Consider the following 57,671-nt stretch of genomic DNA (forward strand, 5'->3'; position numbering starts at 1 on the left):
CGATCAGTTCGCCGGCCTTGAAGTTGTCTGTGGCAAAGGTGGCATCGGCTGCATCGGCCGGCTCGAGCTGGGTATCCAGCGCAATCACCAGCAGACCGGCGTCACGGGCCTTCTTGACCGCCGGCACGATTGCCGCCGTGTCGGTTGCGGTGATCAGAATGCCCTTGGCGCCATCGGCGATACAGGATTCGATTGCCGCGACTTGGCCTTCATTGTCGCCTTCGGCCTTACCGGCATAAGCTTTCAGATCGACGCCAATCTCCTTGGCTTTCGCGGTGGCGCCTTCCTTCATCTTGACGAAGAAGGGATTTGTGTCCGTCTTTGTAATCAGGCAGGCACTGACGCCAGCAGCGGACGCGGACGAGGCAAACGCCATCAGGCCCAGAGCCGCGGCGGCAAACACGGTCGATTTCAACAGTTTTGTATTGGTCACGATTTTCCTCCCAGTGGAACCATTCCGATGCCGGCCAACCGGCACCTGCAGCGCGTCCAACGAAATTCTCCCAGCGTGGACGCTGCCTCAACAGACACCAGGCCGAAGCCTCTGTCAATAATTAAATCACTCTTATTTATTATTGACAGCCTTGCTTCGTTCACCCATTCTGGCCCAAAAGCATTGAGGGGAAACGACGGGAGGAACAGGGTGGAAACCGCCATTGCGAGGCACGGTTCGCCCGAGGTGAATGACAGCCTCATTCACCGCGGCACCAACCAGAGCGGCATGCGCGACCACAACGAGCGGTTGGTGCTCTCGCTGGTGCGCCAGCACGGCAGCCTGGCGAAATCCGACATCGCCCGCATGACCGGGCTTTCGGCGCAGACGGTTTCGGTCATCATGCGCGAGCTGGAGGAAGAAAGCCTTCTGCTGCGCCAGGCGCCGTTGCGCGGCAAGATCGGCCAGCCCTCCATCCCGATGGCGCTCAATCCCGAAGGCGCTTTCTTCATCGGCCTGAAGATCGGCCGGCGCAGCGCTGAACTGGTGCTGATCGATTTCCTTGGCCATGTGCGCTCGATGCTGCAGCATTCATACCGCTACCCGGCGCCGCGCGAGACGGTGGACTTCGTCAGCAACGGCATGCGGCAGATGCGCGACGCGCTGACGCCAGCACAGGACAAGCGCATCGCCGGGCTCGGCATCGCCATGCCGTTCGAATTGTGGAACTGGGCCGATACCGCCGGCGCCCCGCGCGACGTCATGGACGAATGGCGTCACCGCGACATCAGGGCCGACATCCAGGCGCAATGCGATTTTCCGGTCTATTTGCAGAACGATGCCACGTCGGCCTGCGGCGCCGAACTCGTCTTCGGCCAGGCGGGTGCCGCGCGTGACTTCGTTTATTTCTACATCGGCGCCTTTGCCGGTGGCGGCATCGTGCTGAATGGCCGGCTTTTTGGCGGCCCGACCGGCAATGCCGGCGCGCTGGGCTCCATGCCCGTGCCTGGGCCGGACGGCAAACCGACCCAGCTGATCGACGTGGCATCCATCGCCATGCTCGAAAAGGCGCTCAATGCGCGTGGCGTCGAGGCTTCGCATCTGTGGACGTCGCCGGAAGACTGGGGCGAGATCGGACCCGAGCTCGACGACTGGATCGCCAGTGCCTCGCGGGCGCTCGCCTACGCCATCGTCGCGGCATCCTCGGTCATCGATTTCGAAGCGGCGGTGATCGACGGATGGATGCCGAAGGCGGTGCGCCGCCGGCTGGTCGACGCCATCATCGCGGCCATCGCCACGATCGACGGCGAAGGCTTGAAGCTGCCCGCCGTTCGCGAGGGAACCGTCGGCATTCATGCCCGGGCGCTCGGCGGCGCCAGCCTGCCACTATCCGAACGCTTCCTGATCGGATCGACGACGATTTCCAGGAGCGCCTGATGCTGATCGGGATCCCGGCGCTGCTCGGTCCAGAGCTTCTGGCGATCCTGCGCGGCATGGGCCATGGCGACGAAATCGCCCTTGTCGACGGAAACTATCCGGCAGAACAGCAGGCAACCCGGCTGGTACGAGCCGATGGCCACCACCTCATCCCGGTGCTCGATGCGATCTTGAGCGTGCTGCCGGTGGACGACGCCGTGCCGGAGGCGCTGTTTCGCGCCTCGGTCAAGGGCGACCCCTCGCTTGCCGATCCCGTCCATCATGAGATCGAGGCGATCTGCGCCAAACGTGCACCGGGCCGCAAGGTGGTTGCGCTGGCCGGCGCCGACTTCTATGCACGGGTCAAATCGGCGCATGCCATCGTCGCGACAAGCGAGCCGCGGCTCTACGCCAACATCATCATCCGCAAGGGCGTGATCTATCCGCCGGAGACCAGGAAGCCATGATCCTCTGCTGCGGCGAAGCCCTGATCGACATGCTGCCGCGCACGACGACAGCGGGTGAGCCGGCCTTTGCGCCTTATGTCGGCGGCGCCGTGTTCAACACGGCGATCGCACTCGGCAGGCTCGGCGCGCCGGCCGGCTTCTTTTCGGGCCTCTCATCGGATCTGTTCGGCGGCCAGTTCCGGGATGCGCTTGGGGCGAGCAAGGTCAGTTCCACCTATGCACACACTTCGCCTCGGCCAACGACGCTGGCTTTCGTCAAGCTCACCAACGGCCAGGCGACCTACACCTTCTATGACGAGAACACCGCCGGCCGCCTGCTGACTATCGACGACCTGCCGCAGCTCGGCAACGAGATCGAGGCCATGTTGTTCGGCGCCATCAGCCTGATCTCGGAGCCCGCCGGCAGTGCCTATGAAGAGTTCATGCGGCGCGAGCACGAAAGCCGCGTCATGATGCTTGATCCCAACATCCGGCCGAACTTCATCCCGGACAAGGCCAAGCACCTCAGGCGCATCCGCGCCATGATGGCGATGGCCGACATCGTGAAACTGTCGGACGAAGACCTGAACTGGTTCGGCGAAGCCGGCTCGCACGAGGATGTCATCCGCAACTGGCTGGATCGCGGCCCGAAGCTGATCGTCGTCACCCATGGCAGCGAAGGCGCCGTCGGCTACAGCAAGGAGCACGCCGTCACGGTGATGCCGGAAAAAGTCGAGGTGGTCGACACGGTCGGCGCCGGCGACACGTTCAACGCCGGCATCCTCGCCTCCTTGCATGAGCAGGGCCTGCTGACGAAGGCGGCGATTTCCGACCTGTCGAAAGACGCCATCCACAGGGCGTTGGCGCTCGGCGCCAAGGCTGCAGCGGTAACGGTGTCACGGGCCGGCGCCAATCCGCCCTGGCGGCACGAGATCGCCTGAGTAGCGCTCAACATAGATTGAGCCAGTCGATCACTTTATGTTTCGCAGGACCGATGCGTGGGGCCATAAAGTCGCGATCGCGCCCGACGAAGCCCGGATTTCCGGCATCTCGCGAAGGTCCGCCGGGAAATACAGGTAACAGGCTGCGACAACCAGGCAATTTGCGGCCCTGTGCGTCCGGCTTTCTCGTCAAGCGCAACTCTGGTACCAGCGGGCCGTTATCTGGCTAAGCCGCCTGGCTAAAACCGTTTTGAGGCCGACATGCAATTCATCGATCTTGGCGCACAGCGCGAACGAATCCGCGACCGGCTGAAGGCCGCGATCGACCGTGTCGTCGACGAGGGCCGCTATATCCTGGGCCCGCAAGTCACCGAATTTGAGAACAAGCTTGCCGCCTATGTCGGCACCAAGCATGTCGTGGCCTGCGCCAACGGGACCGATGCATTGCTGTTGCCGCTGTTTGCGGCCGGCGTCGGCCCGGGTGACGCGGTCTTCGTGCCGAGCTTCACTTTCGCCGCCACCGCCGAAGTGGTGGCGCTGGCCAAGGCCGAGCCGGTGTTCGTCGATGTCGACCCGCATAGCTACAACATCGACATTGCCAGCCTCGAAGCGGCCATCGCCATGATCAAGAAGGAAGGCCGGCTGAAGCCGAAGGCAATCATTCCCGTCGATCTGTTTGGCCTTGCCGCCGACTACGAGGCGATCATGGCGATCGCCAACCGCGAAGGACTGATGGTGATCGAGGATGCTGCCCAGTCGATGGGCGGTTCGCTCGACGGCAAGATGTGCGGTTCGTTCGGAGCGGTCGGCTCGACCAGCTTCTACCCGGCCAAGCCGCTTGGCTGTTACGGCGACGGCGGCGCGATGTTCACCAATGACGATGCGCTGGCCGAGCAGCTCAGATCTTTCGCCTTCCACGGCAAGGGCGAAACGCAATACGACAATGTCCGCGTCGGCATCAATTCGCGGCTCGACACGATACAGGCGGCGATTTTGATCGAGAAGCTGGCCATTCTCGAAGACGAGATGGTCGCCCGCCAGGTGGTGGCAAAGCGCTACGCCGAAGGGCTTGGCGACGTCGTCACCGCCGCCCGCAATCTGGACGGCAGCCGTTCGGCCTGGGCGCAGTACGCCATCGAGACGCCGAAGCGCGACGGGCTGAAGGCCCATCTCGGTGAAAAGGGCATTCCGTCGGTCATCTATTATGTGAAGCCGCTGCATGCCCAGGTTGCTTATCGCGGCTACCCGCGCACGCCGACCGGCCTTGCCGTGTCGGAAGACCTGCCGAAGCGGATCCTCTGTCTGCCGATGCACCCCTATCTCAGCGAAGCCGACCAGGACCGCATCATCGAGACGATCCGCAACTATATCGGCTCGAATTCAGCGCAGGCCGCAGCCGAGTAAGCTGCCGGGTCGTCTCAAGTGGGGCTGGCACCTGCCCCGCTCGCAATGAAATGCGGATTGGCAAAATCCTCGTCGTCGCTTTGCCTGCGCTTGCCGTAGAGCAGAGGCTGGCCGTCGAGCGTGCGCGTCATGCCGCCGGCCGCGCGCAGCACGGCGTCGCCTGCCGCCGTGTCCCATTCCATGGTGCGGCCGAAGCGCGGATAGACGTCCGCCTCGGCGCTGGCAAGAAGGCAGAATTTCAGGGACGAACCGACCGAAACGATTTCGGCGGCGCCGAGGTCGCGGATATAGGCCTCGGTTTCCGGCGTGTTGTGCGACCGACTGGCGACGACGGCCAGCGGCGCCACGGCGGTTCTCACCGAGATCGGCCGGCGACCAATGATCTGGTAATCGCCATCGATTTCGAGAGATTCCGCCCTGCCCGGCAGACCGGAAAAGAAGCGGCCGGTGCAGGGCGCAAAGACGACGCCGACTTCCGGCACGCCATCGCGAACCAGCGCAATGTTGACGGTGAAATCGGTGCGGCGGTTGACGAATTCCTTGGTGCCGTCGAGCGGATCGATCAGAAAGAAAGCCCCGTCCAGGTCGGGCGGCACGATGCCGGCGGATGCTTCCTCCTCGGCCACGCAGGGAATGTCGGGAAATGCGGCGCGCAGTCCGGTGAGAATGATCTTCTCGCTCTCGCGGTCCGCCTCGGTCACCGGCGACGAATCGGACTTGCGGTCGACCGCACATCCGGCGTGGAACACGCGCATCACCTCGCGCCCGGCCGCCAGGGCCAGCCGCTCGAAGATTTCGAGCATTGGCCTGTCGTCAGATGCCGCCGCCGCTGTCGTATTGGTCTTCGGCAATGTCGCGCTCGTTCAGCCAGTGTTCCAGGGCGTCTACCATCTCTTCGGCCGATTTGCCGAGTGTCTTGAGATGGATTTCCGGGTTTTCCGGCGCTTCGTAGGGAGAATCGACGCCGGTGAAATTCTTTATCTCGCCATTCAAGGCGCGTGCATAGAGGCCCTTCGGATCACGCCTGGCGCATTCCTCGAAGGGCGTGTCGACGAACACCTCGATGAACTCGCCGTCGGCCATCAATTCGCGCGCCATGCGCCGCTCGGCGCTGAATGGCGAAATGAACGAAACAATGACGATCAACCCGGCATCGGCCATCAAACGCGCCACTTCGGCGACGCGGCGGATGTTCTCGACGCGATCGGCGTCGGTGAAACCTAGATCGCGGTTGAGACCGTGACGGACGTTGTCGCCGTCCAGGATATAGGTATGGCGGCCGGTGGCGAACAGCTTCTTTTCGAACAGGTTGGCGATGGTCGACTTGCCGGAGCCCGACAGGCCGGTGAACCAGAACACAGCGGGCCGCTGGTTCTTCATGTCGGCGCGGACGCGCTTGCCGACATCGAGCGACTGCCAATGGATGTTTTCGGCGCGGCGCAGCGAGTGCAGGATCATGCCGGCGCCGACCGTGGCGTTTGAGATGCGGTCAATGAGGATGAAGGCACCGGTGGTGCGGTTTTCGGCGAAGGGATCGAAGGCGATCGGCGTCCGCGTCGAGATGTTGCAGATGCCGACCTCGTTCATTTCGAGCGACTTGGCCGCCTCATGGGCAAAGTCGTTGACGTTGATCCGGTATTTCAGATCGGTGACGGTGGCGCTGGACTGGTCGGTCTCTGTGCGCAGGATGTAGGAGCGGCCGGGCAGCAGCGCATGTTCGTCGAACCAGACGATGTTGGCGGCGAACTGGTCTGCGACCTGCGGCCGTGCGGCCGGCGAAACCAGCATGTTGCCGCGTGAAATCTCGACCTCGTCGTCAAGAACGAGTGTGACAGCCTGGCCCGCGGCCGCCTGGGTAAGGTCGCCGCCATACGAGACGATCCGCTTGACGCGCGAGGATTTGCCAGACTTGGCGACAACGACCTCGTCGCCAGGCGCAACCGAGCCGGACGCGATCGTGCCGGCAAAACCGCGAAAATCGAGATTGGGGCGATTGACATACTGGACCGGAAAACGGAACGGCAGTTCAACCACCGCTTCGTCGACCGACACGGTTTCGAGATGCTCGATCAGCGTCGGGCCGGAATACCATTCCGTCTTGTCTGAACGGCCGGTGACGTTGTCGCCGTAGCGGGCCGACATCGGGATTGGCACGATGGTCTGGAAACCGAGATCGCGCGAGAATTGCCGGTAGTCGTCAACGATCCGGTCGAAGACCGCCTGATCGAACCCGACGAGATCGATCTTGTTGACGGCCAGCACGATGTGGCGGATGCCGAGCAGCGAGGCGATGATCGAGTGACGTCGCGTCTGGCGCAGCACCCCTTGGCGGGCATCGATCAGCACGATCGCCAGATCGGCGGTCGAGGCACCGGTCGCCATGTTACGCGTGTATTGCTCGTGGCCGGGTGTATCGGCGACGATGAACTTGCGCTTCGGGGTGGCGAAGAAGCGATAGGCAACGTCGATGGTGATGCCTTGCTCACGCTCAGCCTCGAGACCGTCGACCAGCAGCGCGAAATCGATGTCGTCGCCCGTCGTGCCATGCTTGCGCGAATCGCGTTCGAGCGCGGCGAGTTGGTCCTCGAAAATCTGCTTGGTGTCGGACAGCAGGCGCCCGATCAGCGTCGACTTGCCGTCGTCGACGGAACCGCAGGTCAGGAAGCGCAGCAGCGACTTCTTCTCCTGCGCCGCCAGATACTCACGGACGCCGTCGGTGGGTGCGAGGCTCTTTGCCATGATGTGACGCATGGTCAAAAGTACCCCTCGCGCTTCTTCTTTTCCATCGAGCCGGATTCATCGCGGTCAATCAGGCGACCCTGCCGTTCGGACGTGCGCGCGGTCAGCATTTCGCCGACGATGGCTTCCAGCGTGTCGGCATCCGACTCGATGGCGCCGGTCAGCGGATAACAGCCCAGTGTGCGGAACCGCACCAGCCGGTTCTCCACTGTCTCACCGGGGCGCAGTTTCATGCGCTCGTCATCCCGCAGGATCAGCATGCCGTCGCGTTCCACCACCGGCCGTTCCTTGGCGAAATAGAGCGGCACGATCGGGATACTTTCCTGCAGGATGTACTGCCAGATATCGAGTTCGGTCCAGTTCGACAGCGGAAAGACGCGGATCGATTCACCCGATGCGATGCGGGTGTTGAATATCTTCCACATCTCGGGGCGTTGGTTCTTCGGGTCCCACACATGCTGGGCGTTGCGGAAGGAAAAGATGCGCTCCTTGGCGCGCGATTTCTCCTCATCGCGGCGGGCGCCGCCAAAGGCGGCGTCGAAACCGTATTTGTCGAGCGCCTGGCGCAACGCCACGGTCTTCATCACATGGGTGTGCGTGTTCGAACCATGGTCGAACGGATTGATGTTGTCGCGCACGCCATCTTCGTTGACGTGAACCAGGAGGTCGAAGCCGAGTTTCTGCGCCATCTGATCGCGAAAGGCGATCATCTCGCGAAACTTCCACGTCGTGTCGACATGAAGAAAGGGGAACGGCGGCTTGGCGGGATAAAAGGCCTTCATCGCCAGATGCATCAGCACGGACGAATCCTTGCCGACCGAATAGAGCATGACCGGCTTGGTAAAAGCGGCCGCAACCTCGCGGAATACATGAATGGACTCGGCTTCAAGCCGCTGAAGATGCGTAAGCGCGGTTGTCATGGACTGTGAGCGTTCTCTCGTGCCTTTTAACAGAAGGCCTTGCCTCAAATCGTCGAGCTTTCTGCGCCCGGTTCAAGCCTTGCTTCTGGACAATCTCTGTCGTGCCGGCGTTCTAGCAGATCGCCGTTGTCAAGAACAATGCTGGACTGGCCCCGCGGCGCACGGTTCGGGAATGAATTTTCCACGGATATCCAAAAACCCGGAAATTCCTGCTCGCAAGCTCAACAGTCGAGAAAATGCGGGAAAAATATTGCTTGAATAGACTGGCCGTGGCCCCTCACGGGGAACTCCCCTGATCGATCGGCGCGGGCTGCCGATTTTCAGTGGCAATCGGCCCGGCGCACTATCGAAAAGGCAGCCCAGCCGCTATACCAGCCTCGGGAAGCGGGCAAGTGCATCATGAGGCATGGGCAATTTCGAGGCGAGCGCGTTCTACTTCACTAAACAAGATCCCGCCGCATGAGACGTCCCGAAAATGGCGAGCCCGAAAATTGAGCCGGCTTTCATCCCTGAGACAGCAATTCACGCCTTCGCGGGTCAATATCTACTTCTCCATCCTTTGCTTCTTTTTTCCGCCGGTCCTGGGATCGGTGGTCAGCTTTGTGTTCAACGGCGGGGGGCTTTCGTCCGTCCTGCTGATTGCTTTAAGGAAAAGGCGCTTCAACGCCGACCGGCCCATGATCTGGCTGACGGTCGCGATCTATGCCTACTGCGCCGCCAATCTCCTGGCTTCCATCGTCAACAACTCGTTCGTCCGGGATGCGCCGCATCTTGTCCCGCTCGTGACCTTCCTGTTTTTCCCCGTCTCCTATTCGACCTGGAGCATCACGCAGAAAACCATGCTTGCCCGCACCATCGTGCTCTCCAGCATGGCCGCCTGTTTTGTCGCCCTGCTGCTGGCGATCTATCAGCAATATTGGCTGGGGGTGAGAGCCGAGGGCGGGGCCGGCAATGCGATCGTGTTCGCAACCGTCGTCTGCCTTGCCGTGGTGGTCTGCGTGGCCGGCGCCCTGTCAGGCATCGAGCGGGCCAGGAACCCGCTGTTTTACGCCACACTGGCCGGGACGATCGCCATCATCTATTCCGGTTCGCGTATTGTCTGGCTGGCGCTGCTGATTGCCGGCATCGCTGTCCTGCTGATCAACCATCAGAGGCTCAGAGGCAGGAATGCCATCCGCGTGCTGCTGCTGCTGGCGGCGGTCGGCGTCGTGATCGCCGCTTTGGGCTTCCAAGCGATATCCGGGCGTGTGGACTTTCTGCGCTCCGACTGGGATGCGCTTGGAGCCAGCGGCAACTACGACACCTCCGTGGGAATACGTGTTGCGCTTTGGGAGATCGGCCTCAAAGCATTCCATGACATGCCGTTGTTTGGACATGGGGTGGGTGCGACCCAGCTTTTGATCAAGCAGGGCTTCCATGATCAGTTCGCGATGGACGCCGGCTTCAACCATTTCCACAACGGCTTCCTGACCGCCTTGGTGCAAGCCGGAATTCTGGGCGCCGTGACGCTGGCGGCGATCTTTGTCGTTGCCGCTGGAAATGCCGCACGGGTCTTGCGAAACAGCAGCGATCCGATCGAGCGCTTCGGCGCGACCATGATTTTCATCGTCGTGATCACCTATCTGACGGCCGGAATGACGGGCATCCTGGTCGGCCATGACATTCTGGACTCGGTGCTGATGGTCTTCCTGGTGTGCGGGACATATCTTGCCTGCGGACGTCAGGTTCCGTTGATGGAGGAGCAAGTACTTCCACCAGTTGTGGAAGCGCAGGCACTTCCATCAGCCGCCCGACGGCTGTTCCGGGCAAGGCCATGAAGGTTCTGGTCACGGGCGCGACAGGTTTCATCGGGCGTCTTGTCGTGCGCCACCTTCGCGAAGCCGGTGTCGAGCTTCGCCTTGCCTCCCGCCATCCGGAGAGATCTGGACTGGGGGATGGCGCGGTGCCGATGCCCAATTCCGACGCGCCGGCCGCGGCCTTCCTGGCGCTCACCAGGGATGTGAACCATGTCGTCCACTGTGCCGGCCTCAACAATGATCCGGGCGATGCCACCGAAGCGGATTACCAGGCGGCCAATGTCGAATTGAGCGCGCGGCTGGCACATGCAGCGGCCGCACAGGCAAGCGGACGTTTCATCCATCTCTCCTCGATCCGGGCCGTGATCGGCGCTCGCGTCAGCGCAACGATCGACGAGAGCACGCCCCCTGCCCCGCAATGCGTCTATGGACGCTCGAAGCGCGAAGGCGAGATCAAGGTTTTGGACGCCTATGCGTCGCATGGCCGCTCCGACGCCGCCGTGTTGCGCCTGCCTCCCGTGTATGGAAGCGGCATGAAGGGTAACCTCGCGACGCTGATGCGCCTGGCCGATACGGCACTGCCGCTGCCAACGGGCGCCTTGACGGGAATCCGCTCGCTGATGTCATCCGGGGCAACAGCGCGAGCGGTGTCGCACCTGCTGGGCCATTCGGGGCCACTTCGGCCGATCTATGTTGGCGCCGATGTGTCGCCAGTCGCCGTCGAAGCCATCATCGCCGCCTTTCGCAGCGGTTTCGGGCGGCCGATGCGCCTGATGACCGTGCCTGCCGGCCTGATGCGGCCGGCAGCAAGCGTGCTGGGCAGGCGGGCGTTTTGGGACAGCCTGACTGCGACACAGATATGCGACCCAGCCCTGCTGGTATCGCAGGGGTGGGCGCCTGAAGCCGGCACACTGGAGCGGCTGGTCGAGCTGGCACGGGTCAGCAAATCCTGACTTCTTGTTCATTATGATCGTTCCCAGAATCGGCTTTCACTTTTTTTGGGATCATGGCCTGTCAGCTTCGATAGAGCGTTCCAAGCAGGATCCGAAGGTCGAGCGAGAACGACGCTGTGCGGAGATAGATGGCATCCGTTTCAGCCAAAAGCTCAGGGTTCGACATATCGATGCCCCTGATCTGGGCCAGGCCGGTTATGCCCGGAAGTGCCGCCAACACGCCCAGCCGCCTGCGACATTCGATCAATTCCGTTTGAGTCGGCAGGCAGGGGCGCGGCCCGACAAGGCTCATCTCGCCCTTAAGGACGTTCCAGAACTGCGGCAGCTCATCGAGCTTGAACTTCCGCAAGACCCCTCCAACCGATGTCACGGAATTTTCAGGCGCCTCATGCGAGGGCAATGACGGCGTGCCTACATACATCGTGCGCAGTTTGTGACAGCGAAAAAGCAGGCCGTCACGGCCGACCCGCGTCTGCGAAAAAACGGCCGGACCGGGGGACGATGCCCTGATGGCAAGGACGGCCAGCACCAAAACAGGGGATGTGGCCACCAGCAGCAGAGCCGCACCGGCAAGATCGAAGATGTGCTTGGCTGCCTTCATGAACGGCCGATATGCTCCCTGCCAAAATCCCGAGGCAACGCCGTCGGCCAAGCCCGTCAATCCGGTCGACGTAGCATGAGCCGATCTCTTGACCAAGCGCGCCACGCAGCCGTTCGATGCTCAGATGCGCCCCAGGATGAAAGCGAGATAGAGCCCCAGGGTCCCGGAAAGGGTCTGCCGATAGACACCGCTTTTGCGCAAACCAGCCAGGCGGCGGAAAAGACCGCCCTGCCGCCCGCTGGTGAACAGGTCGAGGCATGCCGCCGCGTCCCCGGTCAGGAGGTCGCGATTGACGGCAAGTCCGTCAAGATTGAGATTTGTCCAACCGGCGAACTCACCCTTGAACAGGCGGCCAAGCCGGGAAACCCTTGCTCTCCACGACACATTGGCGCCGACCAGGTTTGCCGGGTGCTGCCGGTAGCGCACCAGCGGCCGCGGATCGTAGCGGACGATGCCACCGGCGGCGGTGACGATGAGATAGGCCCACCAGTCGTGGCTGACGAACCCGGTCCGCGCGGAGGCCCTGGCCAGCAGTTCGCGTGCCGCGGCGTTGAGCAGGATGGTGTTGCCGCCGGCGATGCTCTGCACAAGGGCGTTGCGAAAGGATGGCGGCCGGGCAAACAGCGGCGAATGGCCGACAAGGCTTCCCGTTTCCGTCATGGTCGCGGTTCGCGAGCAAAACATCAGCGGGGCTCTTGCGTCATGGGCCTCCATCCAGCGGATGGCGCTCTCCAGCCTGTCGGACTCCCAGATATCGTCCTGGTCGCAGAAGGCATAGCAATCCGCATCGATGCGTCGATCGAGGATCATCGAGCGGAAATTGGCGGCGAAGCCTTGCCGCGGCCCCTCCACGAGGGTCATTCGACCCTTGGGCCAGCGCGATCTCCATGTCTCGATGATGGCGGTCGTGCCGTCGACGGAGCCATCGTCGGATATCCACAGATCGACCAGAGGGTGCGACTGCGCGAGCAGGGACTGCAACTGTTCATCGATGAAGGCCGCGCCATCCTTCGTGCCCATCAGGACCGCGACGCGCAGATCTGCTTTGCTCACGACCAAGATCGCTTTCTGAATTCTGAATCGGGCCTAGCCCGCCTGTCCAGCCGTTTTCGGGATCGCGCCCTGATGAGTGCTTTCCCGGGCCTTCTTGGCGCGGTCAAGGCTTGCCAGCACGGCGAGCGCGGCAGCCTTGTCCTGGTTCTTCGCCGATTGCTGCAGCTCCGTGAGCGCGATCTGGACATCCGACCATTCCACGACATCCGTGCTGAGGCCAAAAATCTTCGAAATGCCGAGTTCGACGAGTTCCTCATCTTCGCCATGCAGCGTTTCGTGGAGTTTTTCGCCCGGCCTTATGCCGGTGAACCGGATTGCGATGTCCTTGTATGGGCTCTTTCCCGACATGCGGATCATCGTTTCGGCCACTTCAAGAATCGGCACCGGCTTGCCCATGTCGAGCATATAGACGGCGTAGTCCTGCCCGCCCTGCCGCGACGAGGCATCTGCCGCCGACATGATGACGAGATCGACGGCTTCGGCCACGGTCATGAAATAGCGCGTCATGCGCCGGTCGGTGATGGTGACCGGTCCCCCAGCCTCGATCTGCGCCTGGAATATGGTCGCCACCGACCCATTGCTGCCAAAGACATTGCCGAAGCGCACGGCGATGAACTTGGTGGCGCAGCGGCGCCCGCCCGGCTCGCCCGAGGGCGTCCCATGCAAGGCGCTGACGATCTGTTCGGCGGCCCGCTTCGTCATGCCAAGCACCGATGTCGGATCCACCGCCTTGTCGCTCGATATCAGGACAAATTGCGCAACCCCGCATCTGGCGGCGACCTCGGCACAGACGAGTGTTCCGAAAATATTGGTCTGGATGGCCGAATCCCAGTTTTCCTCGAGTAGCGGAACGTGCTTGAGCGCCGCGGCATGAAAGATGATGTCCGGCCGGAACTCCGTGACGACACGCGTCATCTGGCGCCGGTCCGCGACATCGACGATACGGACCTTGAGACGGTCGTGGTCCTTCTCGTCGATATACTGGCTCAGCTGGAAAATACCGAATTCGGAGAGGTCGGCGACCAGCACCGCTTCCGCTCCCAGCTCCAGCGACCGTTTGACCAGCGTTTGGCCGATCGAGCCGGCGCCGCCCGTGACCAAAATGCGTTTGCCGCCGACAAAGGCGCTGATGCGCTCGATATCGGATGCGACCGTCGGACGGCGCAGGATCGTTTCCATCTCGACGGTGTCGAGAACCAGCTTTCCGTGCTGTTCCAGCTCCGAAAGACCGGAGAACTGCACCACATGTATGCCGCCGTGCCGGGCGATGCGGACGAGTTCCGAATATTCCTCGATCTCGTTTTCGGCGCCGCTGCCGAAAATCAGCAGATCCAGGCTTTTGGTGCCGGTCGCGTAGTCTTCCAGGACATCGATCAGACGCGGCCGGGTCGCCACCACGGGAACACCTTGAATCCGCGTCCCCAACGGCGCGCCGTGCTCGGTCGCCATGATGCCCGCGATGGAATAGTCCGCCGGCTGCGCCGTTCGCGTGAAGCGAATGATCAGGTCGGCCTCGCCGAGCCGGCCGACGAACAGCGCGCGCTTGGCCTGCGTCTCGTCGGTCTTGCGGCCGGGAATGCCCCAGCTCGCGCCATCACGCAGAAAGCGGTAGAACAGCCGGGGCGCCGATATGATGGTGAAGGAGACGAGGAAGAAGACGATGAACTGACGCTCATTGAGCCCCTGCACCGGCTGGAAGGAACGAACCAGCAGCGAAACCACGTAAAGAGTGAGCGTCAAAATCGCGCAGCTCTTCAGGATGTTGAAAAAGTCCGGCGTCGAGGCAAAACGCCAGACGGTCGTGTAGAGGCCACAATATCTGAACAGCAGATGGCTGATGAGAACAATGCCAGCCCAGGTTGCCAGACCCTCGTTGGAGAGCGCTTCGAACGAGAGATTCGACCGCGAAAGCACGAGGCTGAGCGCCACGGCGACCAGGACCATGACCACGTCCTGGACCATGATGAAGGCGCGCCGCATCTGTGGCCGGAGCCCGAATACTGATTCGAGGTAAGAATTCATTGGACGGCACTAGACTCCAGGCTCACGGATATGAACTCCAGCAAAGCACGAACACGAAGATACTTCGTGGCCGATCACCTTTCTCAAAGTGCCATCTCCGGCCCCCGCCGTCCTGTATCGCATACTGCGGGGGCGAGGGCATAGCTAGAGATTTCTTGAGACGCGCGCGATTGAATAATTGAAGGGAGTGTGAAGGTCCTATTGCGATTTAAGGGTTCTGCCTAGCTGACGTGGCTCATCTTATCGATTAAGGGTCGCCGCAAATCCATTCAGGCCCAGTCGCAAGGCACCTTTACGCGAGAATGCTCGATGAATATGTTTCAACCCCACGAGGATGCAAGAATGCTGCGGGAAAAACCAGTTGCCGAAAGCGACAACGATGCCCGATGCGCACTTTCGATTCTACTAATATTACAAGGGCGCTTGAGTTCGGGCCGAGGTTTCGTAAGCCGGATTGTGGACACCCTTCGTCCTTTGATAAAAAGGACTGACGAGGACGTCGAACTGATCGTCGTTTTCAGTGATCCTCAGTGGAAGACCGCACCAAGCCTTCAGTCCCTGCCCGCCCATTTTCGACATGTTCAAGTCTGCGAGGTGACATCGGACAACGAATTGCCAGCCGTGCTGTTCAATGCGGGAAGAAAAGTCGCTACCGGCCATCGGCTCATTTTTTTGGGTCCGCAACTCGCGTGGGACGCTGGTGGTCTTCCAGCACTGGTCGAAGCGAGCAGAACCGCCAGCCGTGGTAACCAGTCGATTGCGGCATCGTATCCTTCCTCCAATTGGCGTTTCGGGCTTCCGGGAGAGGCCTCTAAATTTCAGTTACACGGATGGATGCTCAATTGCCCGCTCCTAGAACTTTCTGACGTAGCCATATCGTCAACGGCGCTGGATGAAATCGGCGGCTTCGATCCTTCCCCACTTCTGCAGCAGACCTCCGGCTGGGATGCTCTGATCAGGCTTTCCAGTGGCCACGATATCAGTGTCGTAAGAGTCAAAGGTGGCCCGCCCCCAGAGAACCGAGTTCCGTTTGTCGCCCGACCCTACCCAGTTAGCGAAGACATGCGCCGCAGATATATGGCGAGCGGCCTGTCTGCGACTGGCATCAGCGAGCGCGAGCGAAACTTCATGCATGACCTGCCGCCGGATGACCAAAATTACCTTTCACGGCATATCGCATCGCTGGCGCAACCTAAACGACGCTCCAATTCCAAACCGATCCGGGTTACAATCACTGGTGGACCTTGGGAGTACCACCACAATTGGCTGTGTTTTTACTCCTACTTTAAGTATCTCGAAGGAACGGGTTTTGGCACCTACAAGACGCTATTTGACCACCTCGTAACAAGAGAAGATGTTGAAACCAGTGATATCGTTATTCTATCCAGATGCAAGGTAGAGCAGATTCGACAGATTCTCGACTGGTGCAAAGAATTGAGAGTTCCCTCGGTATACATGATCGATGACAATTGGATATCTATTTCAGATGATTGGCCAGATCGGTATCGTGATGTATTCGGCCCGAATACGCCCCTCTTCCGGAATTTTATCTTCGGCATCAAGCACGCTGACTACGTTCTGACCTACAACAGATTCTTGGCCGAAGACGTCGCGCCTTACGCCAAAAAAATTGTGACATTGCCTAACAGCGTGGACTTGGCCCTGTTTGAGAAAACGCCAAGACGACACTCGAAACGCTTTGTGGTCGGATATTCTGGTTCAGAAAGATATGATGATCAGGCTTTCAGAGCCTTGGCCGAGATAGCCCAAGCGCATAGTGATGTCGACATTTTGATATTCGGAAGTCTTTCATCGGATCAGCGAGATATTTTAAAGGGCATCAGAGTGATCGAGTACGCACTTGCACCCTATGTCCAGTATGCTCAGATGATCAGAGAAGCGAGTCCTGATATATTGCTGGCACCTCTGGACGCCACTCGGACGTCACGATCAAAATGCCCCAACAAATATCTTGACATCACTGCCGCCGGCGCAGTTGGCGTCTATTCGAATATAGAGCCCTATAGTTGGTACATCGAAGATGGAATCAATGGAATTCTTGTTTCTAACTCCAACGATTGGACCAAGAAAATAGCTTCCCTTCTGGATAGGACGAAACTTTCCAGGCTGCATGCAAATGCAAGAGCCGACGTAGCTAGGAACTATGACACCCCGGTGGTGGCTTCTCAATTTGCAGATCTGATAAAATCCCTCGCGAACGGTCTAGTATAGTGAAATCCGAACAGATGTTAAACGTTGCATTGATTTCTCATTCACCCTATACAGCTGGGTCGGAGAAAATGCTAGCGAACCTCGCCTTCGGCTTGGCCGATGGCGGCAAGATCAACCCAGTCGTTCTGATCCCTGGCGCTGACCGCGGCATGTTAGGCAAACTGCTTAGCCATCGAAACGTCCCGTGGTATAGATCTCCGTTACTCAGAGGATATGTATACGAGACGATCCAGCTTGCACCTGAACACGCAAAATACGTTCTAGACGTCTCCAGCATGTATGCCGATCTATACTGGCGGCAGCGAATCGACGTTGTTGTTGTAAATACCTTGACAAGCTTGTGTCCGGCCATCGGCGCAATTCTTGCCGGCTTGCCATACGTCCTGTGGGTTCACGGTGTTCTAGACGGAGATCCGGCGAGCACTCACGATCTAATGAAACAAACATTCGACTCCATTCTGCTCAAAAATGCGAGCTCCGTGGTGTGTTGCTCTGACTGGACCAGGAAATATTTTGAACCAATGATTTCAGGGGAACGAGTAAAGACCATTCTTAACTGGACGGAGGTTCCATCCTCGGAGCCCACTTATATCAAAACATCCAGAATTTGTACGGTGGCGAGCCTCGAGGCGCACAAAGGCACAGAATTTCTAATTCGAGCTATCGCACTACTCAAGTCGTCTGGCCTGTCTGTCGGCCTTGATATCTATGGAGACGGGCCAATCAGGATTGGGCTTCAGGAATTGTCAAGGACGCTTCAGGTTGACGATCTGATTGTATTTCACGGCAAGACAGATTCCCCTCAAGAGTGCTTCGGCAGGGCATTGGCTACGGTTATACCGTCAATTGTGGAGTCGTTCGGGATGGTCGCAATAGAGTCTATGGCGATGGGGACGCCTGTCATAGCCTCTCGGGCTGGAGGTCTCCCGGAAGTTCTTGAGGATGGTGTTTCTGGCGTCCTGTTCAAACCCGCCGATCATGCAGATCTTGCCGAAAAAATACGATCGTTATTTGATGATCCAGAAAGGGCAGCACGCATAGGCAAAGCTGGACGAGAGCGAGCGCTGATCTTGTTTGATGGAAAGAAGTCCGTATCCGAATTTGAAGAGACCATTTCGAGTGTCTCCAAATCTTTTTCACAGTATTCGAACCATACCTTTGCAGATTTGGATTATCTTCGACTCCTGTCCGAGATTCTGCCCACAACCGGCTCGATTATTCGATCAGATGACGCCATCTTCCACGAGTTGAATGAGATCAAGAATTCGGCGTATTGGCGGCTAGGAAGACCTCTACGGGAGTTCGCCACCAAATATCCAGTTCTTCGATGGCCTATCCAAAAGTCAGTCAGCGTTTTTTCGCGGAAGCGCACCTGATCTTGTTGGGTCACACTCTTCAGAGACGAGTCTGTGAAGGACGGTGGCGAGGGAAGTCATTCTGCGAAGTGTATCCTCTTGGCAATTCGCCGAATAACTAGCGCAATTCCACCCTCATTGTAGACCACCGCAAGGTGAATTGTTAGTCGTTCAAGCCAGCGCCGGAACTTCTTTAAATTCAGGTGGGTTTCTCTGAGAGGTTTGACGTCTCGTGAGCGACTTTCATCGAGTTTTTTGAAAAAGCGTGCCCACTCATGGGAAACGCGAGACACATCATAGCGAGCCTTAACGTCCGCAAAGGCGTTGTTCGCCAAGTTTGAGCATCGCCTATCGGGATGTTCGATCAAGCTGATAATAGCCTCGAGCCAAGATGATCGGGCGCCGTCAACCAGCAAGCCGGTGACCGAGTCCTTCACGACATCACTATAGGGTGGGATATCAGAGTAAATTCCCGCAATACGGCAGGCGCCATATTCGCGATACTTGTTATCAGTCTTGCTGCGATTGGCTTCATGATCCACTAGAGGCGCCAGACCGATCGCCCAATTTCTCGAGGCTTGGAATCTGATGTAAGCATTGTAGTCGCCGGTATGCGGGAAAAAGCGTACACGCGCTCCGGCTAATATCCCCCTTGGAAGAACGCCAGCGAATTCAAATACTGCCTTCGGATATTTCTCCAGGATCTGCTCGACAAGGGGCGATATCAGATCCAGATCATCAACGCGTGAGGGGCTTCCCGCAAAGCCGATCCGGATTTCGTCTGTGGGGGTCGGCTGCACATCCTCAATAAGGGAAAAATCGAAAAACGTCGGCAGAACCGCGATACGGGCATTGAAATCCGATATGAACTTGGCCAGTTCGGCCGAATTGACGATCACGGCTTCCGCATGGGAAATCGCAAACTCCAGCGACTTTCTGATGATTGGGTGCTGATAGTAGGTCGCAAGCGGAGTGCTTCCTACGATCCGCCAGAAATTGTCATCAATATAATAGGCATATGGCCTCTTTGCATCGACCAGCAATTGCGTCCACGAAAGAACCAAAGGGTCCGCACATCGCACAAACATAGGAATGGTATCTGACGTAATGTCGCTGATCTGAAGATCACTCAGGAACTGAACTCTGTGGTCGACGCCATGTGCGCGACACGCCACCATGATCTGCGCAATCAGATGAGTTGTGGCTATTTCCGCTTCGATTACCACCAGGATATTAGTAATGCCGAGCACGCTGCAGTCGTCTGGTTTGGGTGATTGCATTCCGCTTGAGGCCTTCATCACAAGTTGCTGCCAACGTCGCGCTGTCGGCCAACGCACTCCCTGCGGAGCAGGAGCCAGAGTCGACAGAATCTGCAATACGGCAAAAATGCCCAACAGATCGTTCGATGCGGCAAGCCCGATATCATAGCGATTTCGGCCAATCATGTGCCCGGCAAGTTGGCGCGCGAATAGCATTCGAGCACCTCGGACGTCTCTCCATCCATGCGAATTCCGCCTGCATCGAGCCAAATCGTCCGTTTGCAAAATGATTCCAAAAGACTCGGAGCATGGCTTGCGAAGACAAGGATCTTGCCCTGCTCCATGAATTCGTACATTCGGCGCTTGGCCTTGTCCGCAAAGCGGATATCGCCCGCGCCCATCACTTCATCGATCAGCAGGATCTCGGGATTGATGCTTGTCGACACGGCAAAGGCTAGCCGTACAAACATTCCGGCCGAATAGGTGCGAACGGGATAGTCCAGAAATTCTCCGAGTTCGGTGAAATCCCCGATCTCGGGCAGTTTTTCCTCGATTTCCGCAGGTGACATGCCAAGGAGAAGGCCGCGGATGCGAATGTTATCCCAACCCGATTGGTTCATCTCGAAGCCGGTCGCAAACTCGAACATCGGGCACACATGCCCCCGCACCGTGACCTTTCCGGACGTTGGAGGGTAAATCTTCGCCATGACCTTCAGCAACGTGCTTTTTCCGGCGCCGTTGAGGCCAATCAGCCCGACCCTTTCGCCGCTTCCGATCCTCAGATTCACTTGGCGCAGCGCGTTCACGCTATAGGTGGATGAGTTTACCTTTCTACCGGTCAGTCGGCCGACCAACCAGTCCTTCAGGCCTCCGCTGTTGCGCTCGCCCTGAAAGCGGATACCCACGTCCTCGAGATTGATAGTGAGGTCTGTCAAAGCAGGAAAACCAATCGGTTGTCGAGCCGACGAGCAACGACTGCCGCAACGACCCATACGGCCAGGGTATAAAGGCCTGCAAAGACGTAATTCTCAAACAGGGGAAACCCGCCCTCAAGAATTGGATGACGAACAATATCTATCAAGTAATACAGCGGGTTATACTGATAAACGAAATCGAGATGCTTTTCCTGAAGCACTTTTATTGGGAACATAATTGGGGTGACGAAAAAGATAACCTGAAGGATACCGGCCAGCGCGAAAGGCAAATCCCTGAAGCGGGTACCAACGTATGCTGAAATCACGATATGTCCGAGAGCAGCCAATAACAGTAATACTATCCCCGGCATAGCTAGCACCCATCCCGCAATGTGGAAATTTCTAAAGAAAATCTGTACTATAATTATAGCCAAAAACCCAATCAGCAACACAACACTATATGAAACGAGGGCCCTTAAAAGATAGATTTGCTTAGGATAGGAAAATTGCTTGATATAGCCTTCAGACCCGACGAACGCTGCGCCCGCCTCGATAAATGATGAAAGCAGAAATCCCCAGATGACGAAGCCCGTGGTCAAAAAAGGTAAAAAATCGGCCATTGGCTGACCAAACATGACGCCATAGACAAAGCCGGCACCTCCCACGAAGAATGCGAGGTTCAACAGGATCCACAGCGGGCCGATGAAAGAGCGCCGGAAGCGCGCCTTGATGTCCTGAACGCCAAGAAAAACCCACACCCGCCAGAGCTTCAGTGACGTCAGGGCATCGCGGTAAAGTTGCTCAGTTGGTATCATGCCATGCCACCTCCGGTCAGGCCCATGCGGACGAGACCGTTGGAGCGACTTTCTTCGATGAAGCCGCATTGGGTGTAAATGCCAATGGCCTTTGTGTTGTGTTCCATCACCTCTAGAAAAACATAGGGCAATTTCAGGACACGTGTTCCGAAACGCACGAGCTCAGCGCACGAGCGTTTGATATAACCCTTTCCAGCCTTTTCTGGGGCAACGAGAAATCGCCCGATCTCGGCGCTTCCAGCATCACGATTTATATCGTAGATGCCGCATTGGCCGACCGGGCGGCCATCCACCTCCACCAGGAAGAAGAAATCGTCCTCCTTCTGGAGGTAGCTGTTGTACCAGGCGAGATGCCGGTCAAACGCGAGCCTGTCGGATGTCTTGAACCAGACACGCGCGTCGTCGCGGTTGCGCCAATCGAGGATTGTCTGGAGATCCCGCTCTTCCACGAGTCTCAATACAATGGTGCCGTCTCCGAAAGGGGCGATTTGCGGCTTCATTGGGCGTATTTGAGAACCAAATCGGAAATCAGATCGACGTCCGCCTTGCTCATGCGCAGATGCAGAGGCAGCGAAATGATTTCATTGCTCGCCGCTGAGGCATTAGGACACGTGCCGGCGGCAAAGGCATACATCCGGTAGTCCGTGTTGTCGCGATAATGAACTCCCGGATAGACGCCGTGCTCGTTGAGGGCAAGCATCAGATTGTCGCGGTTCCGAACCCGTATCTGGAGAAGGTGCTGGGCAGACTCACAGCCTGGCGCTGTAGGCACGACATTGACGTGATTGTGGCCATCCAGATGCTGGCGGTACCAGATCGCTAGCTGACGTCGAAAGGAGTTGTCGATGTCGAGATATTTGAGCTGGACAATAGCAATCGCGGCCATGATCGAGTTGCCGTGATATTTATGCCCGATCTCCTCGACGTCATACATCCATTTGTACGCCCCTTGGGAAGCAGTACGTGCGTAGGTATCCTTGTTGATGCCAAGCCAGGTGAGCTTGCGAACGCGCTCATCGTCCTCTGCTTCCTTGAAGCAGATCATTCCGGAATCGGCGGTTGGAAGATTCTTGACAGCCTGAAAACTGAACACAGATGCATCAGCATCACCGCCAATGTGGCTGCCGTCGACACGGGTGCCTGACATGTGTGCCGCATCAAGCACCAGCTTGATGTCGCGCGCGCGACAAATCTCCAATATCTTCTGATACTGGCCAACATTGCCTCCCATCCCGACAAATATCAGTGCCTTCGTTTTGTCGGTGATCCGCTCGAGTACACTTTGCGGGTCAAGGCAAAGATACTCGTCAACGTCGGCGAAAACCGGCTTAAGGCCAGCGTAGAGAATGGCATGATTTGTGGAAACAAACGTCAACGGCGTTGTGATGACCTCGCATTCGTCGTCCCATCCGTATTTGGACTTGAAAAGCTGAAACGCCAGGTGAAGTCCGACCGTATTTGAGTTCAGGAAATGGGCGTGCGGGAGACCCGTATAGGCCTTCCATGCTGTTTCAAATTCGGCGGTTTTGAAGCCTAGCCCGGTCCATCCTTTTTCCAGGCACTCACGGATTCCCGCAAGACATTCTTCGATGCGGAAACTCGGTACGAATAACTGAACGCTCATCAAGACTCTCCGTGACGCTGGCGGTTCACACGTTGCTGCCGTGTCCCGTCTGACCATCCAGGAGACGAGATACGATTTCTTTTGTTGATTGTTGCCATTCCGGCGCCGTCCAACCAAAGGTCGCGGTGAACTTTGCCGTAGACAACCGTGAATTGGCGGGGCGGCGCGCCTTGGTCGGATAGTCCGTCGTAGCAATGTCCCGTACCCGCGCCCAAGGGCCACCAAACAGGCGGCTTGAGTCCAGGATATGACGGGCAAAGCCACTCCAATTGGTCTCGCCTGTTCCCACCAGATGGTACACGCCAAAGGAAGAAAAGCCCAAGCTCGGATGCATCATCGCCGCCGCATGCAGAATTGCGTTGGCGATATCGAGCGCCGAAGTCGGATTTCCCCACTGATCGGCTACGACAGCGATCTCGTCGCGGTCGGCAGCAAGCTTTAGCATGGTCTTGACGAAATTTCGACCGAACGGGCTGTATGCCCATGCGGTGCGAAGAATGAGATGGCGCGGGTTTGCGGCGACCACCGCTTGTTCACCGGCGAGCTTGGAAACGCCATAGGCGTTGCGCGGCGCGGGCGCGTCGGTTTCGACATAAGAGCCAGCCTTGGTACCGTCGAAAACATAGTCGGTCGAAATATGGATGACGGGAACGCCGAGCCGCCTTGCTGCTTCCGCCACCTTGCCGGCGCCGACGGCGTTCACCGCGAATGCCAGATCGGGCTCATCCTCGGCCTGATCCACCGCCGTGTAGGCAGCAGCCGACACGACGATGTCCGGCCTCGCGGCCACAATGGCGTCGATGACGGTGTCAGGCCTTGCCAGATCGAGTTCCGGCCGGCCAATGGCGATGACCTCAACGCCGGCGCGCCCCTGGCTGGCCTCCAGAAGGCTTGCCGCGACCTGGCCCTCGCGTCCGGTGACAACGAGCCTCACGCGACCCCCTTGCGTGCTTCGCCCAGCCGCTCACCGGCATAGCGCTGCTCCCGGATCGGCCCCCACCACCATTTGTTGTCGAGAAACCAGTCGACGGTCTTGGCCAGGCCGCTGTCGAAATTCTCATTGGGCGCCCAGCCCAGGTCCCGGCTGATCTTCGAAGCGTCGATGGCATAGCGGCGGTCATGACCGGGGCGGTCGGTGACGAAAGAGATCAGGTCGCGATGGCTCTTGCCGCCTGCCCGCGGCCGTCTGATGTCGAGCAGATCGCAGATCGTCTCGACGACGCCCAAGTTTGTGCGTTCGGAATTGCCACCGACATTGTAGCTCTCGCCCGGCGTTCCCTTGGTGGCGACCAGCTCGAGCGCGCGCGCATGGTCTTCCACGAACAGCCAGTCGCGCACATTGGCTCCGGCGCCATAGACCGGCAGCGGCTTTTCATCGAGCGCGTTGAGGATCACCAGCGGGATCAGCTTTTCGGGAAAGTGATAGGGTCCGTAATTGTTCGAGCAGTTGGAAAGCACGACCGGCAGGCCATAGGTTTCGTGCCAGGCCCGCACCAGATGGTCCGAGGCCGCTTTCGAGGCGGAATAGGGCGAAGACGGCGCGTAGGGCGTCTCCTCGACGAACATGCCGCCATCGAAAGGAAGATCGCCGAACACCTCATCGGTCGAGACATGATGGAAGCGGAAGCGGCTCTTCCTGTCTTCGGGCAGACCGCGCCAGTATTCCAGCGCGGAATTGAGGATCCTGTAGGTGCCGACGATGTTGGTCTCGATAAACGTGCCCGGCCCGTCGATCGAGCGGTCGACATGGCTCTCGGCGGCGAGGTTCATGACGATGTCGATATCGTCCCGGTGGAGGATGTCGAGCACCGCCCTCTCGTCGCAGATGTCGGCATGAGCAAAGCGGTAATTGTGCGCATTCTCGATCGGCCGCAGCGAGGCCAGGTTTCCCGCATAGGTGAGTTTGTCGAGATTGGTCACCCGGTAAGCCGGGTTGGCGCACAGGTGCCGGCACACCGCCGAACCGATGAAGCCAGCACCGCCCGTCACCAGAAAATTCATGCCGCTGTCCTCATCAAGCAAACACCTCGGCGGCGGCCAGCAAGGGCGCCTTCAGGTCCTTGTCCGAAAGCTGGAATCCACCGGTCAATGACGGCCATTCGATACCGATGGCGGGATCGTCGAAGCGGATCGACCGGTCATGCTCCTGCGAATAGGTGTCGGTGACCTTATACAGGACCTCGGTGTCGGGCACGAGCGTCACGAAGCCGTGCGCGAAGCCTTTCGGCACCAGAATCTGGTTCCCTTTTTCGGCCGACACTTCGAGAGCGACCCATTTCCCAAAAGTCTTCGAACCGCGGCGAATGTCGACCGCAACGTCGAGAATGCTGCCACGAATGACGCGCAACAGCTTGTCCTGGGCCCGCGGCGCAAGCTGGTAGTGAAGCCCTCGCAAGACACCTGCCGCCGCGGAGTAGGAATGATTGTCCTGCACGAAAAGCAGATCTATGCCGGCCTTCGAAAAGCGCTCGGCATTGTAGGTTTCCACAAAAAAACCGCGCGCGTCGCCATGTCGCTTCGGAACGACTTCCAGCACGCCATCGATGCCAAGGGACCTGATCTCCAGCACCTAGCCCTCCAACAGATCTGCGACACGCCGGCGCAGATAGGCGGCGTATTCGTTCTTTCCCAGGCGAGCGGCGCGCTGCAGCACTTCATCTGCCGTCAGCCAGCCCTGTTCGAAGGCGATTTCTTCCGGACAAGCAACCTTGATGCCCTGGCGATGCTCGATGGTTCGCACGAAGGAGGAAGCCTCGTTCAGGCTGTCATGGGTGCCGGTGTCGAGCCAGGCATAGCCGCGCCCCAACCGATGCACATGCAGGTGGCCGCGCTCGAGATAAACGTTGTTGACCGCGGTGATCTCGAGCTCGCCGCGGGCCGAAGGCCGGATGGTCGAGGCGATGTCGACGACGTCGTTGTCATAGAAATAGAGACCGGTGACAGCCCAGTTGGACTTTGGATTCTGCGGCTTTTCCTCGATCGTCAGCGCCATTCCGGTGGCCTTGTCGAAGGAAACGACGCCATAACGCTGGGGATCCTCGACATGATAGGCGAACACCGAGGCGCCCTTTTCGCGCGAGGCCGCGGTGCGGCAAAGCTGCGACAGCCCGTCGCCGAAGTAGATGTTGTCGCCAAGGATCATCGACACGCTGTCCTTGCCGATGAACTCGCGGCCGATGATAAAGGCTTCCGCAAGCCCGTTCGGCTGCGGTTGCTCGGCATAGGACAAGTCGAGCCCGAACTCCGATCCATCACCAAGCAGATCGCGAAAAACCGGCAGATCACGCGGCGTTGAAATGACCAGAATCTCCCGGATACCCGCGAGCATCAAAACGCTCAGCGGATAATAGATCATCGGCTTGTCGTATATCGGCAGAATCTGCTTAGAGATAGCTAATGTTAGCGGATAAAGACGCGTTCCGCTGCCTCCAGCAAGGATAATTCCTTTCAAGAAGCTCTCCTTGACATGCCTAAGCCCCCCGGCCCGAGCTGTCCGTGCTTAGGTTCCATGCAATGGCTTGTCAATCTCGGCGCTCGACAAACGACCGGACCATGTCCGGCGCCAATCCCGGCGAATCCACTGCTCTCATCTTGCCAGAGCCGACGGCCTGACGGGAACAAGCAGATTGTCATGATGGGCCGCGGTCGACTCGCCTCTTTGGCTCAACCGTTCAGCAAAGCCCTTGTGAAAGATAATGCCATTCATATACGCAAAGGTCATCGCAAGCGCTGCGGTTCGCAAGGGATAATCAACCAGGCAATGAACGAGAAGAAACGACACTGAGAGAAACGCCGCTTTCTGCAACGGATCGCGCCGCGCCCTGACAGACGACGCAAAGAGCAATATCAAGTAAGCTGCAACCAGAAGAACAACAGGAACGCCCCCCTCCAGTGCCAATTCCAGATAATCATTGTGAGCGTGATTCACGTAGGGCTTGAAGATCATCTCTCCCTTTTCGTAAATCTGATAGACCTTCTGAAAACTGCCGAAACCCACTCCTGTCACCCAGTTCTCTTCAATTCCCGCAATCGTCGTGCGGGCAAATTCGGCTCGCCCAAAGGCTGGATCAACCACCTCCGCATCGATCTTTGTCCACGCGCCCATCGTGTAGAGCGAAAGACCGATGAAGACCGCAAGGATGCCATAACCGCCTAGCCTGGAGCGAGCAGACATAAAGACAACCGATATTACGGTGATCGCCAAGCCTATCAGAATACCGGCGCGCGAACCGGCGGCCAGAAGCAGCAACAACAGCGATATCAACCCCAGCGATCCGGACAGAAGGTGCCCACGGAATAGACCGTAATAGACGACGAAGGGAATGGAGACGAAGAGCAAAGCTGAAAAATGATTCTGGTTGGCAAACAGTCCCGCGTTGATCGTGAACGGCAACAGCCCCTCTATGGCAACCGTATCGGAGAGCGAATACTGGATCGCCGCAGCCAACCCGTTGCAGATGACGCCCATGAAAAAGAAGGGCAGAAGGCCGTAGACCTGATCCGGGCGCAGGCGGGTGACGCCCAGGAGAAATGCCGCCGCCGCCGCGAAATACAACAGACACTCGATCGTGCGCCCCACGCCGACACTGACGAAGCGCAACCGGGTTTCGTCGGCCAGCCACGGGCTCGCGAGCAGAACTTCAGGCCGCAATCCGCTCAACAGGGCCGCGGGCAGCGGCACGATCTGAAAACAGAACACGGCAAAGGCCAGAGCAAGCAACCACAGGACCGAACGGGGGATGCTTTGCCCCGATGGCCTTGAAAACACGACCGCGACCGAAACAATCGCCGCGACCTCGATCAGCGTTTCGGTGTATAGGCCACTCGCCGTGCCGCCGCCAATCAGCACCGACAGGAAAAGAACCGACCCGAGCAGGTACTTTTCCCACTCCGTGGGCCGGGTTGACCGCTCTCTCAAGATGAAACTCTTTCGATGCTCAGCTTGTGCATGACCAACGTGCCAACGTATCGAAATCGCCAGCTCTCAGCGATAGCGGCTGTTTCCAGCCGCAGCAATTGCATCGGACACGCGCTTGGTCCGATCGCGAAATCCAGGTTCAAATCCTGCCGGTTGAATGTGCCTTCAGGAATGTTTAACCGGGCTATTTCGCTTGCCGGATCTGCACATCTAATGGACCAGAACAACTGCTTTGGCAGCTTCAGGTTTCTCGCGGAGGCAGTCAGGGACATCCTGTAAGAGCCGGGAGGCAGTTCGATATATTGCTGGAGCGCGGCGTTCTTCACCGGCGTATTCAAAAATCGAACGGTCGCTCCGCTGTCGCTCTCGCCGACATCGCGCGACCCGGCAAAGGTAATTTCCAGACCGGACCGATCGTGAACCTGCCAATCGAATGGCTTGCTGCTGCGGACCGGCTCAAAGCCGCCGTTGAAAATGTAGCCACCCAGCGTCCGCTCCTGATTGGACAGACTGAAAAGGAACAGCCGATAGGCCGGCTCGTATTCCTTTTGCCTGATGTAGCCGTTGATCACGGCAGACAGTTCCTTCGATGTCGGTGGTGAACTCGATCCGGCAAGGTCAAGCAACAGTTGGTTTGCGGCGCGCAGGCCCCGCGGATCCTGACCGAGGGCGGAGAAAAGATTGGACCTCCACGGTGCCTCGATCCTTAAGGCTGCCAGGACAGCCCGATATCCGTCTGGATTTGAAAGAATGGCCGGCATGCCCGCCGCGATGACTGGAAAACGGTCCGGCCACCGGCGCAGCAAGGTGTCGATCTCGCCTACGGCCTTTGACAGATCACCTACCTCGATCGAACGGTCGATCGATCTCTGAAGCGCATGGATTTCGGTCTTGGACAGCTTTCGAGCCTGATCGAAAAATTCAAAAGCCTCGTCTTTCTCGCCTTGCCGGTACTTGATCTCGCCGATCAGGCTGTAGAGCCGGGCATCCCCGACATTGAAGTGAAGCGCGCCCCTCGCCTTGGCAGCCAAAACATCAAGATCAGGACCGCTGCCTGTTTTGTTCAACTCACCGGTAATGTCACCTATCAAGGCATCTATGTTCAACGGATCGAGCGCAAGCGAGACGGCCGGCGTTCCGGCCTCAAGGAGCCGACTTAGCCCGATCGACGAAGCCGCCAACAGCAGAACGGAGGCGACGAGCCAAACGCCTGAACGCCGGAGATTTTGCGTGAGCGGGCTGGCCTGCTCCGTCATCGACTTTGCCCTCAATTTTCGGGGTACTCGCGCCGTAATCGTAGTACTGGTAGTTCATGTATTTGTAGGCGTAGTTGTAATCGAACTTGTTGACCGCAAATTTCGACATCGCCGCTCCAATCACATTCGCACCGGCTGCGCGCAGGCGCTTGAGCGCCGTCTTGGCTGATTTGCGCGTGACCTGGTTGGTGGAAACGACCATCAACGTGCCTTCGGCAAGCCGGCTGAGAATTGGCCCGTCGGAAAGGCCGACGACCGGTGGAGCATCGATGATGACCAGATCGAAGCGTTTGCCGAGATTGGTCAAGATCAGCGCCATCTTCGGCGAAGAGAGCAGGTCGGCCGGGTTCGGCGGGATCGTTCCGGACGTCAGCACAGTCACATTAGGGTATTTCGTCGTTCTGAAAATGCCCGCCAGATCATCCTTGCGAACGGTATTTGTCAGGAGGTTGCTCAACCCCATCGCATTGTCGAGGCCGAACAGCCGATGCAGGTTCGGTTTGCGAAGATCGCCATCGACAAGCAGAACCCTTGCGCCGAGCGCAGCGAAATCCTGGCCGAGCTTGAACGAGGTGGTCGACTTGCCTTCCGAAGGTTCCGAACTGGTCACCAGCAGCGATCGCGGCGCGCCCTCCGCCCCGGAGAACTGCAGCGATGTTCGCAGCGAACGATAGGCCTCGGAGAGGCCGGATTTCTGATCGGCGATGCTGCCTATGAGCTCGCGGTCATCGACAAGCGGCAAGATGCCGAGCATCGTCAACCCCAGCTCTTTCTCGATCTGCTCAGGGTTCGTGAAGGTGTTGTTCAGCAACTCGATGATGTAGATGATCGATGCAGCCAAGGCCATGAAAAGCGCCAGAGCGATTGCAAGATTGATGCTCAGGCGTGGAGAATAAGGCGCCGCAGGCAGCGAAGCGAAATCGACAATCGCGGCGCTTTGCGTCTTGAGTTCCGAGCTAACCCCGACTTCATTCAGCTTCGCGATAAGGCTGTCATACTGTGACCGGTTGGAATCGACTTCGCGCTTCAGGATCGTGTATTTGATATTCTTGTCGTTGAAGACGACCTGCTGCCTCTCCATCTCCGCGAGCTTGGATTTGAGGTCGGCCTCCTTGTTCTGCGCTTCCTGGTATTTCAGCCGCAAGGAATCGGTTATCGCCAGCACGCCGTTGTTGTAGAGGCGCTGCAGTTCCTTGATCTGCGATTGCAACTGCTGCATTTCCGGATAACCAGGCTTCAGGATGCCCAGTTTCTGCTGATACTGGCTGGTCAGATCCGCCAGCTTTTCGCTGAGCTTCTGCAGACCTTCGCTTTCCAGAACCGGACCGAGGCTCGACCCGCGGCCCTTTTCTATCTGATCCACCACCCGCCCCGCATCAAGGCGATCCTGGATTGCCGTGGCTAGCGCGGTGTTCAGCGCTTCGATGTTCGAGCCGATCAGCGATTTGTCGTCGCCGGTAACCGTGATGCCGGCATCCTTTGCATAGGTGACCAGTTCCTCCTCGGAGGTCTGCAGCCTTTGCTTCACCTGCAAAACCTGCTCCTGGATGAACTGCCTTGCCAGATCAGAGGTCTCGCTGGTCTGGTCGAGGCGCTGATCGATAAAACTCTGCGCGACCTGATTGGCTACGTCGCTTGCATATTTCGGCTTCTGATCGACAAAGGTGATCGACAGCAGGCTTGTGTTGGTGACCAGATTGACCGTCAGGTCTTCCAGGATGCGCTTGATGGCAATTGCCTCACGCTCTTCGGGTGTCTTCTCCTCGATGGAAGGCGACTTGGACATCCCGAACGCCCGGTAGACAATATTGCTCAGCGAAAAGCTCGGCGTCGGAAACAGGAAGTCCGGCTTTTCGCCAAGCCCCAGCTGGAACACCACGCGCTGGGCCAGCGACCGGCTCCTCAGCTTCTCACGCGCGGTCAGGAAGGCCCTGACGTCGCTGTTTTCGGAAACAACCTCAATATCCTGAAAGACCTTCGCCGAAGGGACCAGAACTTCGAGCTGCGTCGTTGCCTGATATTTTGGCGTCTGCATCATGGTCACGATGACGCCGGCAATAAGCCCGGCAGCCGCCATCATAACAATCAGCCAGCGGTATTGGACGATGTAGAAAAGCAGCTTGAGCGGGTTGAACCCCTCATCCTGGCCGGCATAGTCGCGACCATAGGGACCGTAGTTTTGCGGGACGTCGTAATAGAGGTCCGCAGACAGGGCCTGGCCATGTCCGGGTCCGGCAAGTTGAGGCTGCCTGTTACGATCGAGCATGCGCGAGGTGATCCAGGGGTTGTCCGTGTCTACGGAATGACCGCAATGCGGGCAGCGCTAGAGGCGAGGCCCAGGGCATCCTTCAAATTGTTCATCGCGATTTTCGACTTCGAAGCAAAGACGACGACCACGTCGCCGCCATAGATGCGCGGGTTGCGATTCTTGCCGGCGCGGATTTCCTCGACATTGTAGTTTGCGACCAGCTTGCTTTGGCCGATATTGCGATAGACGAAGACCTTGCCGGCATCACCGACCGCATTGAAGCCTCCGGCAAGAGCGATCGCATCCAACAGGGAAGCGCTGCTGGACACCGGATAAATGCCGGCCTTGTTGACTTCACCATCGACCGTGATGCGCTGGCCAATCGATTCCTTGACGAAGATCGTCACATCAGGCGATTGCAGGTATTTCTCACCATAGGCGGTCTCGATTTCCTTCTCGAGCTGGCGAACGGTCTTGCCGGCCGCGGTCATCGTTCCAATCAGCGGGAGCGAAATCTGCCCGCCCGCGTCGACCTGAACGGTTCTGTTCAAATTGTCGACCTGGAACACGCTGATCTCGAGCACATCGTTGGCAGACAAAGGCTGCTCGCTGCCGTTCTGGGTGTTCTGCGGCGCCGGCAGATCCTTCACCACCTGCAGCGTGCCGCCGCCAGAAAGGGCCGTTGAAGACGCCGCCGGTCGCAGCACATCGACAGCACTCGTGGATGACGTCGATGTCGCAGTGTTCGCGCAAGCAGATATAGCCAGCGATGCGAGCAACGCAGACATGGTGCCTGTATAACGTCTTGCAAGATCGAAAATGCCCATCACAGGGACCCGCTCTTGAACAGCCGGCCAAATCCGCCGAAACGGCCAACACTGCTGACGCTCGACTTTTTCGCACTCTGCTTTCCAATGGGCACGAGCGGCTGATTCTGCAATATCGCGTCCGGGCGTTTCACCGCCATATTGTAGGCCTCATCTTCCCCACACCGGTTCGCGATGGCGACAACCGCCTGCGAAAGCCCAGGGCGCCGCCGGCCGGCGCCATGCGTATCCGAGGCGATAATGTCCACCCTGCCCTCATCGAGCAGCTTTTCCGAGAAGGAGAGCGCCGAACGTCCGAACCCGCCTATCACCGAATCAGCCGTCAACTGGATGAGGCAGCCTAGCGCATTCAGCCTCTCGATGACGTCGTAATTCGCCTTGATCCAGGTCAACCGTTCTGGATGGGTGAGGATCGGCACGAAGCCGGCCCTGATGCAACGGCCAGCGAGATCTTCGAGCCGTGGCGGCAGGATGTGATGTGGCGGTTCGAACAGGAAATAGCGGGATCCGTTCAAGGTCGGTACGGTGCCAAGCGTCAGTCGATCGGGAAGATCAGGCGCAACATGAACATCGGCACCGACGTACAGGGCAAGCGGTATGGCAGCGCGCCGAAGCTCCAGCTCCAGGGCCTGAACTGCCTGGGCAATGTTCGGCGTGGCGTTCCTATAGACGCCCGGCATCACATGTGGCGTGCATGCCATATGCGTCGTGCCATCGGCCACTGCCAGCCGCGCCATCTCCAGCGACTCTGCGAGGTCAGGAGAACCATCGTCGAGGCCAGGCAGGATATGGGAATGCAGGTCGATCATTGGCGTTTCTGGCTGCGGGGAGGGAAAGCCTCGCCTCGACAAAATGCAAACGCGCCACCCGCATGAAGGCGAATGACGCATTCGACAAATTTACACAGAACAGCGGGTGTCGGCTCCCGACTACCGGCTGACGGCGTCATCGTCGTCCTGCAGGCCGATAACAAGGGCTGCGGCGCCACCAACCGCGGCGCCACCCAGCAGAACCGGCAGCATGCCAGGCTCAGAGTTGGCAGGCACGACCGTCGCAACTGGCGCATCAAGCGAAACACAGATGCCGCCTTCGACAGGGTCGACCTTGACCGTGGCGTTGGCTGGAATATCGAATGCGCAATTGGTGCCGACAGCCAGCGAAGCAAACGCCTGCGCCCCTGTCATGATGCGCGCGCCTGAATATATCAGCGCCTCGGTACCCACCCCCGCATAGCCGCTGGCCTGGGACATCTGAACATCACCCTGGACCTGCGTAAGACGACCAATCGCCCCGGCGAACGCGGGCACGGTCGCGAGACAGGAACAAGTTTGCTGAGCGATAGCCTGAGGCGTGGCAAACAGGACGCCTCCTGCAACAAAAGCGAAAATAGCCCCGAACCGATGACGACTCGCCATTTTACCCCACCCAAACCGCAACTAACCCTCTTGGGACGAATCACACCCGCTCCACCCCAAGAAATAGAGCGATATGGTTAACGAACTCATCAAACCCGGCCCGGCGCCGGTCAGTCCAGTCCAGACAAGCCCACCGTCATGGCGTCAAACACCGCCATCTCCGTCAGCGGCTGACGCCGTTGTCGTCGTCCTGCGTCGCCGCCAGCACCCCAGTCGCCAGAAGCGCCCCAGCGAAAATCGCTTCCGGCGGACCGAATCCACCGCCTCCACCGGAGGGCTGGATGGCGGCCGTTTGCTCGGAACCAACCAGCTTGAGGCAAATGTTGTTGCCGGCGCGGGAAATATCGAGGCTCGAATTGGCCGGGACCTCCAGCTTGCAGCCGCCAACCAGGACAGAAGCCACGCCGTTGGCGCCAACCACCACGCGGCTGCCGAAATCGAGCGCGTTTCCAGCCTTGGCCGGGCCATAGCCAGCCATCTGCGACACCATCACGTCGCCGTCGGCGGAGCGGATGGATCCGATTGGATTTACCGGGCCTTGATAGGCGGTCGCGCAGCTGCACGAGGCGTCCTGGGCGGACGATGAAACTGGACCGAACCCGATTGACGCGACAAATACGGCAAGTGCAGTTTTAACCACAAGGTTCATCTGTCTTTGATCCCCTCTTGCTGCATCATTCAGACGCACCAATTCAAAGATAGTAAATCAGCGAGTACCAGTTTTTGGCCACAATTCCAACCCGTTTCGCGCGCGCGAGGCAATTTAAGCTGATGCGTGCCCGTCCGAGGACAGTACTTTAGCCAAATCGCATTAATAGTTTTCGACTACCTGTCACAGGTTTCTTATTATCGGGCCCAAAACTGGGATCTCCTTTCCGCGGTGACTGGCTCGATAAGATTTGACCAAGCCGTGCGCGCCAAACCCTTTTCGTCAAAACCACCTAATATATTGAATTATCGATACATTTTTCGGCCCATATCTTCCTCGACATACCCAAATACCCGACCCCAAGAACCGACATTACCCAATAAAGGACCCATAAATACCCAAATGCGAAAACCGGTCAGGCTGGCGTCAGGGCAGATCCACTCATTTCTCCGCAAGGGCACCCAGTCCGTACTGAAAACCCGTTCAGCAAGACTTGTACGTTGCACCGGCCTGAACCGGCTGCCCGCAAAGAACTCCGCCTTGCGTGAGCATAGTGGCCAAGTCTTCCCCCTCGGCCGTCAAGCACTGCACAACGAGGGTATCGCCAAACCTCGAGGCGATCTTGCCGTCGCAAGGCGTGCCGGCACCGACGGGTTTGCAAGTCAAGATGAGCCCCTGGTAGTCCCGGCGCGCTGCTTCCGTCACCAGGGCGCGCATCGCCTGGGGCCTGGAAAACGCCGCGCCACACAGCAGGACCTTGCGACCGCCGACGCGGAGATCGTCGATCGAGGGAATGGCGAGCTTGCCGTCAAACGGCTTGGGCACAGCGACCGGCCTGGCGGGTGGCGGGCTGCCTCTCTGCATCACGATGATGCCCAGAAAGCCGACGCCAAACAGAACAGTTGATATGACAAGGAACACCATGCTCCTGATTGACAAGACCGTCCTCCGTCCGACCCCGCGAGGTCCGTTCACTCATTTCGCCGCGAGGCCACCCAGCTTCTCTATCTGCCGCATGTACTTCTCGATGACGATCGTTTCCGAAAATTGCCGCTCGACCTTGTTTCTGCTCTCCACTCCCATCCGATCCCTGGATGCATCGTCCATCATCGCAAACTCGATCATCTTGCTTGCCAGATCACCAGGGTCCCTCACCTTGCACAGGAAGCCGTTGACGGCATGGTCCACCACCTCCCTGCATCCGGGCACGTCGGTCGCGATCAGCGGCTTGCTCATGGCAGCCGCCTCGAGCAGCGAGCGCGGCGTTCCCTCCCTGTAGGAGGGCAAGACGACACAATCGGCGGCACGCAGGAAAGGCCGCACATCGTCTGTGGAGCCGAGATAGTCGACCAATCCTTCATCGACCCATTTTTCCACCTGCTCGCGACTGACGGCGGTTCGGTTCTCCACATCGAGAAAGCCGAGCAATTGAAAGCGTGCACCGGGCAGTTCCTGGCGAACCAGACGGGCCGCCTTGATGAACTCGCCGACGCCCTTGTCCCAGAGAAGCCGGGCCACGAGAAGAAACACGATCGCACCAGACCGGGTGCGCGCCTCGGACGACGGGACAAAGCGCACGAGGTCGATGCCGGAGCCAGGCAAAAGCGCGGTCTGATCCTTGCGGACCAGATGCGCATCGACGAACAGCATCCTGTCATCGTCATTCTGAAAGAAAACCATTCTGGAACGAGCGAGCGCCACCCGATACAAGGCCTTGGCAATTCTGAGCAGCGGACCACCGCGGACGAATGCCGTCCCAAGCCCGGAAATGTTGTTGATGACCGCAATGCCACTCAGATTGGCCGCGATGGAGCCGAACACATTGGGCTTGATCGTGAAGCCGACAAACGCCAACGGTCTCTCACGCCGCAAGAGACGCCAGTAGCGCCACAGAAGAGCCATATCCCGCAACGGCGACGTGCCGGAATTGTCCATTTCGAGTTCGATGTAGCGGCAGCCCATGGCCGATATCAGCGAAGAATACTCGTCTCTCGGCGCCACGACGACGACGTCATAGCCATGGCTTCGTAACGCCTCGATCAGACCCTTGCGGAAATTGACGACGTTCCAGGACGTGTTTATCGAGATGACAATCGTGTTGCGAACAGCGGGCATCATCTCTGGCCGCCCGGATATGACGAAGGCGCTCCCAACAGCATATCCGCAAATCGCCCGGGCGATCTTTCCGACAAGGTCTTTGCATACAAGGTCGACCGATCGCCGCCGTGAACGACCTTCAAGAGTGCATCCGCAATTTCGGACGCGCCAAAGCCGGCTGAAATCTCCAGGCCGGACAGCATGTCCAGATCTCCCGCACAAGGCGTGGTGACGATGCCGGGAACCCGGCAAGCCATCATTTCCAGAAGCACGTTTGGAAATCCCTCGGCCGAGGACGTGAGCAGGCCGGCACGCGATGCGCGAAACAGCGGAAATGGATTGTCTCTCTGGCCGAGCAGATTTACGCGCGAGGCTAGGTCAAGCTTGCCGGCGCAGGCTCTCAGGTCCGCTTCCAGGGGTCCAGCGCCAATCATGGTAAGTTCATAATCTTCGCCGGTCCTTCGCCTGACCTCGGCGAGCACATCAACCGCGATCGTCGGGCATTTCACCTCAATTAGCCGGCCGCACCAAACTATCTGCGGACGGCGGGAAAATATCCTGGCGTCGCTCCCCGACAATGTCTCAGCGGACATTTTGATGATGAGATCTTCATCGACCGGATTTGGCAAAGTACGCAGTTTATCGATTGCTCGCCGGGGCAATACGCTACGCAGGCGTTCATTCATGTAGCTCGTTTGTGCAACAACCATGTCCTGGCTGCCATAGGCAGCGTAGAGCGCCCTGTAAGCCAGTGCGCGAGGGCCTTTGAAGCGATCCAGAAGTACCGTGGACTCGCGAGCGACCAGCCTGCGGCTTCGAAGAACTCCAACACTTCGGGCGGCAGCCAGGAACGAATTCACCCGCGCGTGACTCGAGAACACCAAATCGTAGCGATGCCGGATCAGTCTCGGGGCGAGCAAAAACTCGCTCATGGCCTTGCCGCCGCCAAAGCCGTAACTGCACCGAATTCCATCCTGGTATGATCCACCGGCTTCCCCTGCGGCCTGGCCACCCAGGAAGCCTATTTCGACGTCCCAGTCGGGCCGGCTCGCGAGTGCACGCGCAACCAGCTTCAGGATGGTTTCGGCCCCACCTCTGATGTCGAGCGGAATGGCGATCAGCGCGAGCTTCCCTGTCATGAGCCGCAAGGTTTCACTGTTTTCGCCGAAAGACATAGGCGTAGGTCTCGGCAGCATCCTTGCCGAGAAACAGGGCCGAAACGCCGAGCCAGATGCGCCAGGCGAGAAAAGCCGGCACGAAAAAATAGAAATAGGAACTCTTCCAGAACAGACGACGCTCGATGAGTTCCAGGCCGTTCCGTTTTGCGATTGTTTCGACGTCACTGGGCAGGCACTTGTCGTAGAAAGCCGGAAACCCGTCGTGCCCCTTGCCCTTTTCGGGATAGATCGCAAAAAGCAGCCGTCGTTTCAGCCCTTCCGGCAGAACCCGATTTAACCTGGCGAAAACAGCGTTGCGCGAGGGCGAGAAAATGGCAACCACGCCTCCCGGCTTCACGCAACTGGCAATGCCACGCAAGGCGCCCTCACCGTCACGCACGTGTTCGAGCGTCGCCTGACAAATCACAACGTCAGCATCGCCCCTCCCCTCAAACGAGGTAAGGTCCGCCTCGATCTCCTCGTCGTATGTGCCATGCGGCGCTTTCGACAACTCCTCCGCGTCCAGGTCGAGACCAACGACAAAAAGCCTCAGGCGCCGCTTCTCCAAGAGGCTGACGAATGGCCTGGCACCCCCGCCAAGATCGTAAACCCGCGCGTTTGGGGTAAGCAAGGGAGGTGCTATCTCCTTCGCAAAGGTCCGGTTGCCGTCGATGCGAAGGCGCAACGGCAGAGCCCTGTCGAGGAACTCGGACATGGCCACGTTCGCGCGAACAAATTTTCGCAATATCGACACTGCTTCACCGTTAATTTCGTTCGCCGATCTGTGCCCATTCGCGCTCGACATCCGCGCTATATCCTCTGAAACACATAGAGCCGTGTATGATGCGAAAATGGACCGAGCAACCGATCGGCGGCAGCCCGTAAGCCCCTCAGGACGCCGTTGCTGCTGTCGTACCAGGCCTGCATCGGCCTGGCGAAAAATGTCTCGTCCTTCAACCCCTTGAAGCCGCCCCTTGGCCGCGACTCCAGAAGCTTGAAGCCGTGCTGTTCGAATCTGGACACGATCGAAGACGGCTCAAGGACGAACTGGTAAAAGCCGGCCTGTTCACCCGAAAACCTGGGATAAAGACCCATTCTGGCCTTCAATCTTCTGAGAGGAGAAATGCTTGGCACCGTCACGAAGGCAGTCCCTCCCGATCGGATGATGCGCCTCATCTCCAAGAGGATCTCGTCATACCCGTCGAAGAAGTGCTCGATCACTCCGAGAGACCACACCGCATCGAAGAATTCGTCCCCGAAGGCAGTTGCCCGAACGTCTCCAACCGTCACCTGCAAATGCGGCGCGACGCGATTCACCATCCGCACGGTCTTCCGCGCAAAGTCGATTCCATGGGCGGAAAAGCCTGCCTGATGCAGTCCATAGACCGTATTGGCCAAGCCACATCCGGCGTCCAGAACCCTGGCCGGTCCTGTCAGATATCGTTTGGTCGTTTCGACGACAAAGCGATCCGGTCTCAAGACGATCCCTTCGGCCCAGTGGGAATCCCAATAGTCGTCGTCGGCTACCGTGCCGACATGGACGATGCGGCTGTTCTTCTCGTCATAGAATGCTCGCTTCTCATTCATTCCCGGCATCCGACCCGGCCATCGAAAAGGCTCGCCGTGTTGCATCCGGCCCGTTGTCGGCAATCACGCTCCTCAACGCGAAAAACGAACAAGCCGCGGCTATGACATATGCGGACAGAAATGCCATTTCGCTGCCAAGCGGCAGCCGCCACCACAGACTCAATGCCGCCAAACAGCAGCAAGCCAATGCTCCCATCGCGTAAGAATAGGTGAGCGTCATTGCCCTGCTCGAGCGGAGTGCAAACGGATCGATGACCACCTTCTTCGTCCTGTTTATCAGGATGGCGCAAGAAACGACCGCAAAGACCGCTGGATCAAATGACCTCCCCAGCCATCCGGACGCATAGCCGGACAAAAACAGACCAATTACCCCCACGGCAGACGCGACCGCAAAAATCAACGCAATGGCCGCCCCCTCGAACAATCCGCGTCGAAACTCCCTGATGTTTCCACTTGCGGCACTGAGAAATGCCCGCGGCACGAACACGAAGCTGGCCACGTTCATGAAGAAGCCGACGGACCGTTGCGAAAGATCGACACAATACGAGAAGACGCCGAGATGGGCCTGAGAGCCAAACATCAAAATGATGTATCGAATGCCGACAAACACGCCGCTCTCGGCCAGATTGCTCAACACAAATCCCCAGCCCGTGGCCAGCGACCCGCCAAGATAGGAAAGGCGAGGCCGCCTCAGAGTCATCGGCCCCAGGAAAGCAAATGAAATCAGCGCTCCGGCGAAGTAGCTGAGCGAAAAGGCTGTAAGGGCGGAGCCCACTTTCGCATTGCCGACGAGCAGGACTACAGCTCCCGCCTGGTATGCGACAGCCTGGCCAATCGCCGACCAACCGTATGCCCATAAACGCAGCTGGGACCTCAGTATCTCTTGAAATGCGGTGTGCAAGCCGAATGAAACAATGATGGTTGCGGCAACGACATTGCTAAACCCGAACCACGCCAGCACCAATCCGGCCAGGACAACAAACAAGGCCACAACAGACAGGGCGGCCAAAATAGACGACACGTACTCTCTGCCCAATCCTGCCGCGTGCATTTTTGCCGAAACCGGCATTATGGAATAAGTCGTAACTCCAAAAACAAGCGTCGAAATAAATGAAACGGTCACGATCGTCGTGCTGAAAATACCATATTGACCGACTTCCAGCTGCCTCCCAATGTATAGCAGAGTCACTATATTGAGCAGACCAGGGACAATTCGTATTATGATGGATTCCAAAAATTTCCACAGGCTGGCTCTTTTCATGAGATCACCCGTGTGAATGACCTCTTGAGCAGGAATGGAAAACTCAAGGCACCAAAGCCCAAGCAGCCAAGGACCGCCTTGCCCAGGAACCGAACCGACCGATACCGTCCAATCCAGAATGCTCTGATGTAATTCAAGTTCAGCAACAACATCGGGTAGGCATTCTGCCGCTGAAGATGCCGAACGCTTGCTGTCATCCCCCCCGGCAAATACCTCTTTCGCCCGATATCGACGTCGACACAAATAACATCGTATTCGATCGCCAATCTGGACCAGAGAAGAGATGTTGGAATACGGCGGAATCGCCCTGCGGGAGGCACGGCGACCTGTTTCAGCAAAGGCGTCCTGATGATCTCCTTCTTGTCGCCGACCACACCTTCGTCGGCCCGCATCTTGATCAGGTTTGTGCGCTCTGACGGAAACCGGTTTGCTCTCACATCTGATTCACTCAGAACCATCGAGAATACAAACCCGGCAATCCTCTCGTCGATACTTTGCTCGGAGAGACGCTCACAAATCTCGGGCAAGCGATCGGTGAAGAGATCGTCGTCATCGTCGAAAATCATGCAATAGTCGCCAGTGGCCGAAGCGATCGCCGAAAACATTGCGACCCCTCTACCGCCATTCGGACCAGAGGTGACCACCAATCTGGTATCGCGAGACGCGATTTCCGCAAGCACTTCGCCTGTCCCGTCGGTCGAGCCGTCGACATGGACACATATCTGCAATGGGCATTTCACGCGCAACAGCGCCTGAACCAACGCGGCAACGCGATCCCGCCGATTGAACGTGGGGATGCAAACGCTCAATAACGCCTGGGACTGCAATGGATTGCAGACTGCCTGTTTGCGAGCCGTATCGATTCCATCTCCTCCTGGTTGCGTGGTCATGGAACAGGGCTATGCGGGGATCAGCCGGGAGACAGGCTTATCCCCGCCCAAAATACGCCTGGTACCACTCGACAAACCGCGCGACACCCTCGATCACTGTCGTCGTCGGGCGGTAGCCAACCGCCTGCTCCAGCGCCGATGTGTCGGCAAAGGTATCGGGCACGTCGCCGGGCTGCAGCGGCAGCAGTTCGACGATGGCTTTCCTGCCCAGCGCTTTTTCCAGCGCCTCGACATAGGCGGTCAGCTTCACCGGGTTGTTGTTGCCGATGTTGAAGATGCGCCAGGGAGCGCTGCTCGTGGCCGGATCCGGACGGCTGGAGTCCCAGGCGGCATTGCCCGCGGCCGGGCTGTCGCTGGCCCGCACGACGCCTTCGGCGATATCCTCGACATAGGTGAAGTCGCGCGTGTGGTTGCCGTTGTTGAACAGCTTGATCGGCTCGCCGGCAAGGATGTTCTTGGTGAACAGGAACAGCGCCATGTCCGGGCGCCCCCAGGGGCCATACACGGTGAAGAAGCGAAGCCCGGTCGTCGGCAACCGGAACAAATGGCTGTAGCTGTGCGCCATCAGCTCGTTGGCGCGCTTGGTCGCGGCGTAGAACTGCAGCGGGTGGTCGGCCGGCCGGTGCTCGGAAAACGGCATGTCGGTGTTGGCGCCGTAGACGCTCGAGGTGCTGGCATAGGTCAGGTGCGCAACGGCGCTGTTGCGGCAGGCCTCGAGCATGTTGGCATAGGCGATGATGTTGCTTTCGACATAGGCGTGCGGGTTTTCCAGGCTGTAACGAACCCCGGCCTGGGCGGCGAGATGGATCACCCGGTCGAATGCGTGATCGGCAAAGCAGCGATCGACAACACTTCTGTCGGCGAGATTGCCGCGGATGAAATGATAGCCTGCGTTGGTCTTGCGGCTCGCCTCCTCCAGCAGCCGCAGCCTCGCCTCCTTGATCCGCGGATCGTAGTAGTCGTTGACGTTGTCGATGCCGACAACCTCGTCGCCGCGCTCCAGCAGCCGCTTCGTAACGTGATAGCCTATGAAGCCGGCAGCGCCGGTGACCAGAATCTTCATCAGAAGCGCCCATCCGTAACATGCCTGGGGAACAGACCCTTGATGTCGTAGATCACGCCCGGGGTCTTGCAAAGTGCCTGCAGGCCGTCGACGCCAAGCGCGCGGAATTGCCTGTGGCCGACGGCCACGATGACGCCGTCATAGCGTTGGTCGGGAATGTCCTTCATGCTCGTCACACCGAAGGCGCGCGCGCATTCCTGCGCGTCGACCCAGGGGTCCCAGATGTCGATGCCGGCATTGTATTTCTTCAATTGGGCGACGATATCGGCGACCTTGGAATTTCTCAGGTCCGGACAGTTTTCCTTGAAAGCCGCGCCCATCACCAAAATCCGGCTGCCGACGACAGGTATCCCCTTGCGCATCATCAGGCGGGCCGTCTGATCCGCCGCGTGCTGACCCATGCCGTCGTTGATACGGCGGCCGGCAAGAATCACCTCCGGATGATAGCCGAGTTCCTGGGCCTTGTGGGTGAGATAGTAAGGATCGACGCCAATGCAGTGACCGCCGACAAGACCCGGCGTGAAGCGCAGGAAGTTCCATTTGGTGCCGGCGGCTTCCAACACTTCGGACGTATCGATGCCCAGCTTGCCGAAGATCAGCGACAGCTCGTTCATCAGCGCGATGTTGAGGTCCCGCTGGGTGTTCTCGATGACCTTGGCCGCTTCGGCGACCGCAATGCTCGAGGTACGGTGCGTACCCGCCGGCACGATCGAGGCATAGAGCGCATCGATGGCTTCGGCCGCTTCCGGCGTGGAGCCGCTGGTGACCTTGACGATCGTCTGCAGCCGATGCTCGCGGTCACCCGGATTGATGCGCTCGGGGCTGTAGCCGAGGAAGAACCCGTCATTGTAACGCAGGCCCGAATGTTTCTCGATCAGCGGCGCGCACACCTCTTCCGTGCAGCCGGGATAGACAGTCGATTCGAAGATCACCACCGCGCCCGCCGAGATGACCTCACCGACCAATGTCGATGCCATGATCAGCGGTTTCAGATCCGGCCGGTTGGCCCTGTCGATCGGCGTCGGCACCGTGACGATGAAAATCCCGCAATCGCGCAGATCGGCCTTATCGGTGGTGAAGCTCAGCCGCGTAGCAGCATCGATCTCATCGCTGCTGGCTTCCAGCGTATGGTCTTCGCCACGCTTCAGAGCGTCCACCCTCGACTGGTTGATGTCAAACCCGACGACATCCCTGGTGGCGCCGAAGGCAACCGCCAGCGGCAGACCGACATAGCCAAGCCCGATGATTGCTATTTTCCTGGAGGCGAGATCCATCTGCTTCCTGCGCTTGCTATTCCAGAGTCGTGCTTCGCCTTGGCTATCGGGCGCCAAAGCCGGTAAGCATCGTTTTCATCGTCTTGAGAGTTATCAAAACATCCAGCCACGGCGAAAAGTTCTTTATGTAATAGAAATCGTAGTGCAATTTTTCCATAACATCATCGACGGCAGCCACATGCCCTTGATTTACTTGTGCCCACCCACTTATACCTGGTCTTACGATATGCCTGTAGCGGTAGAATGGCAGCTCCGCCTCGTACCACTGCGACAGCACGACAGCTTCCGGCCGCGGTCCGATCCAGCTCATTTCGCCACGCAGGATGTTGATGACCTGCGGCAGTTCGTCGATCCTGAATTTTCGCAGGAAACGACCAACGCGGGTGATGCGATCATCGTCGCGCCTGGTGATCGCCCTCTCCTTGTCGCTGCCGGCGTCAACGTGCTGTCGCATCGAGCGAAACTTGTAGACCGTGCAGATCTCGCCCCGGTAGCCCATGCGTTGCTGCCGAAACAGCACGGGACCCTCGGAGTCCAACCGGATCAGCAGCGCTATCAGCGCCAGGACAGGGGAAAGAACGACAATCAAGACAAGCGCGGAGACCCAGTCGGCTGCCTGCTTGATCTTGAGATAGGCCTGGTTCGGATTGAGTGAACCAAGCGTGTTCTCCGACAGATGCTCGATCTCGACCCGACCCGTCAGCGACTCTCTGACCTGCTTGACGTGGTATACGGGCGTTCCCGAAAGGGCCCGATCCGCAATATATCGTTCCCACTCGGCACCAAGATCAGCGCGCAGATCAACGACCACGCCGCTGGCTCTCTCAATGATGGTGTTGGTCGACTTGATCCAGAACCAGTGCACCCCCGGTAGCGTCTTGAGGCGCTCGACATCTCCGCCGGGAACCACGACGAGCCGGTACGGATCGAGACGCCGCGTCAACAGGCTCAGGCCGAAATACCAGAGCGTGGACTGGGTGAAGCTGGCGGCGGCCTGAAACCGGCTGTACTCGAAACGGAAAAAGAAAATGGTCAGGAAAACAGCCCCGTAGGACAGGGCAAATGTCGGCAAGATGTAACTGGCCGCGGCCACGCCCGGGAAATTTCCGATGCGGCGATAGGAGAGGAAGCCTGCAAGATGCGCAATCGCAGCGGCGGTCACCGTCACCTGAAGGTTGGCCGAATAGATAAACTCAGGATTGAAGACGATCCGGATAATCGCCGGCGCAAAAATCGCGAATGTCAGTCCGCCAAGCAGCTGAAATCGAATCCGGAACAGGAAATGCCGACTTCCGACAATAGTCGACGCTGCGACATTCAACGCCTTGCCCTTCCCCCGAAGTTGCCGTGCAGGCGATGGGCCATTTGCGAGATGCGCGTGGCTTGCCCGTTCGTTTGTTAGGCGAATCAGGCATCTCGCCTTCGGCGATTCGACACAGTCGAAGACCAAGGGCTACGACAGTGCGGCTGCACCAGCAAGCATCTATTTCACGTCAACGATTGGTGGAAGTTTTGATCAACAGCATTGTTTGATTCTATGGAAAAGCCGGCCCTAATAGGCCGGCTTACTGGACATCATCATTGAAAATATCGGCACGCCTTCGGCAATATCGACGCCGGGCCGCTGACTGCTGCTCGCGTTTCAGCCGCGCTTCAGCAACGTCCAAACGGCCGGCACCAGGCTTGCCGCGAGAGCTACCTTGATCAAGTCACCGACGATGAAGGGCACGACACCGAACTGCCACGACTTTTCCGGGCCGATCAGCAGCGCCAGCCAGGCAAAGCCCATCGCCATCATGACGATTTCGGCAACCAGCATCGCGTTGAAAAGCTTGATTGGATGGCGATCCCAGCCGCGATCGGCGGCCCAGCCGACGATTGCCGCCATGACCACGAAGCCTGCGAGATAACCGCCGGTCGAGCCGAGCATATAGGCAATGCCGAGACCCTTTTCCGGGGTGCTCTGGAAGACGGGGAAGCCCATGGCGCCCTCCGCCATGTAGAGCAACAGGGTGGCGACGCCGAGACGCATGCCGAAGGCGGCGGCGATCAGCAGCACGGCAAGCGTCTGCATCGAAATGTCGACCGGCCCGAGCATCACCTTGGTCTTGGCCGACAGGGTCAGCACCAGTGTTCCGGCGATCGCCAGGAAAAGCTGCGTTGCCAGCCGCGCCGCGCCACTTTGCGGCAGAGCCAGAGAAACAAGCGGACGCATCGTACTTGCAATTGCCATGGTATTTCCCCAATCCGATTGCCGCTATCCGATGGTCGCGGCCTCACGTTCTCCTATATTGGCTTGCGTGTTATGCGGCAATCGGTTTTGCCGTTTCCTGAAACAAGGCACCTATGCATCCGCCATGGCACTCAAATTCGATACCGGCTTCGACCCTCTTTATGGCCAGGGGGTAAGCGTTGCGCCCGATATCCAGCGCATCACGGCCCGCAATCCGAGCCCTTTCACCTTTCACGGCACCAACAGCTACATCGTTGGCCGCGATACGCTGGCGGTGATCGATCCGGGGCCGGATGACGAGGCGCATCTGCAGACCCTGCTCGAGGTGATCGCGGGTCGGCCGGTCAGCCATATCTTCGTCAGCCACACGCACCGCGACCACTCCCCGCTGACGACCCGGCTGAAAGAGCGCACCGGTGCCGCCGTGCTGGCAGAGGGGCCGCACCGGCCGGCAAGGCCTTTGCATATCGGCGAGACCAATGCGCTCGACGCCAGCGCCGACATGGCTTTCGTCCCTGACATCACGCTTTCCGACGACGAGGTGGTGGACGGCGACGGCTGGTCGATCAGGACGGTTCTGACCCCGGGCCACACCGCCAATCACGCGGCATTCGCGCTGGAAGGAACCGGCATCCTGTTTTCGGCCGATCATGTCATGGCCTGGGCAACTTCCATCGTCGCCCCGCCGGATGGGGCGATGGCCGACTACATGGCCTCGCTGGACCGGCTGATCGAACGCGGGGATTGCTTGCTGCTGCCCGGGCATGGCGGGCCGGTGACGGCACCGCGCGCTTTCATGCGCGGATTGAAAACGCACCGCAAGATGCGCGAGCGCGCCATCCTGCAGCGGATCAGAGAAGGCGACCGGACGATTCCCGACATGGTCAAGGCGATCTACAGGGATACCGATCCGCGGCTGCATGGTGCCGCCGGATTGTCGGTGCTTGCCCATCTCGAGGACCTGGTGGCGCGCGGTCTGGTCATGACAAACGCCGCACCGGCCATTGACGGCACTTTCTCGCCGGCCAGATAGTTGCCCAGATCGGCCGCCAAGATGGGCTGCCAAGACAGGCTGCCAGGTTCCAATGCCCTATTCGGCGGGCGCCGCGCCAACCTGACCGGCGACTTCCTGGTCGAGTTCCGCCAGGAAATCGGTGATGCGCGCGGCATTGTCGCCAAGGTCGTAGCGGCCGTATCGCGAAGCTGATCGCATATCGACGATGACCGTATCGCCATCGTCCGTCACGCGGATCGCCACATCGGCGGGAAGGCCGAGCACAAAACCCTTGGCGACGGCGGTGATGGTCACGTCACTTTGCCCGGCGAGGTCGGGATAGGGTTCGGTGAGATCCCAGTTGCGCCGGTCGAGTACGGTTTCGACGGCATTGACGACAGTCTCGAACGGCAGATCGTAGCTGCGTGCGCTGACCAGCGGATAGTTATCGGTCTGCAAGCGCTGTTCGCCAGGCGTCGACGGCGCAAGCACGTTCATGTCCTTCGTCCGGTCGCTGACGTCGAGCGCCGGCGGTTCGTCGAAATCCGTCGAGATATCCCTGAGCGGCGGATAGATTGTCGCCCAGTAGGCGGCAACGCCGTAAGGTGCGAGCACCAGCAGCGCCAGGAGCGCGCCGACTGTCAGGTCGCGGCCGCCGCGGTCGCCGAAGTTCCACAGCCGCGAAAAGGCGAACCCGGCAAACAACAGCGCCAGGGCGGCGAGCAGCGCGACGATGCCCAGCACCCACAGGAAGACAGGAGTTTCGACGAGATCGAAGCGATGGCCGACGAAGACCGTCAGCAGCAGCACCAACGAAAAAGCGGCCGTGCGCCGCGACCATCCGGCCGCCTTCGACGTTTGCCGTTCGGGAATACTAACCATCGTTTTCTGCGCTGCCCCAACCCGAACGGACACTTAGTGCCTTTTTGCGATGGCATGAAGCCGAAACATGCAACATCGCGTCAATCCGTCGGCAAGCGATAGTCCTTGAACTGCTGGCGCAAGGTGATCTTCTGGATCTTGCCGGTAGCGGTGTGCGGAATTTCGCCGACGAAGGCGACATCGTCCGGCATCCACCATTTGGCCACCTTGCCGTCCATGAAGTCGAGAATATCGGCCTTGGTCGGTTCCTTGCCCGGCTTGCGGACGACGACCAGCAACGGCCGCTCGCCCCATTTCGAATGATGGACGCCGATGGCTGCTGCCTCCGCGACATCGGGGTGGCCGACGGCCAGATTCTCGAGGTCGATGGTCGAAATCCATTCACCGCCGGATTTGATGACGTCCTTGGCGCGATCGGTGATCTGCATATAGCCGCCGGCGTCGATGTGAGCGACGTCGCCGGTGTCGAACCAGCCGTCCTCGTCGAACTGCTCCAGGCCGGCGCCGCCATAATAAGCGCGGGCAACGGCCGGCCCCCGCACTTTCAGGCGGCCAAATGTCTTGCCATCCCAGGGCTGCGCGTTGTTGTCGTCGTCGGTCACCTTCATTTCGACGCCGAAGGGGGGGTAGCCCTGCTTCTGCTGGACATCGAGCCGAGCCTCACCCTGGAGACCCTCATAGTCCGGCTTCAAAGTGCATAGCGTACCGAGCGGCGACATTTCGGTCATGCCCCAGGCATGGATGACCTGGACATCGTAGTTCTGCTGGAACTTGGTCATGATCGCGCGCGGGCAGGACGAGCCGCCGATGACGACCTTGTTGAGATAGGGAAGCTTCTTGCCGGTCTCCTCGAGATGCTGCAGCAGCATCATCCAGACGGTCGGCACGGCGGCGCTGAAGGTCACCTTCTCGGTGTCGAGCAGTTCGTAGATGGAGGCGCCGTCCATCTTGCAGCCAGGCATGACCAGCTTGGCGCCGATCATCGGCCCGCTCTGGCCAAGGCCCCAGGCATTGGCATGGAACATCGGCACGACCGGCAAGATCGTATCGCGCGACGACAGGCCCATGGCATCGGGCATGGCTGCGATCATGGCGTGCAGCACGTTCGAACGGTGGCTGTAGACGACGCCCTTCGGATCGCCCGTGGTCCCGGACGTGTAGCACATACCGGCGGCGGTGCCTTCGTCGAAGGTCTTCCAGGCGAAGTCGCCATCCGCCTCATCAAGCCAGTCTTCATAGGCGACCACATTGGGCAATGTCGTCTGCGGCATGTGTGCCTTGTCGGTCAGCACGATCACCTGTTTCAGCGATTTGACGGCACCGGCGATCTTCTCGAGCAGCGGCAGAAAGGTCAGGTCGACGAAGACAGCCTTGTCCTCGGCATGGTTCATGATCCAGACGATCTGCTCGGGAAACAGTCGCGGGTTGAGCGTATGGTAGATGGCGCCGATGCCCATGATGCCGTACCAGGCCTCGATGTGGCGCGCGGTGTTCCAGGCCAGCGTGGCGATGCGGTCGCCCAAGCCATAGCCGTCACGCTCCAGCCGCTGGGCGACCTTCAGGGCGCGACGATGGATGTCCGCATAGGTGGTGCGCACGATCGGCCCTTCGATCGAGCGCGACACGATCTCGCGCACGCCATGCTGCCGCTCGGCATTGTCGATGAGCTTGTGGCAAAGCAGCGGCCATTCCTGCATCAGTCCCAGCATTCGGTCCTCCCTCACGCTTTTGCGTTGTGCTTTTTGTCCCATTGTGGAGCGAACCGGCGGATTGTCCAGCCGCCAGCACGGCCGAGCGGCGCATTGATCGACATGACAGCGACAACCGCCACAATCCGGCCATCGTCGGCGTTAAGTTTCGTTAACGGGCAAAGGGGTGCGATTGGCGACTGAAAGAGGTTCGCATGGACGCGCAGCTCGACGACAAGGCTCTCGAGAGTACGCTTGCCGAAAGTCTGGCCGATCTGGTGCCGGATACAAAAACTGTTTCCGAAGATGAATTTGTCGAAGTTGTCGGCGGCGCGCTCGAAGCGGTCGGCGGCACGCTGCTGTTCAAGATGTGCGTCCAGAACCAGGGCGAAGGCCAGCACGTCGCGGCCGCATCCGTCGGCGACGGCGGCAACCGCCAGTTCTTGCTGCTCACCTTGCCGACCGGCGGTGGTTCCTTGAAAGTCGAGACCGTGTCGAGAAGCAGCAACCCGGTCGCCGGCATCGCTGCTGCCTATGCCGGTCTCATGGACGTGTTCAAGGCCGCTGCCTAACCGCCTGTTTTGATGCAATTCTCGAGGGGAAGCGGAATGCGCTTTCCCTCGAAAACCGTTTCACACTTTTCCCGGGATTGCCCTGGCGGATAGGTATCTTCGGAGGCGCGACCCATCATCGCCGGCCTGGCGAGGCTTTGCGTGTTGCACAGCCACAGCGGCCCTTGCGCAATGCGCTTGCGCGACACACTTAAAGTCGACGCAAGGAGACCCCCATGGATCAGATCGCCAATCCCGCCCCCGGTTTTCAACGCAATCCCGACAAGGTCATCACCATTGAGCCCTATGCCGGCACCGTCACGGTGCGCGCCGGGGACGTGGTCATCGCTTCATCAGCGAACGCCAAGGTGCTGACCGAGGCCCCTTATCCCGCGGCCTTCTACATTCCGTTCGCCGACATCGATTTCGACAAGCTCGGCAGCACCGACCACTCGACCCATTGCCCCTACAAGGGCGACGCAAGCTATTGGAGCGTACTGCCTGCCGGCGAAATCGGCCAGAACGCCATGTGGGCCTATGAACGGCCTTTCGACGAAATGGCCGAAATCCGCAACCACGGCGCATTCTACGCCAGCAAGGTCACGATCGAAGCCACGCCCGACTGAGCAAAACCGCCTTCGTACCGGAAGCATGATCTTTCCGGAGCCAGTATTATGCTCCGAGGTGCGTTGAGATTCAGGTCAGGCCGAGTCGAGAATGGTGGGTTCCGAGAACCGGAACGGAGCGTACTTAAAGTACGTGAGTACCGGAAGCGCAGGAAGCCGCCGTTCGCAGGCCGGCATCACCTGAATATCGATATGCCTTAGTCGGTGGTGCCGTGATTGCCGACTCCATCGGCATCGTCGAGCCGCACAAAGGTCAAGCCCTTGGCCTTGAGCGCCAGCAGCCCCTGCACCACGCCTTCGCCGGCCGCATGGGTCGGCTGGTTGATGTGCGAGATAATGACGTCACCGTCCTTGGCCGCCGCGATGCGCCGCGCGGTTTCCTTGGCGCCAAGCAAAGAGCCACCGTCGCCGTTTATCGAGAATCCGGCGATCTTGAAGCCAAGCTTGCGGATCATCGCGATTGCCGACGGGCTGTATTCGGCGGTCGCGCCGCGAAACCATTTCGGCGCCGGCTCGCCGGTCCCGGCAAGAGCGGCGGCACCCGACTCGACCTCGGCCAGCACCGCGTCCGGGCTGCCGGCGCTGCGGATACCGTAGATTTTCTGCGGTGTATCGACCGCCGGGATATGATGGCCGCCGTGATTTTCCAGTTCGAACAGTTCGGGATGCGCCCGCATGATCTCGACGGCTGCGGCGTTTCGCTTCAACCAGATGCCGGTCACGAAAATGGTTGCGGGGATCTTGTTGTCCACCAGCGCCGAAAGGATCCGGTTGTCGGTCTGTCCACCGCAGGCATCAAGCGTGAGCGCAACGCGGCCGGCTCCGCTCGCCTCCGGCCTGATGTGCAGCGTCGGCTCGACGAGCGGCGCGGCATGGCCGGCGGATATCATCGCCAGCGACATGGCGATCATGCAGAGATTTTTTTGCAGCAGGCGCATCAAACCGAATTCCTGACGGTCATTTCAAGCAGGCATCCCAAGACCCGCATGAAGGCGGAAATCGGGATGGCGCATAGCAGGAAAGCGTCGGCGCGACAATTCGACCGTTCGTGTGGTGAACAAGCCATTCCACGATTGCGATCGCGGTTTTGCGCGCGGCGCATGATCTCAGATGGCGCGCTCCAGCTTCATTTCGGTGCGCGAAAGAACCTCGCGCACCGCGTCGACAACAGGCTTGACCTGCAGGCCCCAGACGCAGCAAGCCTTGCTGGGATCCGGCGCGCGGCAGAGGTCCTTGGCCATGCAGGCGCAAGGCAACGGCGGCTGGAGCGAGATGCTGGGCACGCCGACGGGACCCCAGCGCGACGGGAGCGTCAGACCGAACAAGCCGACAACCGGGGTCCCGGCAGCTGCGGCCATGTGCATCGGGCCGCTCTCGTTGCCGAGAAACAGCCGGGCCTGTTTCAGCACCGCCAACAGCCCTTCAAGCGACAGCGCTCCCACGAGATTGACGACCGAGGGCGCGGTCCTGGCGACGATACGTTCAGCAATCTCCTGCTCGTCGGGGCCGCCCACCAAGACGACGTCCAGGCCGGTTTCGCTCGTAATCTCGACGATCGCCGCGGCAAACCGCTCCGGTTGCCAACGTCGCCCCTCGAAGCTTGCACCCGCATGCACGGCTATGAAGGCGTTTGGCCGCAGATGGTGCTTACCCAGCAGCGCCAGTGCTTTCGCCGTCTCCAACGGCAGCGGCTGAAGGCTCGGAACCACCGTGCGAAGTTCGATGCCGAGCGCTTCGAGCGGCGAGAGGTAGCGGTACAGAAAATGCTGGCCATCAAAGCCGTAGGGCCTGGCAAAGACATTGGCGGGCTGGCGCTCCAGCATACGCAAGGGTCTTTCAGGAGGATTGTAGCCGACGCGAGTCTTTGCGTTGACGAGCCCACTGACAATGCGCGACGTCTTTGAATCGGTCAGGTCGATCGTCAGGTCGAAGCGGAAGCGGCGCAACGCCCGCACCATGGCGTAAAGCTCTTTCCCGCGCTCGAGGTTGGTGCCGCGCATGCGGGCGCGTGCGAACGTGACCACCTCGGAGGCGATGCCATGGGCGATCACGAAGCTCTCGAAGCGAGCCTCGCACAGAAATACGATCCGGGCGCCGGGGAATTCGAGCCGCAAATTTTCTGCAAGCGCCGAGGCGAGGACGAGATCTCCGATGAACTTCGTTTGAATGACCAGAATAGAGCGGAACGGCGCGGGTGAGGTCTGCAACATCTGCTTCCAGGGACAATTGGCGGGGTATCCGCAAATTGGGCGGGAACATTGTCGAGATTATGCAAGCCGTCAGCACGTTCGCGTGACTTGTTTTACAAAACGGTAAGCTCGGCCTGAATGAACTTCTATCCGCGGCTAGCCTTCGCGACCAGCACCGCTGCCTGCGCGGCCGCCAGCCTGGCGATCGGCACGCGATAGGGCGAGCAGGACACGTAGTCGAGGCCAACCTCTTCGCAAAAGCGGATCGAGGCCGGATCGCCGCCATGTTCACCGCAAATGCCGAGCTTGATGTCGGGCCGCGTCGCCCTGCCCTTTTCGGCAGCCATGCGCACCAGTTCGCCGACGCCGTCGATATCGAGCGAGACGAACGGATCCTGATCGATAATGCCTTTCTGGCGATAGGTCTCCAGGAACGAGGCCGCATCGTCGCGCGAAATGCCGAAGGTCGTCTGGGTCAGGTCGTTGGTACCGAAGGAGAAGAATTCGGCTGACTCTGCAATGACATGCGCGCGGATCGCCGCGCGGGGGAGCTCAATCATGGTTCCAGTCAGATAGTCGATCTTGACGCCGGTTTCCTCCATGACGCTCTTGGCGACCGCATCGATGCGCGCCTTGACGTAGTCGAGTTCCTTCACCAGGCCGACCAGCGGCACCATGATCTCGGGAACCACCAGCGCGCCGGCCTTCCTGCCGGCCTCGACGGCCGCCTCGAAAATGGCGCGCGCCTGCATCTCGGCGATTTCGGGATAGGAGACGGCCAAGCGGCAACCGCGATGGCCGAGCATCGGGTTGAACTCGTGCAGGGCCTCGGTGCGCTGCCTGAGCTTGTCCGGCGAGACATTCATGGCGGCGGCGACTTCTGCCACTTCCGCCTCGGTCTTGGGCAGGAATTCGTGCAGCGGCGGGTCGAGCAGGCGGATCGTCACTGGCAGGCCGGCCATGATCTCGAACAGTTCGAGGAAGTCCGAGCGCTGCATCGGCAAAAGCTTGGCGAGCGCTGTGCGCCGGTCCTTTTCGGTGTCGGCCAGGATCATCTCGCGCATGGCGACGATGCGCTCGCCGTCGAAGAACATGTGCTCGGTGCGGCAAAGCCCGATGCCTTCAGCGCCGAAGGAGCGCGCCATGCGTGCGTCGAGCGGCGTTTCCGCATTGGTTCGTACTTTCATGCGACGCACCGCGTCCGCCCACTCCATGATGGCGGCGAAATCGCCGGAAAGTTCCGGCTGCAGCATCGACACGGCGCCCTTCAATATCTGGCCGTTGCTGCCATCGATGGTGACGATGTCGCCCTTGCGGAAGGTCGAGCCCATGGCCATCAGCGTGCCGGCCTTGTAGTCGACGCGCAACGAGCCGGCGCCCGAGACGCAAGGCTTGCCCATGCCGCGCGCCACCACCGCGGCGTGGCTGGTCATGCCGCCGCGCGTGGTCAGGATGCCTTCGGCCGCATGCATTCCGTGAATGTCCTCGGGGCTGGTTTCGATGCGCACCAGGATCGCCTTGCGGCCTTGCGTCTTCAATTCCTCGGCGTCACCGGAGGAAAAGACGATCTCGCCGGTGGCGGCACCGGGCGACGCCGGCAGGCCGATGCCAATGACATCGCGCGCGGCTTTGGGATCGATGGTCGGATGCAGGAGCTGGTCGAGCGAGGCCGGATCGATGCGGGCGACCGCTTCCTCTTTCGTGATCAGTCCGTCCCGCGCCATCTCGACAGCAATCTTCAGCGCCGCCTTGGCGGTGCGCTTGCCGGAGCGGGTCTGCAGCATCCACAACTTGCCGCGCTCGATGGTGAATTCGAGATCCTGCATGTCGCGGTAGTGCTTTTCCAGGCTGTCGGAGATGGTGACGAAGGACTGGAACGCGTCCGGCATCAGCTTCTGCAGCGATGGCTTGTCCGAGCCTGCTGCGATGCGTGCCGCCTCGGTAATGTTCTGCGGCGTACGGATGCCGGCAACGACATCCTCGCCCTGCGCGTTCACCAGGAACTCGCCATAGAGCATTTTGTCGCCGGTCGACGGGTTGCGGGTGAAGGCAACGCCGGTGGCCGAGGTTTCGCCCATATTGCCGAACACCATGGCCTGGACATTGACCGCCGTGCCCCAGCTTTCGGGAATGTCGTGCAGGCGCCGGTAGGTGATGGCGCGATTGTTCATCCAGCTCGAGAACACGGCGCCGATCGCGCCCCACAGCTGCTCGTGCGGATCCTGCGGGAACGGCTTGCCGAGTTCTTCTTTCGACCTTGGCCTTGTAGAGCGCTATGACACCCTGCCATTCGAGCGCCGTCAGTTCGGTGTCGAGCTCATGCCCAAGCCCGCCCTTCTGGTCCTCCAGGATTTCCTCGAACACCTCATGGTCGAGGCCCATGACGACATCGGAATACATCTGGATGAAGCGGCGGTAGCTGTCATAGGCAAAGCGCGCATCGCCGGAATCGGCGGCGAGCGCCTCGACCGTCTCGTCGTTCAGCCCGAGATTGAGCACAGTGTCCATCATGCCGGGCATCGAGGCACGGGCCCCCGAACGCACCGACACCAGCAGCAGTTTCGACGGGTCGCCGAACCGACGGCCGGTCAGGTGTCCGATATGATCGAGCGCAACCGCGACATCGGCTTCCAATCCCGCCGGATAGGTACGGCCATTGGCATAATAGGCGTTGCAGACCTCTGTGGTGATGGTGAAGCCCGGCGGCACCGGCAGGCCCAGGCTGCACATCTCGGCCAGGTTGGCGCCCTTTGCCGCCCAGCAGATTCTTGTCGCCGGCACGGCCTTCCGCCGCGCCATCGCCAAAGGTGAAAACCCATTTGGTCATGCTTTGCTCTCCGGTTGCAGGAGATTGGAAAGATTGGCGAAACGGAAAGTTCCGCCGTGTCCCGACTTTGGAGCGATATGATGCTGCAGTGCGAAAGGCAAGGCGTCGGCAAAGCCGTGCGGCCCCTACAATCGATTAAGCAAAAGCTACGTCCAAAGATGCGTCAAAAAGACTTGCTATCCCGAGGCCCTAGGAATAGAACATAAAGAGAACGAAGAGGCATCCAATGAAGCTGTCTGGAAGACTCGACTATCTGGAAATGCCGGCGACCGGTGGAACGCTGGACCGTTTGAAGGCCTTCTACAGTGCCGCCTTTGCCTGGTCGTTCACCGACTATGGGCCGACCTATTCGGCCTTTGCCGAGGGCCTGGACGGCGGCTTCCAGGCCGATGCCGCGGAAGCACCGGCCAAGCCGCTGCCCGTGCTCTACAGCAGGGAACTGGAGGAAACGCTGCGCGCTGTCGAAAGCGCCGGCGGCACGATCGTCAAGCCGATCTTCCCTTTCCCCGGCGGTCGGCGCTTTCACTTCGTCGATCCGGCCGGCAACGAGATGGCGGTGTGGTCCGAATAGCCCGCACGCATGCCTCTGGCGGCACTGCGTTGGCTGCCCCGATTGGACGTTCTGACCATCGCTCATAAGGATTGTGCTTTTCGGCTGCTCTGCTAATAACGCGCCGCACAAGCGACTCTGACGGCAATTGGGGCGTCGCCAAGTGGTAAGGCATCGGTTTTTGGTACCGACATTCCCAGGTTCGAATCCTGGCGCCCCAGCCATTATAAATTGACCCATTTCGGGCACATGGGACCCGAGAATGCCTTTGCGATCGTTCATGAAGCCGATCGGCTGATAATTCGACTGTGTCATAAGTTCAGATGAGCCAACGCCATCGCGGCAAATTCGGATCACCACTTGCGCATGATCTGGGCAGTGTCGCCTTGAACATCTCCCTCTTTCCATACATAGGACGGGGGTGGGTGGCGGCTCAACATGGGACTTCAATGAACCTTCCTATCTTCGCCATCAACCTCCATCGCGAGACCGGTCGCTGGAGCGAATTGCTCGCCAGCGCCGAGGCGGCCGGCCTGACCTTGCAGCGCATTGCCGCCGTCGACGGCCGCACGCTTGCCAAGGAGGACTGGACGGAGATCGATCTTCCAGCCGCACGCAAGCTGAGCGGGCGCGACATTCTGCCCGGCGAATATGCCTGTTACCGTAGCCATATCCAGGCGCTGGAAACGTTCCTGGCCGGTGGCAGCGCCCATGGCCTGATCGTCGAGGACGACGTCCTCTTCAGCGAAAACACCATGCGGCGCATCGAGGCCATCATCGCGGCAGTGCCGGATTTCGACGTCATCAAGCTGACCAACCATCGCATGAGCTTCTTCATGCGTGCCGTCGAGACGACGGAAGGCGACGAGATCGGTCGCGCGCTGCATGGCCCGCAAGGCTCGGCCGCCGCCTATCTGGTGACGCGGGAGGGCGCGCAGGGGCTGTTGTCGGCGCTCGCCACAATGAAAATGCCATGGGACGTCGCACTCGAACGCTTTTGGGATACCGGCCTGAAAGTCTATTCGGTTCGCCAAAACGTGCTTGGCTTCGCCGCCAGCAGCAAGATTTCCGGCATAGCCGGTCCCTCGGGGAGCTACAAATCCGCAAGGCTTGGCGGGCCGAGCCGGCTAAGTGCCGGGGCATTGCGGGCCAGCGACGAGCTGCGCCGCATGCATCACGTCCTGCTGCGGCCCCCTTTGCCGCTCGAAATCCCGAACTACGCCAAGGACGACGCGCCGCGCAACAATCTGCTTCTGTTGCTTGCGGCGCTCGGCATTCTTGCCTTGGTCTCCTCGGTCTGGCGCGAGGCCGACACCTACCGCTATGCGGGCCTGGCGCTGGCCTTGGTCGCGGTCATCCGCTGGTTCAGGGTGGATTTGTGGACCTACAGCAAACCGCTGATCGGATGGGTCGGCGGACTGTGCGTGGGTTGGTCGCTCTATGTCTTCATCCGACTGGCGGTCGTCTATTTCGGCACCCACCAGTTGGGTGGCTCCGAAGGCATTTACATGTTTCCGCTGTTCTATGCGACAACCGGCTTCGCGTTTCTGCTGTTTGTCAGGCAGC

General features: G+C 59.4%; 51 protein-coding genes, 1 tRNA gene and 1 pseudogene (2 of these 53 cut by a window edge). 14 read left to right on the top strand and 39 right to left on the bottom strand.

Features of this window, described 5'->3' with window-relative positions; genetic code table 11:
- Positions 1 to 376, bottom strand: the 5' portion of a protein-coding gene (locus ACZ89F_RS19355) for a substrate-binding domain-containing protein (protein ID WP_476097315.1). 602 nt of this gene lie to the left of the window's left edge; the window shows 376 of its 978 coding nt (coding positions 1–376); the start codon lies at positions 374 to 376; its stop codon lies off the left edge, out of view.
- A 267-nt stretch (positions 377 to 643) separates the two neighbouring features.
- Here ACZ89F_RS19355 and ACZ89F_RS19360 point away from each other — a divergent pair, with 267 nt between their 5' ends.
- From ACZ89F_RS19360 to ACZ89F_RS19375, 4 genes are all read left to right on the top strand, one after another.
- Positions 644 to 1,870, top strand: coding sequence for an ROK family transcriptional regulator (locus tag ACZ89F_RS19360; RefSeq protein WP_476093584.1), 1,227 nt, complete (start codon positions 644 to 646; stop codon positions 1,868 to 1,870).
- A complete protein-coding gene (locus ACZ89F_RS19365) occupies positions 1,870 to 2,316 on the top strand; it encodes an RbsD/FucU family protein (protein ID WP_109662412.1) in 447 nt (148 codons plus the stop codon). Before ACZ89F_RS19360 ends, ACZ89F_RS19365 begins: the two co-directional genes overlap by 1 nt.
- Positions 2,313 to 3,236: a carbohydrate kinase family protein gene (locus ACZ89F_RS19370; RefSeq protein WP_476093585.1), complete on the top strand. Its 924-nt coding sequence runs from the start codon at positions 2,313 to 2,315 to the stop codon at positions 3,234 to 3,236. The genes ACZ89F_RS19365 and ACZ89F_RS19370 overlap by 4 nt, the downstream gene beginning before the upstream one ends.
- 261 nt (positions 3,237 to 3,497) lie before the next feature.
- Entirely contained in the window at positions 3,498 to 4,640 is a 1,143-nt protein-coding gene (locus ACZ89F_RS19375; RefSeq protein ID WP_476093586.1) for a DegT/DnrJ/EryC1/StrS family aminotransferase, read from the top strand.
- 14 nt (positions 4,641 to 4,654) lie between these two features.
- Here ACZ89F_RS19375 and cysQ read toward each other — a convergent pair whose 3' ends face one another.
- Genes cysQ through cysD form a run of 3 tightly spaced genes read right to left on the bottom strand, consistent with a single transcriptional unit; the run spans position 4,655 to position 8,299 of the window.
- A complete protein-coding gene (gene cysQ / locus ACZ89F_RS19380; RefSeq protein WP_476093587.1) occupies positions 4,655 to 5,443 on the bottom strand; it encodes a 3'(2'),5'-bisphosphate nucleotidase CysQ in 789 nt (262 codons plus the stop codon).
- A gap of 10 nt (positions 5,444 to 5,453) precedes the next feature.
- Complete coding sequence (cysN, locus tag ACZ89F_RS19385; RefSeq protein ID WP_476093589.1) at positions 5,454 to 7,391, bottom strand: sulfate adenylyltransferase subunit CysN; 1,938 nt, start codon at positions 7,389 to 7,391, stop codon at positions 5,454 to 5,456.
- Positions 7,392 to 7,393: 2 nt separating this feature from the next.
- Positions 7,394 to 8,299 (bottom strand): sulfate adenylyltransferase subunit CysD, encoded by a 906-nt coding sequence (gene cysD, locus ACZ89F_RS19390; protein ID WP_476093591.1) that lies wholly within the window; start codon positions 8,297 to 8,299, stop codon positions 7,394 to 7,396.
- A gap of 491 nt (positions 8,300 to 8,790) precedes the next feature.
- Between cysD and ACZ89F_RS19395 the strand changes: the two genes are divergently transcribed.
- Both ACZ89F_RS19395 and ACZ89F_RS19400 read left to right on the top strand, forming a co-directional pair.
- The gene (locus ACZ89F_RS19395) at positions 8,791 to 10,116 is read left to right on the top strand and encodes an O-antigen ligase family protein (RefSeq protein WP_476093592.1); all 1,326 of its coding nucleotides are present in this window, start codon (positions 8,791 to 8,793) and stop codon (positions 10,114 to 10,116) included.
- On the top strand, positions 10,113 to 11,048 hold the full coding sequence (locus ACZ89F_RS19400) for an NAD-dependent epimerase/dehydratase family protein (RefSeq protein ID WP_476093594.1): 936 nt from the start codon (positions 10,113 to 10,115) through the stop codon (positions 11,046 to 11,048). The genes ACZ89F_RS19395 and ACZ89F_RS19400 overlap by 4 nt, the downstream gene beginning before the upstream one ends.
- A gap of 61 nt (positions 11,049 to 11,109) precedes the next feature.
- On the opposite strand, the gene ACZ89F_RS19405 is transcribed toward ACZ89F_RS19400, so the two are convergent.
- The 3 genes from ACZ89F_RS19405 to ACZ89F_RS19415 form a co-directional block, all read right to left on the bottom strand.
- The gene (locus tag ACZ89F_RS19405) at positions 11,110 to 11,649 is read right to left on the bottom strand and encodes a sugar transferase (protein ID WP_476093595.1); all 540 of its coding nucleotides are present in this window, start codon (positions 11,647 to 11,649) and stop codon (positions 11,110 to 11,112) included.
- 120 nt (positions 11,650 to 11,769) lie between these two features.
- Positions 11,770 to 12,702: a glycosyltransferase family 2 protein gene (locus ACZ89F_RS19410; protein WP_476093597.1), complete on the bottom strand. Its 933-nt coding sequence runs from the start codon at positions 12,700 to 12,702 to the stop codon at positions 11,770 to 11,772.
- A gap of 33 nt (positions 12,703 to 12,735) precedes the next feature.
- Complete coding sequence (locus tag ACZ89F_RS19415; RefSeq protein WP_476093598.1) at positions 12,736 to 14,724, bottom strand: SDR family NAD(P)-dependent oxidoreductase; 1,989 nt, start codon at positions 14,722 to 14,724, stop codon at positions 12,736 to 12,738.
- A 342-nt stretch (positions 14,725 to 15,066) separates the two neighbouring features.
- Between ACZ89F_RS19415 and ACZ89F_RS19420 the strand changes: the two genes are divergently transcribed.
- Together ACZ89F_RS19420 and ACZ89F_RS19425 are read left to right on the top strand one after the other, a co-directional pair.
- Positions 15,067 to 16,956 (top strand): glycosyltransferase family protein, encoded by a 1,890-nt coding sequence (locus tag ACZ89F_RS19420; RefSeq protein WP_476093600.1) that lies wholly within the window; start codon positions 15,067 to 15,069, stop codon positions 16,954 to 16,956.
- 68 nt (positions 16,957 to 17,024) lie between these two features.
- Entirely contained in the window at positions 17,025 to 18,332 is a 1,308-nt protein-coding gene (locus ACZ89F_RS19425) for a glycosyltransferase family 4 protein (protein ID WP_476093601.1), read from the top strand.
- Between the two features lie 56 nt (positions 18,333 to 18,388).
- On the opposite strand, the gene ACZ89F_RS19430 is transcribed toward ACZ89F_RS19425, so the two are convergent.
- The 27 genes from ACZ89F_RS19430 to ACZ89F_RS19560 all read right to left on the bottom strand — a co-directional run bounded on the left by ACZ89F_RS19430 (position 18,389) and on the right by ACZ89F_RS19560 (position 45,798).
- On the bottom strand, positions 18,389 to 19,786 hold the full coding sequence (locus ACZ89F_RS19430) for a glycosyltransferase family protein (RefSeq protein ID WP_476093603.1): 1,398 nt from the start codon (positions 19,784 to 19,786) through the stop codon (positions 18,389 to 18,391).
- Positions 19,753 to 20,505, bottom strand: coding sequence for an ABC transporter ATP-binding protein (locus tag ACZ89F_RS19435; RefSeq protein ID WP_476093605.1), 753 nt, complete (start codon positions 20,503 to 20,505; stop codon positions 19,753 to 19,755). Before ACZ89F_RS19435 ends, ACZ89F_RS19430 begins: the two co-directional genes overlap by 34 nt.
- Positions 20,502 to 21,299, bottom strand: a complete 798-nt coding sequence (locus tag ACZ89F_RS19440; protein ID WP_476093607.1) for an ABC transporter permease — start codon at positions 21,297 to 21,299, stop codon at positions 20,502 to 20,504. Before ACZ89F_RS19440 ends, ACZ89F_RS19435 begins: the two co-directional genes overlap by 4 nt.
- Positions 21,296 to 21,799, bottom strand: coding sequence for a GNAT family N-acetyltransferase (locus tag ACZ89F_RS19445; RefSeq protein ID WP_476093608.1), 504 nt, complete (start codon positions 21,797 to 21,799; stop codon positions 21,296 to 21,298). The genes ACZ89F_RS19440 and ACZ89F_RS19445 overlap by 4 nt, the downstream gene beginning before the upstream one ends.
- Positions 21,796 to 22,923 (bottom strand): DegT/DnrJ/EryC1/StrS family aminotransferase, encoded by a 1,128-nt coding sequence (locus ACZ89F_RS19450; protein ID WP_476093610.1) that lies wholly within the window; start codon positions 22,921 to 22,923, stop codon positions 21,796 to 21,798. The genes ACZ89F_RS19445 and ACZ89F_RS19450 overlap by 4 nt, the downstream gene beginning before the upstream one ends.
- Positions 22,924 to 22,948: 25 nt before the next feature.
- Positions 22,949 to 23,857: a dTDP-4-dehydrorhamnose reductase gene (rfbD, locus tag ACZ89F_RS19455; RefSeq protein WP_476093611.1), complete on the bottom strand. Its 909-nt coding sequence runs from the start codon at positions 23,855 to 23,857 to the stop codon at positions 22,949 to 22,951.
- Positions 23,854 to 24,924: a dTDP-glucose 4,6-dehydratase gene (gene rfbB, locus ACZ89F_RS19460; RefSeq protein ID WP_476093613.1), complete on the bottom strand. Its 1,071-nt coding sequence runs from the start codon at positions 24,922 to 24,924 to the stop codon at positions 23,854 to 23,856. Before rfbB ends, rfbD begins: the two co-directional genes overlap by 4 nt.
- A 13-nt stretch (positions 24,925 to 24,937) precedes the next feature.
- Positions 24,938 to 25,492 carry a dTDP-4-dehydrorhamnose 3,5-epimerase gene (rfbC, locus tag ACZ89F_RS19465; protein ID WP_476093615.1) on the bottom strand — a complete coding sequence of 185 codons (555 nt, stop codon included), beginning with the start codon at positions 25,490 to 25,492 and terminating at the stop codon, positions 24,938 to 24,940.
- A complete protein-coding gene (rfbA, locus tag ACZ89F_RS19470; RefSeq protein WP_476093616.1) occupies positions 25,493 to 26,374 on the bottom strand; it encodes a glucose-1-phosphate thymidylyltransferase RfbA in 882 nt (293 codons plus the stop codon). It lies immediately after the preceding gene.
- 135 nt (positions 26,375 to 26,509) lie between these two features.
- Positions 26,510 to 27,841 carry an O-antigen ligase family protein gene (locus tag ACZ89F_RS19475; RefSeq protein WP_476093617.1) on the bottom strand — a complete coding sequence of 444 codons (1,332 nt, stop codon included), beginning with the start codon at positions 27,839 to 27,841 and terminating at the stop codon, positions 26,510 to 26,512.
- Entirely contained in the window at positions 27,838 to 29,097 is a 1,260-nt protein-coding gene (locus ACZ89F_RS19480) for a tetratricopeptide repeat protein (protein WP_476093618.1), read from the bottom strand. Before ACZ89F_RS19480 ends, ACZ89F_RS19475 begins: the two co-directional genes overlap by 4 nt.
- Positions 28,985 to 31,363: a GumC family protein gene (locus tag ACZ89F_RS19485; RefSeq protein ID WP_476093620.1), complete on the bottom strand. Its 2,379-nt coding sequence runs from the start codon at positions 31,361 to 31,363 to the stop codon at positions 28,985 to 28,987. Before ACZ89F_RS19485 ends, ACZ89F_RS19480 begins: the two co-directional genes overlap by 113 nt.
- 29 nt (positions 31,364 to 31,392) lie before the next feature.
- Positions 31,393 to 32,052 carry a polysaccharide biosynthesis/export family protein gene (locus ACZ89F_RS19490; protein ID WP_476093622.1) on the bottom strand — a complete coding sequence of 220 codons (660 nt, stop codon included), beginning with the start codon at positions 32,050 to 32,052 and terminating at the stop codon, positions 31,393 to 31,395.
- Between the two features lie 119 nt (positions 32,053 to 32,171).
- Complete coding sequence (locus ACZ89F_RS19495) at positions 32,172 to 32,981, bottom strand: tyrosine-protein phosphatase (protein ID WP_476093623.1); 810 nt, start codon at positions 32,979 to 32,981, stop codon at positions 32,172 to 32,174.
- A 120-nt stretch (positions 32,982 to 33,101) separates the two neighbouring features.
- Positions 33,102 to 33,422: a hypothetical protein gene (locus ACZ89F_RS19500; protein ID WP_476093625.1), complete on the bottom strand. Its 321-nt coding sequence runs from the start codon at positions 33,420 to 33,422 to the stop codon at positions 33,102 to 33,104.
- 328 nt (positions 33,423 to 33,750) lie between these two features.
- The gene (locus tag ACZ89F_RS19505; protein ID WP_476093627.1) at positions 33,751 to 34,065 is read right to left on the bottom strand and encodes a hypothetical protein; all 315 of its coding nucleotides are present in this window, start codon (positions 34,063 to 34,065) and stop codon (positions 33,751 to 33,753) included.
- Between the two features lie 654 nt (positions 34,066 to 34,719).
- Entirely contained in the window at positions 34,720 to 35,175 is a 456-nt protein-coding gene (locus tag ACZ89F_RS19510) for a hypothetical protein (protein WP_476093628.1), read from the bottom strand.
- A gap of 36 nt (positions 35,176 to 35,211) precedes the next feature.
- Positions 35,212 to 36,354 (bottom strand): glycosyltransferase family 4 protein, encoded by a 1,143-nt coding sequence (locus ACZ89F_RS19515; RefSeq protein WP_476093629.1) that lies wholly within the window; start codon positions 36,352 to 36,354, stop codon positions 35,212 to 35,214.
- Entirely contained in the window at positions 36,351 to 37,508 is a 1,158-nt protein-coding gene (locus tag ACZ89F_RS19520; RefSeq protein ID WP_476093630.1) for a glycosyltransferase, read from the bottom strand. Before ACZ89F_RS19520 ends, ACZ89F_RS19515 begins: the two co-directional genes overlap by 4 nt.
- Positions 37,486 to 38,295, bottom strand: coding sequence for a class I SAM-dependent methyltransferase (locus tag ACZ89F_RS19525; RefSeq protein WP_476093631.1), 810 nt, complete (start codon positions 38,293 to 38,295; stop codon positions 37,486 to 37,488). Before ACZ89F_RS19525 ends, ACZ89F_RS19520 begins: the two co-directional genes overlap by 23 nt.
- A 5-nt stretch (positions 38,296 to 38,300) precedes the next feature.
- Positions 38,301 to 39,140: a class I SAM-dependent methyltransferase gene (locus ACZ89F_RS19530; RefSeq protein WP_476093633.1), complete on the bottom strand. Its 840-nt coding sequence runs from the start codon at positions 39,138 to 39,140 to the stop codon at positions 38,301 to 38,303.
- A complete protein-coding gene (locus tag ACZ89F_RS19535; RefSeq protein ID WP_476093635.1) occupies positions 39,070 to 40,338 on the bottom strand; it encodes an MATE family efflux transporter in 1,269 nt (422 codons plus the stop codon). The genes ACZ89F_RS19530 and ACZ89F_RS19535 overlap by 71 nt, the downstream gene beginning before the upstream one ends.
- The gene (locus ACZ89F_RS19540) at positions 40,335 to 41,228 is read right to left on the bottom strand and encodes a glycosyltransferase family 2 protein (protein WP_476093637.1); all 894 of its coding nucleotides are present in this window, start codon (positions 41,226 to 41,228) and stop codon (positions 40,335 to 40,337) included. The genes ACZ89F_RS19535 and ACZ89F_RS19540 overlap by 4 nt, the downstream gene beginning before the upstream one ends.
- A gap of 37 nt (positions 41,229 to 41,265) precedes the next feature.
- On the bottom strand, positions 41,266 to 42,291 hold the full coding sequence (locus ACZ89F_RS19545) for an NAD-dependent epimerase (RefSeq protein ID WP_476093638.1): 1,026 nt from the start codon (positions 42,289 to 42,291) through the stop codon (positions 41,266 to 41,268).
- On the bottom strand, positions 42,291 to 43,565 hold the full coding sequence (locus tag ACZ89F_RS19550; RefSeq protein WP_476093640.1) for a nucleotide sugar dehydrogenase: 1,275 nt from the start codon (positions 43,563 to 43,565) through the stop codon (positions 42,291 to 42,293). The genes ACZ89F_RS19545 and ACZ89F_RS19550 overlap by 1 nt, the downstream gene beginning before the upstream one ends.
- 43 nt (positions 43,566 to 43,608) lie before the next feature.
- The gene (locus tag ACZ89F_RS19555; protein ID WP_476093642.1) at positions 43,609 to 44,886 is read right to left on the bottom strand and encodes a sugar transferase; all 1,278 of its coding nucleotides are present in this window, start codon (positions 44,884 to 44,886) and stop codon (positions 43,609 to 43,611) included.
- Positions 44,887 to 45,207: 321 nt separating this feature from the next.
- Positions 45,208 to 45,798 carry a biotin transporter BioY gene (locus tag ACZ89F_RS19560; RefSeq protein ID WP_476093644.1) on the bottom strand — a complete coding sequence of 197 codons (591 nt, stop codon included), beginning with the start codon at positions 45,796 to 45,798 and terminating at the stop codon, positions 45,208 to 45,210.
- A gap of 124 nt (positions 45,799 to 45,922) precedes the next feature.
- Between ACZ89F_RS19560 and ACZ89F_RS19565 the strand changes: the two genes are divergently transcribed.
- Positions 45,923 to 46,831, top strand: coding sequence for an MBL fold metallo-hydrolase (locus tag ACZ89F_RS19565; protein ID WP_476093646.1), 909 nt, complete (start codon positions 45,923 to 45,925; stop codon positions 46,829 to 46,831).
- Between the two features lie 57 nt (positions 46,832 to 46,888).
- Here ACZ89F_RS19565 and ACZ89F_RS19570 read toward each other — a convergent pair whose 3' ends face one another.
- On the bottom strand, positions 46,889 to 47,674 hold the full coding sequence (locus tag ACZ89F_RS19570) for a DUF1499 domain-containing protein (RefSeq protein ID WP_476093648.1): 786 nt from the start codon (positions 47,672 to 47,674) through the stop codon (positions 46,889 to 46,891).
- An 80-nt stretch (positions 47,675 to 47,754) separates the two neighbouring features.
- Positions 47,755 to 49,383: a fatty-acid--CoA ligase gene (locus tag ACZ89F_RS19575; RefSeq protein WP_476093650.1), complete on the bottom strand. Its 1,629-nt coding sequence runs from the start codon at positions 49,381 to 49,383 to the stop codon at positions 47,755 to 47,757.
- Positions 49,384 to 49,577: 194 nt separating this feature from the next.
- On the opposite strand from ACZ89F_RS19575, the gene ACZ89F_RS19580 reads away from it, so the two are divergent.
- Positions 49,578 to 49,934 carry a hypothetical protein gene (locus tag ACZ89F_RS19580; protein WP_056580940.1) on the top strand — a complete coding sequence of 119 codons (357 nt, stop codon included), beginning with the start codon at positions 49,578 to 49,580 and terminating at the stop codon, positions 49,932 to 49,934.
- A gap of 215 nt (positions 49,935 to 50,149) precedes the next feature.
- Positions 50,150 to 50,539, top strand: coding sequence for a DUF427 domain-containing protein (locus tag ACZ89F_RS19585; RefSeq protein ID WP_476093652.1), 390 nt, complete (start codon positions 50,150 to 50,152; stop codon positions 50,537 to 50,539).
- A gap of 197 nt (positions 50,540 to 50,736) precedes the next feature.
- Here the strand turns inward: ACZ89F_RS19585 and ACZ89F_RS19590 are convergent, their stop codons facing one another.
- The 3 genes and pseudogenes from ACZ89F_RS19590 to ppdK all read right to left on the bottom strand — a co-directional run bounded on the left by ACZ89F_RS19590 (position 50,737) and on the right by ppdK (position 55,555).
- On the bottom strand, positions 50,737 to 51,477 hold the full coding sequence (locus ACZ89F_RS19590) for a polysaccharide deacetylase family protein (protein WP_476093654.1): 741 nt from the start codon (positions 51,475 to 51,477) through the stop codon (positions 50,737 to 50,739).
- A gap of 168 nt (positions 51,478 to 51,645) precedes the next feature.
- Positions 51,646 to 52,749 carry a glycosyltransferase family 9 protein gene (locus ACZ89F_RS19595; protein ID WP_476093656.1) on the bottom strand — a complete coding sequence of 368 codons (1,104 nt, stop codon included), beginning with the start codon at positions 52,747 to 52,749 and terminating at the stop codon, positions 51,646 to 51,648.
- 125 nt (positions 52,750 to 52,874) lie between these two features.
- A pseudogene (ppdK, locus tag ACZ89F_RS19600) lies at positions 52,875 to 55,555 on the bottom strand (pyruvate, phosphate dikinase).
- Positions 55,556 to 55,781: 226 nt separating this feature from the next.
- Between ppdK and ACZ89F_RS19605 the strand changes: the two are divergent.
- From ACZ89F_RS19605 to ACZ89F_RS19615, 3 genes are all read left to right on the top strand, one after another.
- On the top strand, positions 55,782 to 56,126 hold the full coding sequence (locus ACZ89F_RS19605; RefSeq protein ID WP_476093658.1) for a VOC family protein: 345 nt from the start codon (positions 55,782 to 55,784) through the stop codon (positions 56,124 to 56,126).
- A 128-nt stretch (positions 56,127 to 56,254) separates the two neighbouring features.
- A tRNA-Gln gene (locus ACZ89F_RS19610) sits at positions 56,255 to 56,329 on the top strand.
- Between the two features lie 225 nt (positions 56,330 to 56,554).
- Positions 56,555 to 57,671, top strand: partial view of an O-antigen ligase family protein gene (locus tag ACZ89F_RS19615; protein ID WP_476093660.1) — the 5' portion only. Its footprint extends 974 nt past the window's final position; only the first 1,117 of its 2,091 coding nucleotides appear in the window; it begins with the start codon at positions 56,555 to 56,557; its stop codon lies off the right edge, out of view.

Source organism: Mesorhizobium sp. USDA 3734 (assembly GCF_056279665.1).

Bases quoted from the DNA above. Each gene is read 5' to 3' on its own strand.
- ACZ89F_RS19430 (WP_476093603.1), bottom strand. From the start codon at position 19,786: ATGCTATTCGCGCGCCAACTTGCCGGGCACATGATTGGCCGAAATCGC.
- ACZ89F_RS19560 (WP_476093644.1), bottom strand. From the start codon at position 45,798: ATGGCAATTGCAAGTACGATGCGTCCGCTTGTTTCTCTGGCTCTGCCG.
- ACZ89F_RS19405 (WP_476093595.1), bottom strand. From the start codon at position 11,649: ATGAAGGCAGCCAAGCACATCTTCGATCTTGCCGGTGCGGCTCTGCTG.
- ACZ89F_RS19445 (WP_476093608.1), bottom strand. From the start codon at position 21,799: ATGAAGCCGCAAATCGCCCCTTTCGGAGACGGCACCATTGTATTGAGA.
- ACZ89F_RS19540 (WP_476093637.1), bottom strand. From the start codon at position 41,228: ATGACCACGCAACCAGGAGGAGATGGAATCGATACGGCTCGCAAACAG.
- ACZ89F_RS19515 (WP_476093629.1), bottom strand. From the start codon at position 36,354: ATGATGCCCGCTGTTCGCAACACGATTGTCATCTCGATAAACACGTCC.
- ACZ89F_RS19440 (WP_476093607.1), bottom strand. From the start codon at position 21,299: ATGATACCAACTGAGCAACTTTACCGCGATGCCCTGACGTCACTGAAG.
- ACZ89F_RS19495 (WP_476093623.1), bottom strand. From the start codon at position 32,981: ATGATCGACCTGCATTCCCATATCCTGCCTGGCCTCGACGATGGTTCT.
- ACZ89F_RS19375 (WP_476093586.1), top strand. From the start codon at position 3,498: ATGCAATTCATCGATCTTGGCGCACAGCGCGAACGAATCCGCGACCGG.
- ACZ89F_RS19450 (WP_476093610.1), bottom strand. From the start codon at position 22,923: ATGAGCGTTCAGTTATTCGTACCGAGTTTCCGCATCGAAGAATGTCTT.
- ACZ89F_RS19570 (WP_476093648.1), bottom strand. From the start codon at position 47,674: ATGGTTAGTATTCCCGAACGGCAAACGTCGAAGGCGGCCGGATGGTCG.
- ACZ89F_RS19505 (WP_476093627.1), bottom strand. From the start codon at position 34,065: ATGGCTGGCTATGGCCCGGCCAAGGCTGGAAACGCGCTCGATTTCGGC.
- ACZ89F_RS19565 (WP_476093646.1), top strand. From the start codon at position 45,923: ATGGCACTCAAATTCGATACCGGCTTCGACCCTCTTTATGGCCAGGGG.
- ACZ89F_RS19535 (WP_476093635.1), bottom strand. From the start codon at position 40,338: ATGAAAAGAGCCAGCCTGTGGAAATTTTTGGAATCCATCATAATACGA.
- cysN (WP_476093589.1), bottom strand. From the start codon at position 7,391: ATGCGTCACATCATGGCAAAGAGCCTCGCACCCACCGACGGCGTCCGT.
- ACZ89F_RS19595 (WP_476093656.1), bottom strand. From the start codon at position 52,749: ATGTTGCAGACCTCACCCGCGCCGTTCCGCTCTATTCTGGTCATTCAA.
- ACZ89F_RS19585 (WP_476093652.1), top strand. From the start codon at position 50,150: ATGGATCAGATCGCCAATCCCGCCCCCGGTTTTCAACGCAATCCCGAC.
- ACZ89F_RS19500 (WP_476093625.1), bottom strand. From the start codon at position 33,422: ATGTCCCAGGCCAGCGGCTATGCGGGGGTGGGTACCGAGGCGCTGATA.
- ACZ89F_RS19365 (WP_109662412.1), top strand. From the start codon at position 1,870: ATGCTGATCGGGATCCCGGCGCTGCTCGGTCCAGAGCTTCTGGCGATC.
- ACZ89F_RS19400 (WP_476093594.1), top strand. From the start codon at position 10,113: ATGAAGGTTCTGGTCACGGGCGCGACAGGTTTCATCGGGCGTCTTGTC.
- ACZ89F_RS19415 (WP_476093598.1), bottom strand. From the start codon at position 14,724: ATGAATTCTTACCTCGAATCAGTATTCGGGCTCCGGCCACAGATGCGG.
- ACZ89F_RS19520 (WP_476093630.1), bottom strand. From the start codon at position 37,508: ATGTCTTTCGGCGAAAACAGTGAAACCTTGCGGCTCATGACAGGGAAG.
- cysD (WP_476093591.1), bottom strand. From the start codon at position 8,299: ATGACAACCGCGCTTACGCATCTTCAGCGGCTTGAAGCCGAGTCCATT.
- cysQ (WP_476093587.1), bottom strand. From the start codon at position 5,443: ATGCTCGAAATCTTCGAGCGGCTGGCCCTGGCGGCCGGGCGCGAGGTG.
- rfbB (WP_476093613.1), bottom strand. From the start codon at position 24,924: ATGAATTTTCTGGTGACGGGCGGTGCTGGCTTCATCGGTTCGGCGGTG.
- ACZ89F_RS19525 (WP_476093631.1), bottom strand. From the start codon at position 38,295: ATGTCGAGCGCGAATGGGCACAGATCGGCGAACGAAATTAACGGTGAA.
- ACZ89F_RS19590 (WP_476093654.1), bottom strand. From the start codon at position 51,477: ATGCGCCTGCTGCAAAAAAATCTCTGCATGATCGCCATGTCGCTGGCG.
- ACZ89F_RS19480 (WP_476093618.1), bottom strand. From the start codon at position 29,097: ATGACGGAGCAGGCCAGCCCGCTCACGCAAAATCTCCGGCGTTCAGGC.
- ACZ89F_RS19605 (WP_476093658.1), top strand. From the start codon at position 55,782: ATGAAGCTGTCTGGAAGACTCGACTATCTGGAAATGCCGGCGACCGGT.
- ACZ89F_RS19485 (WP_476093620.1), bottom strand. From the start codon at position 31,363: ATGCTCGATCGTAACAGGCAGCCTCAACTTGCCGGACCCGGACATGGC.
- ACZ89F_RS19545 (WP_476093638.1), bottom strand. From the start codon at position 42,291: ATGAAGATTCTGGTCACCGGCGCTGCCGGCTTCATAGGCTATCACGTT.
- ACZ89F_RS19420 (WP_476093600.1), top strand. From the start codon at position 15,067: ATGCTGCGGGAAAAACCAGTTGCCGAAAGCGACAACGATGCCCGATGC.
- ACZ89F_RS19580 (WP_056580940.1), top strand. From the start codon at position 49,578: ATGGACGCGCAGCTCGACGACAAGGCTCTCGAGAGTACGCTTGCCGAA.
- ACZ89F_RS19550 (WP_476093640.1), bottom strand. From the start codon at position 43,565: ATGGATCTCGCCTCCAGGAAAATAGCAATCATCGGGCTTGGCTATGTC.
- ACZ89F_RS19575 (WP_476093650.1), bottom strand. From the start codon at position 49,383: ATGCTGGGACTGATGCAGGAATGGCCGCTGCTTTGCCACAAGCTCATC.
- ACZ89F_RS19370 (WP_476093585.1), top strand. From the start codon at position 2,313: ATGATCCTCTGCTGCGGCGAAGCCCTGATCGACATGCTGCCGCGCACG.
- ACZ89F_RS19425 (WP_476093601.1), top strand. From the start codon at position 17,025: ATGCTAGCGAACCTCGCCTTCGGCTTGGCCGATGGCGGCAAGATCAAC.